We start from the raw sequence: 56,885 nt of genomic DNA, 5'->3' as shown, positions 1-56,885 counted from the left end.
AGCGGCGCGGCAGCAGGCGGAAAACTTCAACTGGGAAAAAATCGGCGAGCGCGCCGTGCAACAGCTTGTATCCGTAGGGGTTTGGCGTGAAGATCGTCCTGGGCCTTGAATCCTTGAGTCCGCCGCGCACCGGCATCGGCCGCTACACGGCGGGTTTACTCCAGGAGTACCTATCCCGGCAACTTGCGGTCGCCGGGCTGCTTCACGGGGAGCTGATCGACCGTCCCGAAATCCTGGCGCGCCTGGCGGCGGAGACAAAGCCTGCGCAAGACTGGCGCGGGCCGGCTTGGCGGCGCGCGTTAAGCTTTCTACCTGGCGTCCGCAGCGCTTGGCAAATGACGCGCAACCTGCGCAGCCGGATCGTCGGCCGGCGCCTGCGCGAGGCGATCTATCACGAGCCCAACTACATTGCCCCGCGTCTTCCCTGCCCGCTCGTGGTCACGGTGCACGATTTGTCTCACCTGCGTTTTCCCGACTACCATCCCCGCGCCAGAGTGCGTTGGCTGGAGCGCTATTTGCCTAGGACGTTGGCGCGTGCTGGCAAGATAATTACCGTCTCGGAATTTTCCCGCGGGGAAATCCTCCACGTGCTTGGGCTTGCTCCCGAGAAAGTGGCGGCTATCCCCTTGGGTGTGGAAGAGCGCTTTAGGCCCCTTCCCGCCGAGGCGGCGCAAAGGCGCTTGCAACGCTACGGCTTGCGCTTTCAGGGCTACCTGCTGGCGGTGGGAACCTTGGAGCCGCGCAAGAACTTGGGCCGTCTGCTCGACGCCTATTCCTTGCTGCCGGATTGCTTGCGCTGCCGTTTCCCGCTGGTGCTCATCGGCCCCAAGGGCTGGCGTACCGAGAGCCTGTGGCCTAAACTAGATCGGTTTGAACGGCGCGGCGAGGTGCGCTGGTTGGGTTATGTGGACGAAGACGATCTTCCCAGCTTGTACTGCGGGTCGGCGGTTTTTGCGTATCTTTCCCTGTACGAAGGCTTTGGCCTGCCGGTCTTGGAAGCGATGGGTTGCGGAGCCGCGGTGCTAACCTCGCAAGGGTCGGCGATGGCCGAGTGGGGTGGGGAGGCGGCTTGGTTGGTCGATCCGTGGGACGTTGAGGCGATCGCCTTGGCCTTGCGGCAGCTTTTGGAAGACCCCAGCTTGGTTGGCAGGCTGCGCGCCTTAGGTCCGGCTTGGGCGCGTCGCTTTTCCTGGGGGCGCTGTGCGGAGCAAACGCTTGAAGTTTACGCTGAGGTAATTCATGGCTAAACCTTCGGAATTGGCCCAAATTCTTTCCCGCCTACGGCGCCATTTCCTGGTCGTTGGGGCATTTTCCATGGCGATCAACACCTTGATGCTCACCCCCTCGCTGTACATGCTCCAAGTCTACGACCGGGTGCTTTCCAGCCGCAACGAGACGACCTTGGGGTTATTGACCTTGCTGGCCTTGGGGCTGTATGGGCTGATGAGTTTGCTGGAATTTGTCCGCTCGCGGGTGCTGGTGCGCATCGGCGCGGCGCTCGAAGCCGAGCTCAACCGGCGCGTTTTCGACGCGGCGTTTGAAGCCAGCCTCAGGACCCACGGCGATGCCCGCCAGGCGCTTTCGGATCTGACCAATTTGCGCCAATTTCTGACCGGCAACGGACCGTTTGCGTTTTTCGACGCTCCTTGGACGCCTATTTATTTGGCGGTGGTGTTTTTGCTCCATCCGTGGATCGGTTGGTTTGGGGTAGCAAGCAGCTTGGTCTTAATCGCCTTGACTTTAGCCACCGAATGGCTAACCCAAGCCCCGCTCAAAGAGGCTAACCGTCTGGCCAATCAAGCTTTGAGCTTTGCCGGCAACAGCCTGGTCAACGCGGAAGTCATCGAAGCCTTGGGGATGCTTCCCAACATTCGCCGGCGCTGGCAGGAAAAGCATTTCAAGATGCTAAGGCTGCAACATCTGGCCAGCGACCGCGCCGGATTGATCTCCGCCGTCACGCGCGCGGTGCGGATTTCGGTTCAATCCCTGGTTTTGGGGTTGGGAGCGTATTTTGTGTTGCGGAACGAGATGACCGCCGGCGGCATGATCGCCGGTTCCATTCTGCTCGGCCGGGCGCTGGCGCCGGTCGAGCAGCTCATCGCCAACTGGCGCGGCTTTGTCCAAGCCAGGCAAGCGTACGAACGCTTGCAGTCCCTGCTAGACCGCTTTCCCCCGCGTCTGGAGCGCTTGTCGCTGCTGCCGCCCAAAGGTCAGGTTACGGTGGAAGGTCTCGTAGCGGTGCCGCCGGGAGGCCAGGCGCCGGTGTTGAAAGGGATCAGCTTTGAGATCCCGGCCGGTTGCATCGTGGGATTGATCGGGCCTTCGGCGGCCGGCAAATCCACTTTGGCCAGGCTGTTGGTTGGAGTGTGGCCGCCCTACGCCGGTAAAGTCCGCCTGGACGGCGCCGAACTCGGCCATTGGGACAGGCAGGAATTGGCGCAGTTTTTGGGTTACCTGCCCCAGGACGTGGAACTGTTCGAGGGCACGGTGGCCGAAAACATCGCTCGCTTTGGCGCCTTAGAATCGGAGAAAATCCTTGCCGCCGCCAAGCGCGCCGGCGTCCACGAGATGATCTTGCGTCTGCCGCAAGGTTATGAGACCCAGATCGGCCCGGGTGGGGCGGTGCTCTCGGGCGGTCAGCGGCAAAGGATCGCGCTGGCGCGCGCCCTGTACGGCGACCCGCGGCTGATCGTGTTGGACGAGCCGAACTCCAATTTAGACGATGTAGGCGAGGCGGCTTTGGTGAGTGCCTTGCAGACCCTCAAGGCGGAACAGCGCACGGTGGTGGTCATCACCCATCGCATGAGCGTGCTCTCGGCGGTGGATCGCTTGCTCGTGTTGCGCGATGGCCTGATTCAGGCTTACGGCGCGCGCGATGAGATTCTCAAGGCTTTGCAGCAAGCGGCACTGAAGGCGGTTCGATGAACGACAAGTCTTTAGCGAACGTTGAATCGGTTCTCCCCGCGCCGGCCGAGGAGCTGCGGCGCTTTGTCCGGCTTGGGCTGTGGCTGTTGCTCGCCGGTTTTGGCGGGTTCCTCGCCTGGGCCGCGTTGGCGCCCTTGGACTCCGGCGTCCCTGCGCCCGGGGTGGCGGTGGTCGAGTCCAAGCGCAAAACTGTCGCCCACTTGGAAGGGGGGATCGTCAAACAAATTCATGTAACCGAGGCGCAATACGTAGAGGCGGGTCAGCCGCTGATTACCTTGGACGACACGCTCGTCGCCGCCAACTTTCAAAGCGCGCTCAAAGAATATTACGCTCTCTTGGCCAGGCGCGCTAGGCTGGAGGCTGAGCGCCTTGGCAAAAGCCAAATCGACTTTGCCGAGGAATTGATCCAGGCCGGCAGCGAAGGCGATGCCGCCGCCCAGATCGCGGCGCAGCAGCAGTTGTTTCTGGCGCGGCGTTCGGCTTTGGAAAGCGCGATCCGCGTGCTTTCTGCCCAGGCGCAGACCTATTTGGCCGAAGCTCGTTCCAAAGCGACCCAGCTTGAGTTCCTAAGCGAGCAGCTGGCCGGGATGCGCGCTTTGGCGGCGGAAGGGTACGCTCCGCGCAACGAACAATACGATCTGGAGCGGCAGACCTTAGAACTTCGCAATCACATCGATCTGGCCGAGCGCCAGGCTAAGGAGACGGAGTTGAAACTTAAGCAAATCCGGGAAGATTACCGCAAGGAGGTCGAGACCGAACTGGCCGAGGTGGTGCAGAGGCTGAGCGTGGTGGAAGAGAAAGTCAAGGCGCTCAAGGACCAGCTCGAGCGCACGGTGATCCGGGCGCCGGTGGCAGGATACGTCAACGGTCTGCAGGTTCACACGGTGGGAGGCGTGATCCGACCCGGCGAAGCGCTGATGGAAATCGTCCCCAAAGACGAGCCGCTCTTGTTTGAAGCTAAAGTTCCGGCGCAGTTCATCGACCGCATCCATCCAGGACTTGCGGCAGACATTCAGTTGCAGGCCTTTTTGAGCTGGCCGCAAACGATCATAGAAGGCAAGGTGATCTCCGTTTCCGCCGACCTTTTATCCGATCCGGTGGACCCGAGATCCCAATACTATTTGGCCCGGGTCGAGGTGACGGAAAACGGCAAACAGCAGCTTGGCAAGCGCTCTCTCCAACCGGGAATGGCGGCCACGATCGTCATCAAAACCGGTGAGCAAACTCTTTTGCAGTACTTGATGCGGCCCTTGCTTAGGCGGCTGCACACGGCTTTGACCGAGGAATGAGCGTGCGCGGCGTGCTGCGCTCGATGGCGCTGATGGCCGCGGTGGCGGTGAATTGGCCGGCCGCGGCCTTAGATTTGGAGGAGGCCTATGCTTTGGCCAAGCAGGCCGATGCCGCCTATCGGGCGGTTGAAGCCCAGACTCAGGCCCAAGAGGAAGGCGTTGCGGTGGCGCGCGCTAGACTCTTGCCCCAAGTGGGGGCGGTCGGCTCGATCGGAAAGCTGTGGGTAGAGCGCCGCTTTGGCGGGCGCCGTTTCCCGGTTTCTCCCAGCGATTCTTGGAGCTGGAGCGTCAATCTCAAGCAGCCCCTTTATCGCCCAAACGAATGGGAAAGCTACCGGCAGGCGCAGGCGCTTTCCGAAAGCGCCAAGGCTCGGCTCCTGGATGAGTCGGCGCTGCTTTTCCAACGCGTGGCGAAAGCGTATCTTGGCGTGTTGGACGCGGACGCGCAGCTTAAAGTCGCCGAGAGCGATGTGGCGCGTTATCAAACCGCCCTTAGGCAAGCGGAAGAGGCCTTTCGCCGCGGCCAAGGCACACGCATCGAAATCGAGGAAGCCAAAGCCAGGCTGGATGCGGCGCGCGCCCAATTGCTCGCAAGCCAAGGCCAATTGGAAATCGCCGAGCGCGCTTTGACTTTGCTGATCGGGCGCGAAGTGGTCGCGGCAGCGCTTAAGGACCTGGCCGAGCGCCATACGCTGAGCCAGGCGATCTTAGCGAAACCGGCTTCCGAGTGGGTGGAGGAAGCCAAGCGGGTTAATTTGGCCTTGGACGCCTTGAGGAAAGAAGTAATCGCCGCCCAGCACAAAGTCAAGCAGCAGCTTGCGGGCCACAAGCCTACCTTGGACCTGGTGGCCGGTTATCAACAAAGCCGAAGCGAAAGCCAAATCACTTTAGAGCAGCAATTTAAAACTGCCAGCGTCAACCTGCAGGCGACTTTGCCGCTGTTTTCGGGCTTTGGGGTAAGCGCCTCGGTAAGGCAAGCCCAAGCCCTCTTGCGCCAGGCCGAGCTGGAATTGGAACAGAAGACGCGGGAGCTTGAGCAGGCGGTGTTGGACGCGTACACCAAAGTGCGTTTTGGGCAAAGCCAAGTGCTTGCTTTAGAGCAAGCTTTGCGTTCGGCGGAACAGGCGGTCGTAGGCACACGCAAAGGGGTGCTGGCCGGAACGCGCAATAACGTCGATGTGTTGAACGCCGAACAAGCCGCCGCCGAAGTGCGGGCTAAACGCATAGACGCGGTGTATCAGTTGCTCGGTTCCATCGTTGAAATGTTAGTCGCGGTCAGCAAACCCCCGGAGGAAGCGATCTCATGGCTTGCCGGTGCAAGCGGCCCATCTTATGGATTGGAATCCAACTGAGGCAAACTGGGCGATCATCTAGGTTGCGCTTCCCCCTGGCGGTAATGGACAATATGTTTTTTTAGAGCGCATCGATTGGATCGAATGGAAGAATTCCAACGCATCAAGCGCCTGCCGCCTTACGTTTTTGCCATCGTCAACCAGCTCAAAGCCAAGCAGCGCGCGGCGGGGGAGGACGTGATCGATTTCGGCATGGGCAATCCCGACCAGCCCCCGCCGCCTCACGTGATCGCCAAGCTGGTCGAGGCGGCCCAGCGCGACACCACCCACCGCTATTCGCAATCCAAAGGGATTCCCCGCCTGCGCAAGGCGATCTGCGATTGGTACGCGCGCCGCTTTGGCGTCGAGCTCGATCCGGAAACCCAGGCCATCGTCACCATCGGCTCCAAAGAAGGCTTGGCGCACCTGGCGCTGGCGACCTTGGGGCCGGGGGATACGGTGTTGGTGCCCAACCCGGCCTATCCCATCCACCCTTACGGCTGCGTGATCGCTGGGGCCGACGTCCGCCATGTACCCTTGACCTCTGGCCACGACTTCTTTGCCGAGCTGGAGCAGGCGATCTTGGACCTGTGGCCCAAGCCCAAGATGCTGATCCTAAATTTCCCCTGCAACCCCACCACCCAGTGCGTGGAGCTTGCTTTTTTCGAGCGCGTGGTCGAGATCGCCCGCGCGTACAAGATCTGGGTGGTGCACGATCTGGCGTACGTGGATTTGGTGTTCGACGGCTACCAGGCGCCCTCCATCCTCCAGGTGCCGGGAGCGCTCGAGTTGGCGGTGGAATTTTTCACCCTGTCTAAAAGCTACAACATGCCCGGCTGGCGGGTTGGGTTCATGTGCGGCAACCGCGAGTTGGTGGCGGCCTTGGGGCGGATCAAGTCGTATCTGGATTATGGCATGTTCACTCCCATCCAGATCGCCGCCATCACCGCCCTGGAAGGGCCGCAGGACTGCGTGGCCCAGATCCGGGAGACCTACCGTAGGCGCCGCGACGTGTTGTGCGATGGCCTGAATCACTTGGGCTGGCATGTGGCAAAACCCAAGGCCACCATGTTCGTGTGGGCGCCTATTCCTGAACCTTACCGGGCGCTAGGTTCTTTGGAGTTTTCCAAGAAACTGTTGCTCGAGGCCAAGGTGGCGGTCTCGCCGGGAATCGGCTTTGGCCAGTACGGGGAAGGTTATGTGCGCTTTGGTTTAATCGAAAACGAGCACCGCACCCGCCAGGCCATCCGGGGCATCCGGCAGATGATGCGGCGGGACGGGACGTTATAATGTCCAGGCGTTGGAAGACTTATGTTTCACATTGAGTTGGAGCAGGACGGACGCTGGATTGCCGAAGTTCCAGAGTTGCCCGGTGTTATGGTGTATGGGAAAAACCGCCGTGAGGCCATCGCCAAAGCTGAGGCGCTGGCATTGAGAGTGCTGGCGGACCGGATTGAGCACGGTGAAGAGATTCCGGCGTTGGACGGAATATTCCAGGAAGTGGCGTGAGCGTCTGGTCCAGCGTTAAGGCTAGGCAAGTGTTGGCTGCCCTGATAAGAAATGGCTGGTACAAAAGACAATCAGGCTCCCATAGGGTATTGGCAAAGGCAGGCTGGCCGGACTTCGTTTTTGCTTTTCACGATCGGGATGAAATCGGCCTGCGAATGATGGCGCGTATCGCCCGGAAAACTGGGCTGAAGCCTGAGGATTTGTGATTTTAAGAGGAGACGACATTGGTGGAACCGGTCAAAATCGGTCTTTTAGGCTTGGGGACGGTCGGCGGCGGCACGGTGCGGGTGCTGGCCCGCAACGGCCGCGAGATCGCCCGCCGCGCGGGGCGCGAGCTCATGATCGCCAAAGCCTTTACCCGCGATCCTAAAAAGCCGCGCATCTGTTCCACCGCGGGGATCGAACTGGTTTCTGACCCCTGGCAGGTCGTGGAAGATCCTGAGATCGCTATCGTCGCCGAACTCATCGGCGGCCTCTCTCCGGCTAAGGAGTTGGTGCTCGGGGCGATCGAGCGGGGCAAGCACGTGGTTACCGCCAACAAGGCGCTGATCGCCCTGCACGGCAACGAGATCTTCGCCCGGGCCTCGGCCAAGGGGGTGATGGTGGCTTTCGAGGCGGCGGTGGCCGGCGGCATCCCGATCATCAAGGTGCTCAGGGAGGGCCTGGCTGGCAACCGGATCGAATGGGTGGCTGGGATCATCAACGGCACCTGCAACTTCATCTTGAGCGCCATGCGCGAGGAAGGACGCGCGTTTGCCGAGGTGCTGAAAGAGGCCCAGGCGCAAGGGTTTGCGGAGGCCGACCCGAGCTTTGATGTAGACGGCATCGACGCCGCCCACAAGCTCACCATCCTGGCGGCGATCGCCTTCGGCATCCCGCTCCAGTTCGACCGGGTTTACACCGAAGGCATCACCCGCATCACCCCAGAGGACATCCGCTACGCCGAGGAATTGGGCTATCGCATCAAGGCTCTCGGGATCGCCCGGCGAGCGAAAAACGGCATCGAGCTTCGGGTGCATCCTTGCCTGGTGCCGGCAAGGCGTCTTCTCGCCAACGTCGAGGGAGTGATGAACGCGGTGGTGGTCAAGGGCGATGCGGTGGGTCCGACCTTGTACTACGGCCCGGGGGCGGGGGCGGAACCGACCGCCTCGGCGGTGGTGGCCGACCTGGTCGATGTGGTGCGGGTGATGACCGCCGATCCCGAAAACCGCGTCCCGCATCTTGCGTTCCAGCCCGACGCCTTGAGCGATCTGCCGATCCTGCCCATGGGCGAGGTGGAAACCGCCTACTACCTGCGCCTTAAGGTGGCCGATCAACCCGGAGTGCTCGCCGACGTCGCGCGCATCCTGGCCGATCACCAAATCTCGATCGAGGCGGTGATCCAAAAGGAGCCTAAATCCGGGCAGGAGGAGGTGCCTTTGATCTTGCTCACCCATCGGGTCAAAGAGAGCGCGATGGACGCGGCGGTGGCCAAAATCGAACGGCTGCCGTCGGTGAAGGCTCCCTTGCACCGCATCCGCCTGGAGACTTTGGAGTAAAGTTGACATCCTCCCCACGGCTAAAGCCGGGGGATTCCTGACACACAAGGCATCAGGATGGTTCACCCTTCACAGACAGCTGCCCAATCCGACCGAAGTCAGATCAGGTCTTACGCCGTCTCCACGTGCGGTCACGGCCTGCCCAGCCGCCAAAAGGTTGATGGCCGCATTCAAATCGCGGTCCATCCCGTTGCCGCAGTCGCACTCCATGACCCGCTTGGAGAGCGGCATGGGGTGGAGCTGCCCGCATCGGCAACACATCCTCGTGCTCGGGAAGAAGCGATCCACCTTGATCACGCGCTTGCCGTGCATGGCTGCTTTGGCTTCGATTCTGCGAATATATCCACCGATGGCGGCGTCCTGAAGGCTGCGGGCCAGGGCGTGGTTTTTGCTCAGGCCGCGCAGGTTCAGGTCCTCCAGGTAGATCGTATCGAAGCGTTGAACCAGCATCCATGCGAGCTTTTTCTGGGGGTCTTCCCGGCTATTGGAAATCTTTTCGTGGACCTTCGCCACGCGAATTCGGGCCTTTTCGTAGCGCTTGCTGCCCTTTTGCTTGCGGGACAGAAGTTTTTGCGCCTTAGCGAGTTTCTTCAGATACTTCTGAAGGTACCTTGGGTTGTTTATCTTCTCGCCATTAGAGAGGGTAGCCAGATGGTTCAACCCGAAATCGAGCCCAATGGCTTCACCGGTTTTTGGCAAAGGCGCAGGTTGCAGGTCCAAAACCATCGTGACGAAGTAGCGTCCCGAAGGTTTTTTAACAATCGTCACGGTGGTCGGCTCAACATAAACTCTGCGAGACCACTTGACCTTGAGCCGCCCGAGCTTGGAGATCAGCAATCTTTGGTTGCCGATCTCGAATCTGAAAGCGGAACGGGTGTATTCGGCGGACTGCTGGCCGCTCTTTTTCTTGAAAGTTGGGTATCTCGCACGCTTGTCAAAGAAGTTGCGGAAGGCGGTTTGCAGATGCCGCAAAGCCTGCTGCAAGGGCACCGAAGAGACTTCGTTCAGCCAAGCGTATTCTGGATCGCTTTTGAGCTGGGTCAGGGCGGCGCTGGTTTGAACATAGTTCATCCGCTCGCCCCGGGCAAAGGCCGCGGTGCGCTCGTGCAGGAAACGGTTGTAAACGAAGCGCACGCAGCCGAAGGTGCGAGCAAGAACCTGCTCTTGCTCTTTGGTTGGATAGCAGCGGAAGGTCCAGCGCAGTTTCATGGTTTTACATGTTACGTTGCGAGGGTTTGTAAAATGCAACAACGAAACGGGAGGTTGACGCTCCTTCCCAACCCTGAAGGGCGGGGTCTCCGAGGAGCTAGGAACTGATGAAGCGTTATTTTGGCGTGATCGAACATTACCGGGAGCGCCTGCCGCTGTCGCCAACGACTTCTCCCGTCACCCTGGGCGAGGGCGACACGCCGTTGATCCCGCTGGAAAACCTGCCGCGCCGGATCGGCAAGGAGGTCAAGCTCTACGCCAAGTTCGAGGGGCTCAATCCCACCGGCTCGTTCAAGGACCGCGGCATGACCGTGGCGGTGACCCGGGCAGTGCGCGAGGAGGGCCGGCGGGCGATCGTGTGCGCCTCGACCGGCAACACCTCGGCCTCGGCGGCGGCGTATGCGGCGCGCGCTGGGATCTTGGCGTTCGTGCTGATCCCGGAAGGCAAGATCGCCCTCGGCAAGCTCGCCCAGGCTTTGATCCACGGCGCGAAGGTGCTGCAGATCCAGGGCAATTTCGACGCCGGCATGCGCCTGGTCAAACAGATCGCGACGGAGGCGCCGGTGGGGCTGGTCAATTCCGTCAACCCCTACCGCATCGAAGGCCAAAAAACCGCCGCCTTCGAGATCGTAGACGCTTTAGGGGACGCCCCCGACTACCACTGCCTGCCGGTGGGCAACGCCGGCAACATCACCGCCTACTGGAAGGGCTATTGCGAATACCACGCGGACGGGGTGATTGCCAAACGCCCGGTGATGTGCGGCTATCAGGCGGCGGGGGCGGCGCCTTTCGTCCGGGGCGCGTTCGTCGACCACCCGGAAACCGTCGCCACCGCCATCCGCATCGGCCATCCCCAGTCCTGGGAGGGGGCCTTAGCGGCCCAGCGCGAATCCGGCGGGTGGTTTGCCTGCTTTGCCGACGAGGAGATCTTGCGGGTGCAGAAACTCCTTGCCGACTGCGAGGGGATCTTCTGCGAGCCGGCCTCGGCGGTGGCGGTCGCCGGCGCCCTGCACGATCTTGCCGCCGGCAAGATTCCCGAGGGCGCCACCGTGGTCTGCACCCTCACCGGAACCGGGCTCAAAGATCCCGACACCGCCATCCGCCAGTGCCAGGTGGCGCCCAAGGTGGTGGAAGCCGAGCTCGCGGCGGTTCAGCGCGCGATTTTGGACTGGCTTTGAGGCGCAAGAGGATTCTTACCCGCCCGCTGCCCGAAGCGGCCGACTCCCTCAACCGGCTGCATCCGGTGTTAAGGCGCGTGTACCTAGCCCGTGGGGTGCGTTCTGAGGAGGATTTGGATTACGCCTTGGCCCGCCTGCCGCCGCCGGCGTGCCTCCCCGGCATCGAAGCCCTGACCGCGCAGCTGGCGGCGGCTTTAGTTAAGCAGAAGCGGATCTTGGTGGTCGGCGATTACGACGCCGACGGCGCTTGCGGCTGCGCCCTGGCGGTCCAGGGCTTGCGCGCGCTGGGCGCCAAATACGTCGATTTCCTCGTCCCCGACCGGTTCCGCTTCGGCTACGGCCTGACCCCGGCTTTGGTCGAGGCGGCTTTGGCCAGGCGTCCTGAGGTCCTACTCACGGTGGACAACGGGACCGCTTGCCTGGCTGGGGTGGAGGCGGCCAAGGCCAAAGGCCTTCGCGTGTTGATCACCGACCACCACCTGCCGGGTCCGCGTTTGCCGGCGGCCGATGCCATTGTCAATCCCAAGCTGGGGGAGGGGCCTTTGGGACAGCTCGCCGGGGTGGGGGTGATGTTCTACGCGCTGTGCGCCCTGCGCGCTCGGCTGCGGGAGGAGGGCTGGTTCGCGCGCCAAGGCGTGCCCGAGCCCAAGCTCTCCCGGTGGCTCGACCTGGTCGCCCTGGGCACGGTGGCCGACGTGGTGCCGCTCGATGGCGTCAACCGCATCCTGGTCCACCAGGGCTTGCAGCGGCTGCGGGCGGGGCGCGGGAATCTTGGGTTGTTGGCGCTGGCGGAGGTGGCCGGCTGCCGCTTGGAGAGCTTGAGCGCCCAAGATCTTGGGTTTGCGCTGGCGCCGCGCCTGAACGCCGCCGGCCGGCTCGAGGACATGAGCCTTGGCATCCGCTGCCTGTTGGCTAAAGACCTAGCCAGCGCGCGGGCGCTGGCGCAGCAATTGGACGCCCTCAATCGCCAGCGGCGCGCCATCCAAGCCCAAATGCAGGCTGCCGCGTTCGCCCTGGTGGACGCTTTGGACCTTGAGGCGCCCGGGACGTGCCTGTTCGACCCGAACTGGCACGAGGGGGTGGTCGGCGTTTTGGCGGGCAGGATCCGCGACCGCCTGGGACGGCCGGCGATCGCCTTCGCTCCCGGGCGGGACGGCAACTTAAAGGGTTCGGCGCGCTCGATCCCTGAGATCCACATCCGCGATCTGATCGCCGAGATCGACGCCCTGCGGCCTGGGCTGATCCTCCGTTACGGCGGCCACGCGCGGGCGGCGGGGGTGACTTTGCGGGCCGAAAGTTACGCCGAATTCGCCGCCTTGTTTAGCGAACGACTGGCGGTGAAGCTGCGCGATCTCGCCCCCCAGGACGTGATTTACACCGACGGTTCCTTGGACGCGGCCGATTTTTCCCTGCCGCTGGCGGAGAGCCTGCGCGCCGCCGGTCCCTGGGGGCCGGGCTTTCCCGAGCCTTTGTTCTGCGGCGAATTCGAGGTCCGGCGCGCGGCATGGGTCAAAGACCGGCATCTTAAGCTGAGCTTGCGCCCCCCGGGCGGACCTTGGGTGGACGCGATCGCTTTCGATCCGGCCGAGCCGGGGGCGTTTTTTGCCTGCCGCCAGCTGCGCCTGGCGTATCGGCTGACTGTGGATGAGTTTCGCGGCGCGCGGGGTGTACAATTGCAAGCCGACTATCTGGAGCCGATCGGATGAACGTCGAGCGCGAGCTGATCCGCCGCTTTCTGGAGGAAGACGTAGGCGCAGGCGACGTCACCGCCGACCTTATTCCGCCTACCGCACACGCTCTGGCCACCGTGGTCACCCGCGAGCCCATGGTCGTGTGCGGCAAAGCGTGGTTTGAGGCAGTGTTTTGCGAGCTCGACGCGAGCTGCCGGGTCGAGTGGCGGGTGGCGGAGGGAGAGGAGGTCGAGGCCTTCGCCGAGCTTTGCCAGGTGTGCGGCCCAGCCCGCGCGCTGCTCACCGGCGAGCGCACCGCCCTCAACCTGCTGCAGACCCTGTCGGGCACGGCCACGCTCGCGCGCCGCTTCGCTCGGGCGGTGGCCGGCACGGGGGCGGTAGTGCTCGACACGCGCAAGACCATTCCGGGGCTGCGCCGCTTGCAGAAATACGCGGTCAAGGTCGGGGGATGCCAAAACCACCGCTTTGGCCTGTACGATGGGATCTTGATCAAAGAAAACCACATCGCTGCCGCCGGCTCGATCGCCGCCGCGGTGGTGAGCGCCCGGGCACGGCACCCTGAGCTTGCGGTCGAGGTGGAAGTCGAGTCCTTAGAGGAGCTGGAAGAAGCGCTGGCGGCCGGCGCCGAGATCGTGCTGTTGGACAACTTCTCTTTGGAGGAACTGCGCCGGGCGGTGGCGATCGCGCGGGGCAGGGCGCTGCTCGAGGCTTCGGGCAACATCGACCTGGACAACGTCCGCCAGGTGGCCGAAACGGGAGTGGACCGGATTTCGGTCGGGGCGCTGACCAAGCACCTCAAAGCCGTGGACTTATCGCTCAGGATACGGCTTTTGGATCCGCCAGGATGAAGCCGCATAACTTCATCTTTCCGGCGTTTACCCTCGCGTCGGTGGGTTTGGTCTTGGTCTTTTGGTGGTTCCCTGGGCGAGCGCCGTGGTTGGCCTCCCCGTGGCTTGGGTGGGGCGGCGGGCTGGCGATGGGAGCGGCGGTCGGGTGCGGCTGGCAAGGCTGGCTGGCGCCGCGCCGCGCCTATGACCTGTGGCTTTTGGGCAGCCTGGGAGTGTGGTTGGCGAGCTGGCTGCCGATCTTTTCCGCCGAGGCGCCGGTGTTTCGGGCTTATCCGGTCTATTTCGTCCTGCTCGATGCGGCGACCGGCTATTTCGTCCTCGGCCACCGCCCGCGCTGGAGCGTCGAGGAAAGGCGGCTGCTTGCGGAGCTGGCGCGAGAGTGGTGGTTCGACAGCCGCCTTTTGGCCGCTCTGGTGTTGCTCGCGGTGCTGTTGCCCAAATATTACCTGCTCTATCCTCTGACGGTCGGGTTTTTGACCTTCCGCGTCGCCCTGGCGTGGGCGCTGGAGTTTGCGCCTTAAGGAGCCTCAAAGGCGTTTTTAATCCATTCGACCTGAAAGCCTTGGCAAGTGGGAGTCAGCGCCAGCACGTCAAAGCGCACCGGCGCGTCGCCTGCGTGCGTGGCAAGATAATGGTTGGCGGCGCGGATCAGGCGGGTTTGCTTGTGCTTATCGACGCTTTCGAGCGCCCCGCCGAAGCGGGCGCTGCGGCGGCAGCGCACCTCGGCGAAAACCAGGGTAGCGCGGTCCTGGAAGATCAAATCGATCTCGCCGTAACGGCAGCGCCAATTGCGTTCGACGAGCTTAAGCCCCTGCCGCTCCAAAAACGCCAGCGCGTAGTCTTCAGCCGCCCGGCCTAGGCTCTTGGGCATGGAGGGAGTCGGGAGCTAAGCCGTAGATCACCGGCACGCCTTGGCGGAACTCGGCGCAGCTTAGCTGGCGCCGGATCCGGCCGCTGCCGTCCACGCTCAGGATGCCGCTGGTTCCGGCGTAGCGGCCGCCCACGCCAAGCAAGCGGGTGGGAATCCAGTAAGCGTCCATCCCTAAGGCCGCCAGGCGCAGGTAGGGACCAGGCTGGGGCCCCCAACGCGCCTCGAACTCCGCGACTTTAGGGGCGGCCTCGTGCTCGCCTTGGAGCAGCCAGGGCAGGTCGCAGAAGCGCACGCCTTCGAGGTCAGCGTCTTGGCGCGGATCGGGGTGGCCGGTGTAGACGTCCCAGGTGGCGTAGACCGGAAGGTACTCGGCGCGGTAAAAATCAAGCTGCGGCTTGATCAGGCGGCCTTGTTCGGGATTGGCCTGCAGGAAAATAAAATCCGCGTCCCGGCGCACGCGCGGGATAAGTTTCACCTCCCCTACGAGTTGGCGCACGCGCTCTCCGCGGCGCTCGGATTCGTCCACGTTGAGCAGCCGGCGGATGGCGGCGGAGACGTCGCCGGCGGGATAACGCTGGATTTCCAAAACCCGCCCGCCGAGCTTCTCCCAATAGTCCAGAAAGAACCGGGCGATCCGGTCGCCCGCCGGGGTGGCCGGCACCAGAACGAGGGCGCGCCGGTGGCCGTGGGCGAAGGCGCTGTCGGCGACTTGCGCCACCCCTTCCTCCGGCGGCAGGGCAAACTGATACAGACCGGGCCGAGTCAGCCCCTCGATGGCGTTGAGCGCCAGGACGGGAGGATCGAAGCGGGGCAGGTTGGCCAAGCGTTCCAGCTCGGGTTTTTGCAAGGGGCCGAGGACCACGCGGGCGCCCTGGGCGGCGGCGCGTTGGTACTGGAGGACGACGTCGGCGGCGGTGCTGTCGTATTCGCTCAGCGGCAGAGGCTCGGGTTCGCCGGGGAAGTCGCGCGCCGCTTCGATGGCGTGGCGGATGATTTCGGCGGCGGCCTGAAAAGGACCGGCGCGAGGCAGCAGCAAGGCGATAGTCTGCCCTGCCTGCAGGGAGGGCGGCGGGGCGGGAACGCGCTTGGCGATCACGCGCTCGAGGAACCGGCCCTGGTCGGCAGGATGGTAGGGGTAAGTTTCGCGCCACTTTGCCACCGCCTGGTCCAAAGCCTCGGAGCGGTAAGGATGGGCGTTGAGGATTTGCCCAAGTTCCAGCCAGCCGGCCAAATCGCTTCTGGGCCTGGCTTTGAGCTTAGCGCGGGTCTTGTCCGGCAACAGCTCCAGGGCCTGGAGGATCGCTCGATTGTTTTCCTCCACCTCTTGCGGGGTTTGGAGCCAGCGATTGAGGCGGATGCGCTCGTGGAGGCTGCCGACCAGATCGCCTTCGAGGGTGAGGGCGCGCGCGCGCAGGCGATGGTACTCTTTGCCCAAGTAATCTGGGATTTGCTTAGGGGTTAAGGAGTTCAATAACTCCAAAGCCGTAGCCGAATCGCCCTCGTCCAACGCCAACCGGGCCTTGAGCAAGGCCAACCCGACCCGCTCGGGCAAGGACAGCCGCTTAGGATCCAGGCGGGTCAGGATTTGCCGCATCCCCTCAAGGTCGCCAGCCCGGTAGAGCGCCTGCGCGCGTTTTAGCTGCTCGGTTGCATCGATTGGGACCGCGGCTTGGCGCTGGCCGAGCGGTTCCATACCTGGCGGGCGCGCAGGCGGCGCGCAGGCGCAAAGCCCAAGCCCAAGGCCCAGCAGCCAGGCGGCTCGCATCGCGGTTAAGCTGGGCTTCCGCGATCCTCCCAGAACCGGCTCCACGTTTGGCGGCCAGAGCTTGCGCGCTGCTCCATAGGCACGTATTCGCGCGGCGGATGGCCGACGTACAGCTGGCGCGGCCGGCCGATCTTGATGTTGGGGTCGGAGATCATTTCCTTCCAGTGCGCCACCCAACCCACGGTGCGGCCGATGGCGAACAGCACCGTGAACATGTTGGTGGGGAAACCCATCGCCCTGAGCACGATGCCCGTGTAGAAGTCCACGTTGGGGTACAGCTTGCGCTCGATGAAATACTCGTCTTCCAAGGCGATGCGCTCCAGCTCCAGCGCCAGTTCCAGCAGGGGATCGTCCTTGCGGCCTAACGCTTCGAGCACCTCGTAGCAGGTCTGGCGCATGATTTCGGCGCGCGGGTCGTAGTGCTTGTAGACCCGATGGCCAAACCCCATCAGCCGGAACGGGTCGTTCTTGTCCTTGGCGCGCGCGATGTACTCGGGGATGCGGCTCTTGTGGCCGATTTCCATCAGCATCTTGAGCACCGCTTCGTTGGCGCCGCCGTGGGCCGGTCCCCACAGCGAGGCGATCCCGGCGGCGATGCAGGCAAACGGATTGGCGCCCGAGGAACCGGCCAGCCGCACCGTAGAGGTCGAGGCGTTTTGCTCGTGGTCGGCGTGGAGGATGAGGATTCGGTCCAGCGCCTTGACCAGCACCGGGTTGGGCTGGTATTCCTCGGTCGGGTTGGAGAAGGTCAGGTACAACAGGTTTTCCGCGTAGCTGAGGCGGTTTTGCGGGTAGACGAACGGCCAGCCCATCGCGTAGCGGTACGCGTAGGCGCCGATCGTGGGCATCTTGGCGATGATCCGGTAGGCGGCGAGCATTCGCTGTTCAGGGTCGGTGATGTCCATGTCGTCGTGGTAAAAGGCCGACAAGGCTCCGACCACGCCGACCATGATCGCCATCGGGTGGGACCTTCGGGTAAAGCCGCGGAAGAACAGCATGAGCTGGTCGTGGAGCAGGGTGTGGCGCTTGATGTCGCGCTCGAATTCGGCCTTTTCCTCGACCGAGGGCAGCTCCCCGTAAAGCAACAGGTAACACACCTCCATGTAGTCGCTGTGGGCGGCCAACTGCTGGATAGGATAGCCGCGGTACAGCAAAATGCCCTTTTCGCCGTCGATGAAGGTAATCGCCGACTTGCACGAGGCGGTCGAGGTAAATCCCGGGTCGTAGGTCAACAATTCCGCTTCGTTGTAGAAGCCGCGGATGTCGATCGCCGAGGGTCCCAGCGTTCCATGCAGCAGCGGGCGCGTATAACGCTTGCCGGTGCGCTCGTCGATCAAAGCAAAACTGCCGCCGTTGCCGGCGGGCTTGAAAACTTCATCGGTCATGAGACGGACTCCCGCTTAAGTTTAATTGGCAAATAGGGTATCACGAAGCGCCGGGAATGAAAGCCTCGCCCACCGGTCCAAAAGTTGCGTTAAAATTTTTAAATTTTATTAAAAACATTATGAGCGATCTTCAGGAAATCCAAAAGCGTCGCACCTTTGCCATTATCTCCCATCCCGACGCCGGCAAGACCACGCTCACCGAAAAGCTGCTGCTCTATGGCGGAGCCATCCAGCTCGCCGGCGCGGTCAAAGGGCGAAAAGCCGCGCGCCACGCCACTTCCGACTGGATGGCGCTGGAACAGCAGCGCGGCATTTCGGTGACCACCTCGGTGATGCAGTTCGAGCACGCAGGCTGCCTGATGAACCTGCTCGACACTCCAGGGCACGCCGATTTCTCTGAGGACACCTACCGCACCCTGACCGCAGTGGATTCGGCCTTGATGGTGATCGATAGCGCCAAGGGGGTGGAGGAGCGGACGATCAAGCTGATGGAGGTCTGCCGCCTGCGCGCCACGCCGATTTTGACCTTCATCAACAAGCTCGACCGCGAAGGGCGCGAGCCTATCGAACTTTTAGACGAGATCGAGCAGGTGCTCGACATCCGCTGCGCGCCGCTGACTTGGCCGATCGGCATGGGCAAGCGGTTTCGTGGGGTTTATCACCTGCAGGAGGATACCGTGCGTTTGTTCGCCGCGCGCGCCGGCGAGCGCGCCGAGCTCGGTGAGGTGATCTTGGGGCTGGATAACCCGCTGCTCGACGAACGCCTGGGCGATCAGGCGCGGGAACTGCGCGCGGAGGTCGAGTTGGTGCGCGGCGCCTGCCACCCCTTCGACCCAAGGGAGTATCGGGCGGGGCGGCAGACACCGGTGCTGTTCGGTTCGGCGATCCACAATTTCGGCGTGTTGGAGCTGCTGGACGCCATCGCCCGCTACGCGCCTTGCCCGCAGCCGCGTGCGGCCGACGCGCGGGAAGTGGCGCCGGAGGAAGCGGGGTTTAGCGGCTTTGTCTTCAAGATCCAGGCCAACATGGATCCTCTGCACCGCGACCGGATCGCGTTCGTGCGCGTTTGCTCGGGCAGGTATCAAAAAGGGATGAAGCTTTACCACGTGCGCTTGGGCAAGACCGTGACCGTGGCCAACGCCCTCACCTTTCAGGCGCAAAGCCGAAAGCACGTGGAAGAAGCCTGGCCGGGGGACATCCTAGGTCTCTACAATCACGGCACCATCCAGGTGGCCGACACCTTCACCCAGGGGGAAAAGCTCAAATTCGGCGGCATTCCGTTTTTTGCCCCGGAGCTGTTCCGCCGGGTGGTGCTGCGCGATCCTCTCCGCGCCAAGGCCCTGCACAAAGGCCTGATGCAGCTGAGCGAGGAGGGCGCAACGCAAGTGTTTCGCCCGCTGAAAAACAACGACCTGATTCTCGGCGCGGTAGGCGTGCTGCAATTTGACGTGACCGCGTTCCGGCTCAAAGACGAGTACGGCGTCGAATGCGCTTACGAGCCGGTCGGGGTGGTCGCGGCTCGCTGGATCGAAGGCGAGGACGCAGCGATTCTGGAAGAGTTCAAGCGCAAACATTTTGAGCATCTGGCCGAAGACGGCAGCGGGTTTTTGGTTTATCTTGCGCCCAGCCGCGTCAACCTGGAGCGGGTTGTGGAGCGCTGGCCCAAGCTTTTGTTCAAGGCGACGCGCGAGATTTAAGCTTGGCGCGGAAAACTGGTATATTTATTAAGATTCAGTCCGGGTTCACGCAGCGACTGGCATTTTGATTCTGTGGTTAAAAATAAACTTGAAGGAGGAACGATGACTAAATTGCGCAACTTGGTGTTTGGCGCGGCTATGGTAGCTGCAGCGTCTTCGTCGGCTTTGGCGGTGGAGTTCACGCCGGAAGAGAACCTGTTCTTGGGAATGAAGATCTACGAGCGCGCTGCCGGTCGCGGTTGTGGCACCTGCCACGACGTGCGCCCGTTCCCGGACCTCACCCAGAGCATCAAAAAGCTGAGCAAGGAAGAGTTCATCAACGTGGTCAAAAACGGCCGCCCCGGCACCATCATGGTGGCGATGGCGCCGCAGATCATGGAGATCGGCTTGGTCAAGAGCGCGTGTATGAGCGAAAGCCAGGCGCTGGAGGCTTTGTACGCCTACTTGCAGGCGGTGGCCGAAGGCAAAGGCAAGGTGCAAAAGCCGGCCACTTTGGACGCCAAGATCAAGTCTTGCGGCAAATAAGCCGCCCGGCGTTAACTTACAGCGGCCGGCCTTTCTCAGGCCAGCCGCGTTTTTTTAAACCAGGCCAATTTTGCGCGCAGCTTCACGACCTCCCCGATGATGATCAAGGCCGGGGGCTTGGCGTTTTCCGCCCGGGTCCGATCGGCTAAAGTCGCCACCGTGGCGACGATCACCCGCTGGCGCGCTGTGGTTCCCGATTCGATCAAGGCCGCCGGCATCTCTTGCGGCATGCCGTGCTCGATCAAGGCCTGGCAGATTTCCTTGAGCCCCAGCGTTCCCATGTAGATCACCAAAGTCTGGCGCGGGACAACGAGCTTGTCCCAGTCCAGGTTCGGCCGGTCCCCCTGGCGGTGGCCGGTGACGAACAGGCAAGATTGAGCGTACTTACGATGGGTGAGCGGGATCCCGGCGTAGCTGGCGCAGCCTAAGGCGGCGGTGATGCCGGGCACGATCAGGAAGGGAATCCCCTCGCCGGCCAAGGTCTCGATCTCCTCTCCGCCGCGCCCGAAGACGAACGGATCGCCGCCTTTGAGGCGCACCACCTTCTTGCCCTCCTTGGCCAGACGCACCAGCAGCTGGTTGATGGTCTCCTGCGGCAGCGAATGGTCGCCGCGGGATTTGCCGGCGTAGAGCTTTTCCGCCTCGGGCCGGATGAGATTTAGGATTTCGGTCGAGACCAGCCGGTCGTACACCACCACGTCCGCTTCTTGCAGCAGGCGCAGGGCGCGCAAGGTCAAAAGCTCCGGATCGCCGGGACCGGCTCCGACCAGGGCCACGTAACCTAAGGGAGCCAAGGCGCTCGACTCTTCCAACGCCTTCGCCAGCGCGGCCTCGGCAGCGGCGCCTTGTCCGGCTAAAAGCAGCTCGGCCGGCGCGCCGGTCAGCGCCTGTTCCCAGAAGCTGCGGCGCCGCTTGGGGTCGGCGATGGCCTGCTTGACTTGGGCGCGGAAGCGGCCGGCGAGCTCGGCGAGCCGGCCAAAACCGGCGGGGATCAAGCTTTCCAGGCGGGTTTTGAGCAACCGCGCGAGGACCGGCGCGCGCCCTCCGCTAGAGATGGCGACGACGACCGGAGCGCGGTCGACGATGGCGGGCAAGATGAAGTCGCAAGACTCGGGCTGGTCGACGGCGTTGACCAAGATGCCGCGCTGTTGGGCCGCTTGGGCGACCGCGCGGTTGAGCGCGCGGTCGTCGGTGGCGGCGATCACCACAAAGCAGCCGGCCAGATCGGGCACGGCAAAAGCCTTGCGCCGCAGCGCGAGCTTGCCCTCCTGGGCCAGGCGCTCCAGTTCTGGGCAAAAGGCCGGGGCGAGCGCCGTCACCTGCCCGCCGGCGCGCAGCAGAAGCTCGGCCTTGCGCAGAGCCACCTTGCCGCCGCCGACGATCAGGCAGGGTTTGCCTTGTAACCTTAAGGATATCGGCAGGAAGTCCATCGGAGCGGTCCGAAGTTTGCTATCATTTTGACCCGGCTATTTGGGCTTGACATCAACTATGGAGTTCGACCGCGAATTGGACACCTCAGGTCTCAATTGCCCTCTGCCGCTGTTGCGCTTGAAAAAGACCTTGAACGAGATGGCAAGCGGCCAGGTGGTCCACGTGATCGCCACCGATCCGGCGTCGGTGTTGGATTTTGGCGTTTTCGCCGAGCAGACCGGCAATGCGATTTTAAACCACCGCGAACACGGCGGCGTGTTTCACTACTGGATCCGCAAAAAATAAAAACCTTATCGGGGCGGCCACGGGGGGCCGCTGAGCAGCACCGGCTCTAGAGCTTGGCGCAGGGAAAGAACCGTCCAGCCGCGTTGGCGGGCGACCTCTTCTAGGACCGGATCGGGGTCGACCGCGACCGGATGCGGGACCTGTTCGAGCAGCGGCAGGTCGTTGTGCGAGTCGCTGTAGAAAACTGCCCGCTCCGGTTCGAGCGCCTTGTCGCGCAGCCATTCCTTAAGATGCAAGACCTTGCCGTGCTGAAAACACGGAATCCCGACGAACCGCCCGGTGTAGCGGCCGTGCCGGAATTCTGGGCGGGTGGCCAGAAGATGCGGGACACCAAGGAGCTTTGCGATCGGCTCGGTGACGAAGGCGTTGGTCGCGGTGACGATCGCCACGAGATCGCCGCGGTTTTGGTGGTATTCCACCAGCGCCCGCCCGGCAGGCAGGATCAAGGGGGCGATCTTGGTCTCCACGAAGCGCTGGCGCAGAGCCAGCAAAAACTCCACGGGGTGCTCGCTTAAGGGTTTTAAGGAGAATTCCAAAAACGCGGCAATATCCAGCCTCCCTTGGCGATAGTCGGCGTAGAAGCGGCGGTTGGCCGCCTCGTAGGCGGCCGGATCGACGATTCCCTGCTCTACCAGGAACTGCCCCCACAAATAGTCGCTGTCGCCGCCGAGGAGGGTGTTGTCCAGGTCGAAAAGGGCCAGCGCGGGGGTCGGAATCACTTGCGATGCCAAGGCGGGTTGTGTAGGTTATCTGCCATGAACGATAAAAATTCTACCAAAATCCGGCGGCCGCTTTTGGACCATGATCGATCCTGAAGGTTATCGCCTGAATGTAGGCATCGTGCTGTGCAACGATGCCGGACGGGTGTTTTGGGCGCGGCGGATCGGGATGCGTTCCTGGCAGTTCCCGCAAGGGGGGATGCGGTCTAAGGAAAGCCCGGAAGAAGCCATGTTCCGCGAGTTGTACGAGGAGACCGGCCTGCTGCGAAGGGACGTCGAGGTGATCGGCCGGACCCGGGGTTGGCTGCGGTATCGGCTGCCTGAGCGGTATATTCGGCGCGATTCCGTGCCGCTTTGCATCGGCCAAAAACAAATCTGGTTCCTGCTCCGCTTGAAGGCGCGCGAAGACCGCATCCGCCTAGACCTTGGCCGCCGGCCCGAGTTCGATGCCTGGCGCTGGGTGGAGTATTGGCAACCGGTGCGCGAGGTGGTCTACTTCAAGCGCGAAGTTTACCGCCAAGCCCTCGCAGAGCTGGGCGAATTGCTAATCCAAGGCTCGGTCCCCATCGATCCCAAAAGCTTCTTGACTGCCCGCGGTCGATTTTAAATTTTAAGCTTCAGAGGCAAGCGGGGCGGGCATAAAGGGGGTAAAGTGTCTCGATCTTTCTGCCTCGGGTTGGTTTGGTTGGCGCTTTGGGGAGTCAGCAGTTTGCTTTATGGCGCCGACTTCTCGGTTCCGGCGGTTCTCATCCATCCCCACGTGGCCCTAGATTCCCTCTCCCGCGACGAGCTGCGGGCGATTTTCGCCATGCGCCGCCGGACTTGGCCAGACGGCACGCCGATCCAAGTGTTCGTACTGCCCGACGATCATCCCCTCCACCGGGCGTTTTGCAAGCAGGTCCTCAACGTTTATCCCCATCAGTTGCGCCGGATCTGGGACCGGGGCGTGTTTTCCGGCACCGGCCAGGCCCCGATCGAAGTCTCGAGCGTAGAAGAAATGCAAAAGCGCATCGCTGCCGTGCCGGGGGCCATCGGCTATACCGACAGAATCCAGCAGGACGCCTCCGTGAAGGCGATCACGGTGCGCTAGGGTTTGGACGGCTATTTTGAATGCTCAAGGGGATTTCAGCGTGCAACGTATCTGGATCGCGCCGGTATTTCTGCTATGGATCACAGCGGTCCACGCTGAAGGACCGGCTTGGATCAACACCGCGCAGGTCCACGGTTTCCTGAGCCAGGGTTTTGTCCTGACTTCGGCCAACCGCTTTTTTGGCGCCAGCCATCACGGCAGTTTGGCCTTTACCGAGGCCGGTGTCAACGTCTCGACCCGCCCTTACGGGCCGCTGCTGCTGAGTGCGCAAGGGCTGTTTCGCCGTTCCGGGGAGGTCAGCCCCAAAGAATTCCGCTTAGATTACGCCCTGGCCGATTGCGCGTTTTGGTCCGGCGCCCAAGGCCGGGCAGGCCTCCTGCTCGGGCGGGTGAAAAATCCCTTGGGCCTGTACAACGAAACCCGCGACGTGGCCTTCACTCGGCCGACGATCTTCCTGCCGCAGAGCATTTATTTTGACCGTACCCGTAACTTAGGGTTGTCCAGCGACGGCGGACAGTTCTACGGAGAATATTCAACGCCGTGGGGAGAATGGTCGCTGCGCTTTGCGCTGGGGTGGCCCAACGGAGTGCAGGATAAAGAGTTTGAGCGCCTGGTGGTGGGGCGCAACTGGCCTGGGCGCTTTAAGACCCGCTTGTCTTATCTTGGGCGGTTGACGTACGAATCGCCCCAGCGGGCTTGGCGTTTTGCCATTACCGGCGGCAAGGTGCGCCCGCGCTACGATCCCAAGGGCGCCAATCCGTTTCAGGCCGGGGAGACGACCCTGGTGCCGGTAATTTTCTCGCTCCAATACGAGACCGAAAAGTTCACCCTGACCGGAGAGTACGCTCTGCGTTTCCTTCGGCTTTCCGGGTTTGGGCGGTTTTTGCCGGACCGCTCCGACACCGGGGAGAGCTATTATCTGCAAGCGGCGTACCGGATTTTGCCCAGGCTCGAGCTGGTCGGCCGGTACGACGTGTTCTTTGCCGACCGCGACGACACCAGCGGCCGGAAATTCGCCGCCTTGACCGGTCGCCCCCGCCATACGCGCTTTGCCCGCGACTTTACCGTCGGGGTGCGCTGGGATTTAAGTTCTTCCTGGATGCTGCGCGCCGAGTACCACCGCGTGGACGGCACCGGTTGGCTGCCGGTCTCGGACAACTCAGACCGAGACCGGCAGAAAAACTGGCACCTGTTTTCCCTGCTGGTATCGTTTCGCTTTTGACTTCAGTAGCCGGGTAGGGCAACGTCCAGCCCCGGCGGCAAGTGATCTAGCCGCTCTACCCAGGTCTGGATTTGGCCGTCGGCATGAAGTTCCAGCCAGCGCCAGCCGGCAGGACTTGGGTCGAGGGCAAAACTGGGCGCGCCGGGTTGGAACTGAAAGCAGGTGGACGGGGCGCTCCACAGTCCAATTGAGCCATAACGGCTAGCGATGACCTGATGCACGTGGCCGAAGACCACGCCTTTGACTTTGGGGAAGCGCTCGAGCAAGCGCAAAAGCTCCTCCCCGTTGACCAGCGCCATGGTGTCCATCCAAGCGCTGCAGATAGAGAGCGGCGGGTGATGGACGGCGACTAGGGTAGGCAGGTCTGGGCCGTGTTTTAGGCTCTGGGTTAAAAATTCCAGTTCGCCTGCGTTTAAATAACCCGCAGGGGAGCCGGGCAGGTGGCTGTTCAAGCACAGGATCTGCCAGCTTGGGGTCAAAATGCGTTTAGCGCAATGCAGGATCTGCGAGCGGCCCAAGATGCGGGCCATCCATTCCGGGTCGTCGTGGTTGCCAGGCAAGGCCACCCAAGGAAGGTGTAGGCTTTCCAGGTGGCAAAGCAAGCGCTCGTAGGCGGAAGCGGATGGATCCTGGACCAGATCCCCGGTGAGCAGGATCAAATCCGGCGGCCAAAGAGCGCAGCGCTCAAGGTGGGCCAACACGTCCAGCAGGCTCTGCTCGGTGTCCACGCCCATGAGAAGCTGACCCGGCTGCTCGCGCAGGTGGCAGTCGGACAGCTGCAGGACTTTGAGCGGCTCGCCGCGCGCGGTAAGCGTCAAAGTCGCTTCAGGAGCACTTTCGAGTTGCGCTTGCGGTTGATGCATTGCCTGCGCTCCAGGGGAAGGTCGGCAAAGCTCGCCGGCTGGAAGCCGCGCTCCAGGAACCAGTGGGAGGCCCGCGTGGTCAGCACGAACAGGCCGGTCAGGCCTTGCCGCCGGGCCTGCTCTTCGATGCGCTCCAGCAGGCGCTGGCCGCGGCCTTGGCCGCGGTAATCGGGGTGCAGGGCCAGGCACGCCAGTTCCCCCAACCGCGCGTTAGGAAAGGCGTGGAGGGCGGCGCAACCGACCACCAGGCCGTCGCGGACGACGACCCAGAAATCGCCGATCGCCGTCTCCAGCTTCTCCCGCGAGCGTTTGACTAAGATCCCCTCGCGTTCGAGCGGTTCGATCAGCTCGAGGATCCCCGGGATGTCGTCCAAGGCGGCCGGGCGCAAGGTCTCAAACGGCTCGGCCGCGATCAGGGTGCCGATGCCGTCGCGGGAAAACAGCTCCAGGAGTAAAGCCCCGTCCACGTGGCGGTCGAGGAGGTGGACCCGGCCGACGCCCTGCTGGACGGCGTCCACCGCCGCCTGGACGTGGCGGGAAACGCCCGCGTCGAAAGCCCCTTGCTCCAGCAGGGCGCGCGCTTCCTGGCAGGTCAGCTGGGGGATAGGTTGCGGGTCGCTTAGGGTCCGGCACGGGGATTCGGTCAGGATCAAGAGCTTGTCCGCCTTGAGGGCGCAGGCGGCGGCCACCGCGACTTCCTCGGCGCTCAAGTTGAATACCTCGCCGGTGGGAGAGTAGCCGATGGGGGCCAAAAGCACCACGCTGCCTTGGTCTAGGTGCTGGACGATGCCTTCGCGGTCGATGCGCCGGACCTCCCCCGTGTACTCAAAGTCCACCCCCTCGCGCACGCCCACCGGCTTGGCGATGACGAAGTTGCCCGAGCTGACCCGGATCCGCACTCCGGCCATGGGGGAGTCGGCCAAGCCCATGGAAAACAGCGCCTCGATCTCGAGTCGCGCTTGACCTGCCGCTTCTTTAACGCACTCCAACGCGGCCGCGTCGGTGACGCGCAGCCCCTCGAAATAGCGCAGCTCAAGCCCGCGGGCTTTGAGGCGCGCCTCGATCTGGGGGCGCAGGCCGTACACGAGGACCTGCCGGATCCCCAGGCCGTGGAGCAGGGCCAGATCGTGGATGAGATGAGGGAAAGCCGGATCGAGCAGGGCATAACCTTCGAACGCCACCACGAAGGTGCGGCCGCGGTGGGCGTGGATGTAAGGGCAAGAACGGCGGAACCAGCGGACGTAGGCGGCTGCGTCCATCAGCCCAGGCAGTGGTGTTCGATCAGGCGGCGCAGCAGAGCGATGGCCGGCTCGATCTGCGCCCGCGGGAGGTATTCGTCGGGTTGATGGGCTTGGGCGATGGAGCCTGGACCTAAGATCACCGTCTCCAGCCCTAGAGAAGCCAGGTAGGGCGCCTCGGTGCCGAAGGCGACCGCAGCCGCCGGGTGGCCGGTCAATTCCTCGCACAGGCGGACCAAGGGAGCGTCGGCCGGGGTGGCAAAAGCCGGAAGCCCCCGAAACAAGGGCTCGACTTTGGCCTGGAGCTTGGGGAAAGGCTTTAGGGCCGCAAGGACCTTCGCTCTAAGCTCCTCCCGTACCGCTTCGGGGGCCATCCCCGGCAAGAGGCGAATATCGAGCAGAACTCGGCAATGACCGCAGATCCGATTGGGGCTGTCGCCGCCTGCGATCGCTCCTAGGTTCAGGGTGGGAAAGGGGACTTCAAACTGGGGCTGGCGCAGTTGCCTCAACTCGTCGCGCCATAAGAGCAAGGCTTTTAGCACCTCGACCATGCCTTCCAAAGCGTTGGCGCCCAAGGCCGGGTTGCTGGCGTGGCCGCTGTGGCCGATGACCTCCACCGCCTCCATCAGCACCCCCTTGTGCATGCGGATCGGCTTGAGCTCGGTGGGCTCGCCGATGATTGCAAACCGCCCGGCGGGCAGGCCGGTTTCAGCTATGAGGCGCGCCCCGTCCATGGTGCTCTCCTCGTCGCACGTGGCAAGCACGATCAGGGGGCGGCGCAGGCGCGATGAATCGAGCTGCCGAACCGCCGTCAAGGCAAGGGCGAAGAAGGCCTTCATGTCCGCGACCCCAAGGCCATACAGCCGCCCCTCGCGTTCGCTCAAGCGGAAAGGATCGCTCGACCACAAGTTCGCATCCCAAGGGACGGTGTCGGTGTGGCCGCTCAAGACCAGTCCTTGGCCGGCTTCCAAAGGGCCTAAACTCGCGATCAGGTTGGCTTTCTGCGGGGTGACCGGTTGCAGGGTAATTTGGAACCCCAAATCTTCCAGCCAACCTGCCAGCTTGTGCACCACCCCCAGGTTGGATTGGTCCAGCCGCGGATCGGCGCTCGAGACCGAAGGCTCGGCCACCAGGGCGGCGATCATCTCGATGGGGGTGGGCAGGCGCGCGCTCAAAGCTTGGTTTCCAGCTGCCAGTCGGTGACCGCGCCTTCCGAGGCCGAGCTCACGAGGACGGCGTATTTGGCCAAGACGCCTTGGGTGTAGCGCGGCGCCGGTTTGCGCCAGCGCGCCAGGCGCGCCTGGATCTCGCCGTCGGGAAGCTCTAAGGTCAACTCGCGGCTTTGCGCATCGATGGTGATCCTATCGCCGTCCTCGACGATGGCCAGGGGGCCTCCTACGTAGGCTTCCGGGGTGATGTGGCCGACCACGAAGCCGTGGGTACCGCCGGAGAAGCGGCCGTCGGTGATGAGCGCGACGTCTTTGCCCAACCCTTTGCCCATCACCGCCGAGGTGGGCGAGAGCATCTCGCGCATCCCCGGCCCTCCTTTGGGGCCTTCGTAGCGGATCACGATCACCTCGCCTTTTTGCACCGTGCCGTTCAGGATGGCTTTTAGCGCCGCTTCTTCGCTGTCGAACACCCGCGCCCGGCCGCTAAAGCGCAAGCCCTCCTTGCCGGAGATCTTGGCCACCGCCCCTTCGGGAGCCAGATTGCCTTTTAGGATCACTAAGTGGCTGTCGGGTTTGATCGGATCGGAGAGCGGGCGGACGATGTCCTGGCCGGGAGGATAAGGGGGAACTTCGGCCAGGTTTTCGGCCAGGGTCTTGCCGGTGACGGTCAGGCAATCCCCGTGCAGCAGCCCGGCCTCGAGCAGGGTCTTCATCAGCGGTAGGATGCCGCCGATTTCGATCAGATCGGCCATGTGGTAGCGCCCGCTGGGTTTCAAATCGGCCAATACCGGCACCCGCTTGCCGATCGCGGTAAAATCGTCGAGCCGCAAGGCCACGCCGCAGGCCTTGGCCATGGCCAGAAGGTGCAGCACGGCGTTGGTCGAACCGCCCAGGGCGATGACCACAGTGATGGCGTTTTCAAACGCCTTGCGCGTCATGATGTCTCGAGGTTTAAGGTCCTTCTCCAAAAGTTTCAATACCGCCGCACCGGCCGCGGCGCAGTCTTCCAGTTTGGCCGGAGAGACCGCGGCTTGGGCTGAACTCCCCGGCAGGCTCATCCCCAAGGCCTCAATCGCCGAAGCCATGGTGTTGGCGGTGTACATCCCTCCGCACGCGCCCGGACCGGGAATGGCGCGGTGCTCGATGGCGCTTAAAGCCGCATCGTCTATCTGCCCGTTGGCGCGCGCGCCGACCGCCTCGAACACCGAGACGATGTCCAGCTTCTGCTCCCCAAGGCAGCCGGGCAGGATGGTGCCGCCGTAGACGAACACCGCCGGGCGATTTAAACGGGCGATGGCGATCAGGCAGCCGGGCATGTTCTTGTCGCAGCCGCCGATCGCCACCAGCCCATCGAAGCCCTGGCAAGCCACCACGGTCTCGACCGAGTCGGCGATTACCTCGCGCGAGACCAGCGAGTATTTCATCCCCTCGGTGCCCATAGAGATGCCGTCGGAGATGGTAATGGTGTTAAAGATCACCGCCTTGCCGCCGTTTTGGTCCACGCCGCGCGCCGCCTCCCGGGCGAGTCGGTCGATGTGCATGTTGCACGGGGTCACCATGCTCCACGTGGAGGCGATGCCGATCTGAGGTTTTTGCAAATCTTCGTCGCTAAAGCCGACGGCGTGGAGCATGGCGCGGCTCGGGGCGCGCTCCATGCCGTCGACCACCTGAGAGGAGAAAGGGCGTTTAGGCATCTAAAGGTCTCCAAAGTTAGAACGAACTCCAGCTTTGACGGCGGCGCCAGCTAAGGCGCGGCAGGATCAACCCGACTAAAATCCCGCCGCCCAAGACCGAAGCGCCGATCAAGAACCAGCGCTGCGACTGTTCCTGATTTAAGGTTTGGTTCTCCAGTTTGAGCTGGCCGATCTCGCGCTCCAGCTCGATCACTCGCTCTCTGAGCTGGTTGCGTTCGTTCTCGATCGCCAGGGCATTGGCCGAGACGGCGCGGATGCGGTTGAGTTCGGCGGTCAATTGCGCAGCCCGGTCGCTCAGCGCGGTTTTTTCGGTGCTTAAGGCCGCTTGCTGGCTCTTTAAAGCCCCGAGTTCCTGGGTAAGGCGGGTGTTTTCTTCGCTCAGCTGCTGAACCTTCTCGGTTAAGTTTTGGAGTTGAATCCGACAGCTGCGCTCGTCGCTGATGTGGCGGGTGAGCACCCAGCCGACGGTGCCGTCGCGCAGCCGCACCTTGCTGTAGCCGCTTTGGGAATCGTGCTCCAGCAAGGTCAAGGGGGTGCCGCTGGGCAACAGGCGCAAGATCTTGTACTCGGTTCCCTTACCCGCGCGCAGGTGGACCTCTTTGGTATTGGTGACAAAATTAGACTCCTCCGCCAGCGCCCACAGCGGCAAACCCCAAAGCAGCACCAAAACCAAGAATCTTACAGCGGTTTGATGAGCGATCCAGACCATCATAGGCTTTGCAAATAACTAATTGTGCGCCGTCAAGAGGAATTCGAGCAAGGCTTTTTGCGCGTGCAGGCGGTTTTCCGCCTCGTCCCAGACCACGCTCTGCGGCCCTTCCAGCACCTCGGCGCTGACCTCTTCGCCGCGGTGGGCCGGCAAACAGTGCATGAACAAGGCCTCGGGAGCGGCCTGCGCCATGACCTCCGAGGTGACGGTAAATCCCTGGAAGGCCGCGGTCCGCTGCGCTTGCTCCTGTTCCTGCCCCATGCTCGCCCAGACGTCGGTGACTATCAGATCGGCGCCTCGGGCGGCCGAGATCGGATCGTGGCTTAAGACCGCGTGGGCGCCGGCCTCTCGAATCAGCTCGGCTTCCGGTTCGTATCCTGGCGGGCAGGCGATGTGCAGCTCAAAATCCAGCTGCTGCGCCGCTTCCAGGTAGGACTGGCACATGTTGTTGCCGTCGCCGATCCAAGCGACCTTGCGCCCGGCGATGTCGCCGCGGTGCTCGAAGTACGTCTGCATATCCGCCAGCACCTGGCAAGGGTGAAAGCGGTCGGTCAGACCGTTGATGACGGGCACGCGGGAATAAGCCGCAAACCGGACCACGGTGTCGTGGCGGTGGGTCCTCAGGACCACGCCATCCACCATGCGCGAGAGGACGCGGGCGGTGTCTTCTAGGGGTTCGCCGCGATCCAGTTGGGAGTCGCGCGGAGACAGAAAAATCGCCGCCCCGCCCAGCTGCACCATGCCGGCTTCAAAAGACACCCGGGTGCGGGTGGAGGCTTTTTCAAAGATCATCCCCAAAACTTTGTGCTTGAGGGGAGCGTAAGGCTCTTTGAGGCGTTTGAGCTCGCTCGCGCGCCGGATCAAAAAGCGCAGCTCCTCTGGGCTTAAATCCTTGAGGGTGAGAAAGTGGCGTACGGTCACGATGGCCATTCCTGAATAAGAGCCGCGAGGGTTTCCGCCAGAAACTCGGCCTGCTCATCCTCCAGGATCAAGGGAGGCAACAGGCGCACGACGTTGCCGGCGGTGACGTTGATGAGCAGCCCGCGCGCCAGCGCGGCCGAAACCAGAGCGGCGCACGGGCGATCCAGTTCAATCCCGAGCATCAGCCCGCACCCGCGGACCGCGCGGACTTGCGGACAATCGCTCAGGCGGCGGCCAAACTCGGCCAACAGCCGCGCGCCCAAGGCCGCGGCCCGCGCGAGCAGATGATCGCGGGCGATGGTCCTTAAGACTTCCAGCGCCACCGCGCAGGCGAGGAAATTGCCGCCGAAGGTGGAGCCGTGCATCCCAGGCTGCAAAACCTCCGCCGCCTCTCCGCGCGCCAGACACGCGCCGATGGGAAAGCCATTGCCCAAGGCTTTGGCCAGGGTCATCACGTCCGGCACGATTCCTTCGTGCTGGCAGGCAAACCAGGCCCCGGTGCGGCCGATCCCGGTTTGCACCTCGTCCAGCATGAGCAACCAGCCGTGCCGATCGCAGAGCGCGCGCAGCTGGCGTAGGTAGCCGGGCGCCGGGATGCGGACGCCGCCTTCGCCCTGGATCGGCTCCACCAACACCGCGACGATGTCGCGGTCTTGGGCCAGTGCGGCCACCGCGCCGGGATCGTCGTAGGGAACCCGCACGAATCCTGAGACCAAGGGGGCAAAACCCTGCTGGACCTTAGGGTTGCCGGTGGCGCTCAAGGTGGCGAGGGTGCGGCCGTGGAAGCTGCCCGCGCAGACCACGATCTTGGGTTCGGCGATGCCTTTGGCGTGGCCGTAAGCGCGCGCGATCTTGAGCGCCGCCTCGTTGGCCTCGGCGCCGGAGTTACAGAAAAACGCTTTATCCATTCCGGCCAGGCGCGCCAATTCAAATGCCAGCGCCTCTTGGGGTTCGATCCGATAGAGGTTGGAGGTGTGCCACAGGCGTTTGGCTTGTGCGCACAAAACGCGCGCCAAGGCCGGGTGGGCGTGGCCTAGGTTGCACACCGCGATCCCGGAGACGGCGTCGAGGTAACGCTTGCCTTCCGTGTCCCAAAGCCAGACGCCTTCACCGCGGGTGAAGGCCACCTCGAGCCTGGCGTAGGTGGGCATGACAAAGTTCATAAGTGAGTGCGTGTTAAAAAGTAAAAAGGCAGCCGCCTGACTGCCTGGAATTTTTCACTATTTTATTGAGATCCGGATGGGCGGACAATACCGGTGTTTCTCCGGTGGGAAAGTTTGGGTTTTGTATAATCGAAGTATGAACCGAATCCGCGTGCTTCCGCCGCAAGTGGTTTGCCAGATCGCCGCCGGCGAGGTAATCGAGCGCCCCGCCTCGGTGGTCAAGGAGCTGGTGGAAAACAGCCTGGACGCCGGCGCCAGTCAGATCGACATTTACCTTGAGGCAGGCGGCATCGGCTTGATCCGGGTCCGCGACGACGGCTGCGGCATTTCCCGCGCGGACCTGCCGTTGGCGGTGGCGCGCCATGCGACCAGCAAGATCGCTTGCCTGGAAGACTTGTTCAAAGCGCAAAGCTTTGGGTTTCGCGGCGAGGCGCTGCCCAGCATCGCCTCTGTGGCGCGCCTGGAGCTGATTTCCCGAACCCCGGACGAAGTTTGCGGATGGCGCCTTAAGGCGGGGCCAGAAGGAGTATCGGCGCCGACCCCGGCGGCGCATCCGCCCGGCACCACCGCGATTGTGGCCGACCTGTTTTATAGCGTCCCGGCGCGGCGCAAGTTCCTACGCCGCGAGGAGTTGGAATTTAACCACGTGCGCCACTTCGTCGAGCGTTTGGCTTTAGCGCGTTTTGCGACCGGGTTGAGCTTGCGCCACAACCAGCGCCTGGTATGGCAGCTCGCGCCGGCCCACACGGCGCAAGAGCGCAAAGATCGCCTAGGGCAGATTCTAGGGCAAGAGTTTCTAAGCCAGGCGCTGGAGGTCGATTGCGCCGCCGACGGTCTGCGCCTGAGCGGTTGGATCGGCTTGCCTGCGGTCGCGCGCCGCCAGGCGGAGCAGTTTTGGTACGTCAACGGCCGCCCGGTGCGCGATAAGTCGCTGAACACGGCTTTGCGCCTAGCCTACCGCGACGTTCTGCCGCACGGGCGGCAGCCGCCGGCGGTGTTGTATCTGGAGTTGGACCCCAAAATGGTGGATGTCAACGCTCATCCCGCCAAGCTCGAGGTGCGTTTTCGCGACGTGCGGCGGGTGAGCGACTTTATCGTTTCTTCGCTGTATCGAGTCTTGGCGCGAGCGAGGCCCGCAGCGCCGCCTCGGGTTTGGCGGGGGGCGGAAGGCTCAGAACTTCGGCCGCTTAAGGTAAGCGAGTCTTTGGGCTTTTATCAAAGCCTGCGGGGAAACGCCGATTCGGCCCAGCCGCCAAAGCCGACCGCGGCCGAATTTCCGCTCGGCGAGGCGAAGGCTCTGCTGCACGGGCTCTATATCTTGGCCGAGGCGCGCGAAGGCCTGGTGATCGTCGATGCCCACGCCGCCCATGAGCGCATCCTGTACGAGAAGCTCAAACGCCAGATGGAAGAGGGACGGCTCGTGCGCCAGAGACTGCTTCCGGTGCAAGTGGTCTTAAGCCCGCGCGAGGTCGATCTCATCGCCTGTTACCTCGATGAGTTGGCGCGCCTTGGCCTCGAGCTCGATCGCCTCGGTCCGGAAACGGTGCTCGTCCGCGCCGTGCCGGCTTTGCTTGGGCAGACCGACGTCGCCCAGCTGCTGCGCGAGGTGCTCGCCGAGCTTCAATTGCTCGGCGGCTCTCGCGAGGTGGAGGGGAAAATCCGCGAGCGCCTGGCCAGCTGCGCCTGCCGCAGCGCGGTGCGCGCCGGAGAGCGCTTGAGCTTGGCGGAGATGAACGCCTTGCTGCGGGAGTTGGAGCAAACCGAGCGCGGCAGCCAGTGCAACCACGGCCGCCCGACCTGGGTGATGTTGGATAGGAAGACCTTGGATCGGCTGTTTGAGCGCGAATGAGACCTTTGGCGCTGTTGCTCATGGGGCCGACCGCCGCGGGCAAAACCGAGCTGGCCCTGGAGTTGGCCAGAACGCTCGCCGGCGAAATCGTCAGCGTCGACTCCGGCCTCATCTACCGCGGCCTAGACATTGGCACCGCCAAGCCGGATCTTAAGGTGCGGGCGGAGGTTCCGCATCATCTGATCGATCTTCTCGACCCGGCAGAGAGCTATTCCGCCGGGCGCTTTGCGCGCGATGCGACCGCCAAGATCGAGGAAATCGCCGCGCGCGGCAAGCTGCCGATCCTCGTAGGCGGGACCATGCTGTATTTCCACGCTTTGCTTAAGGGGCTTGCGCCTCTGCCCGAGGCCGATCCCGAATTGCGGCGGGCGATCGACGCCGAAGCCGAGCGTTTGGGCTGGCCGGCGCTGCACGCCAAGCTGGCCAAAGTCGACCCGCAGGCGGCCTTGCGCATTCATCCCAACGATCCGCAGCGCATCCAGCGCGCGCTCGAGGTTTACCAACTCACTGGCCGGCCGCTGAGCGCCTTCTGGCAGGTTGAGCCCAGGCTTGAGTTGCCGTTTCGGCCGGTCAAGATCGTGATCTGCCCGCGCGACCGAGCGCTTCTTCACCGGCGCATCGCCGAGCGCTTTTCTGCCATGCTCGCCCAAGGCTTGGTCGAGGAGGTAAAGACCTTATACCGGCGCGGCGACCTCCACCCGGGGCTGCCGGCCATCCGCAGCGTCGGTTACCGCCAGGTGTGGGGGTATCTGGCGGGCGAATACGATTTTGCCGCCATGGTCGACAGGGCGCTTGCCGCCACCCGGCAGCTTGCCAAGCGCCAGCTCACCTGGCTTAGGCGCGAGCGCGAGGCGCTTTGGCTCGAGCCGGGGGAGGCGGCGCTTGGCGCTGTGGTCTCCCAACTGCGTAAGTTCTAATCCTAATTTAACGAGGATACAACTTGCGTCGCAGGCTTTAGTTCTCAGGCGGCCAATGGCTGTCAGCCGGAACATTAGGGCGGGTTTACAAGCGCCCTGGGCAGGACGGCGGTCCCACCCATCCGCCGACACATGCGCCTCGGCGGAAAACGGCTGCAGATTCCGTGATCACTTTTGCCTTTCGGCTGCCGAAGAGGCTTATGCACCGTAGAACTGGAGGCCCGGTTACACAGCGACTTGAACGTTTTTAAACCGAACGCAATTTCTCCCGCAACTTGTGTCGCGGGTTTCCTTGCGGAGAATCTATGAGTCCCAACGTAAGATCAAAACAGCGGGTAACCGATTACGGCGAGGTGTTTACGCCTAAGCCCATCGTTAACGCCATGCTCGACCTGGTTAAAGAGGAAACCGAGCGGATTGATTCGCGCTTTTTGGAGCCGGCCTGCGGGACGGGGAACTTTCTCATTGAGATCTTGAACCGAAAGCTACGGGTGGTGGAATCGCGCTATGCCAAGAGCCAAGTGGAATACGAGCGCTACGCCATCCTTGCTGTGTCGTCCATCTATGGAATTGACATTCTGGAAGACAACGCCGAGGAGTGCCGAAGGCGGTTATTTGCCGTGTTTGACGAAGCCTACACACGGCTTTTCAAAAAAAAGACAAAAGCGCAGTGCCGGGAAACGGTTCGCTACATCCTCAAGAAAAACATCGTCCACGGCGATGCGCTGACGTTGAAAACGATGGGGGAAAATTCCCAGCCGATCGTCTTTCCCGAATGGTCGCTGGTGAGCGGCAGTCTGCTCAAGCGGCGGGATTTTGCTTTTCACGAACTGTTTCTCTCTCCTGGGGAAAGAGTACCCTCACTGTTTGAAAGTGAAGAACCCGCTGTCTCCGATCTGGGAGAAAACGTGTTTATTCCCGAGCCGGTAAAAGAATATCCGCCGGTGCATTTCTTGGAGGTAGCCCATGCCTACGATGAGTAGCTACAACCCGGACGTGCTTTCATGCCTGGCTAACCTTTCGAGCGACGAGGTCTTCACTCCGCCGCAACTGGCCAACCAGATGCTGGACCTGCTGCCGGCCGAGCTATGGAGCAACCCGGAAGCTCGTTTTCTCGATCCGGCCTGCAAGACCGGCGTCTTCTTGCGCGAGATTGCCAAACGGCTCGATAGGGGATTGGAAACAAAAATCCCCGACCGGCAAGAGCGCATCAACCACATCATGAAGAACCAACTTTTTGGCATCGCCATCACCGAGCTAACGGCCCTGATCGCACGGCGCACCCTCTACTGCTCCAAAACCGCCAACGGCAAGTATTCGGTCTGCACCGCCTTCGACACACCCGACGGCAACATCCGCTATCGGCGCATCGAACACACCTGGAAAGACGGTCGCTGCATCTTCTGCGGCGCCAACAGGGAAAACTACGACCGCGGCGAAGAACTGGAAACCCACGCTTACGAGTTTATCCACACCGAAAACCCGGAGGAGGTGTTCAAGATGAAATTCGATGTCATCGTCGGCAATCCGCCGTATCAGCTGAGTGATGGGGGGTTCGGCAGAAGCGCAACGCCCATTTACAACAAGTTTGTTCATCAGGCGAAGAAACTCACCCCGCGCTACCTGACGATGATTATTCCTTCCCGTTGGTTTGCAGGTGGAAAGGGTCTGGATGCCTTCAGAGCCGAAATGCTTAACGATGATCGAATCCGCAAACTGGTGGATTTCGAGGATGCATCGGAAGTCTTTCCAGGTGTCGATATTGCCGGCGGTGTTTGTTATTTCCTCTGGGAGCGTGACTCCCGCGGACCTTGTGAAGTGACCAATGTGCATAAGGGTGAAAAGGTCGTTTCGGTCCGAAGCCTCAATGAATTTCCCACTTTCATCCGCCATAGTCAGGCTGTATCCATTGTACGCAAGGTGCTCGCCAAGAAAGAAAAGAGCATGAGCGAACAGGTATCCAGTAGGAAGCCATTTGGATTGCCCACAAATGCTCGTCCCCAAAAATCCGGTGATCTCATCTTGCGCTGGCAAAATGGCGAAGGGCCTTACCCGCGAGAAGAGATTAAAGTGGGCGTGGAGATGATTGATAAGTGGAAGGTGATTACTTCTAAAGTTTCATATGACCATGCTGGTCAACCAGACAAAGAAGGAAAGCGGAGAGTTTTATCCATAGTAGATATATTACCACCAAAAACGATTTGCACTGAAACTTACATCATTGTGGGAGTCTTCGACAGTAGAGAAAAGGCTGAAAGGCTTATCGCTTATTTGAGAACTCGTTTTGTTCGTTTTTTGATCTCTTTAATGTCATTCTCACAAGATATAACAAAGGAAAGATTTTATTTTGTGATTTTGTGCCTATTCTTGACATGGACACCGAATGGACTGACGAAAAGCTCTACGAGCGATATGGGCTTACGGAAGAAGAAATCGCCTTTATCGAGTCAAAAATCCGACCTATGGAGCCTGCCGATGAGTAGCGACCTTGCCACAACCCTCTATGAACAGCTCAAAACCCAGATTGGCGAACTGCTCCGCCGGGGCAGGGAACAGGCTGGGCGGGCGGTCAATGCCATACTGGTGCAGACCTACTGGCAGATCGGCCGCTATATTGTTGAATACGAACAAAAAGGCAATGTGAAAGCCGAATACGGCAGTGAACTGTTGGATCGGCTGTCCAGAGACCTCACGGCGGAATTCGGCAAGGGGTTCAGCCGCTCCAATCTGGTTTATATGCGCAAGTTTTATCTCGCTTTCCCAAAAAGTGAGACACTGTCTCACCAATTGAGCTGGAGCCATTACTTTGAAATCCTGAAAGCCGATAATGAGCTCGAAATCAGCTTCTATGCCAGACAGTGCGAAAAAGAAAAATGGAGCGTGCGTGAGCTAAAGCGGCAGATGAAAAGCATGCTCTTTCATCGTCTGGCATTGAGCAAGGATAAAACCGGCGTGCTGGAGATTGCACAAAAGGGCAGCGAGGTGGAAAAAGCCGAGGATTTAATCAAAGACCCGTATGTATTTGAGTTTCTTGGCATTCAGCCAAAACAGCAATACCTGGAAGGCGAACTGGAGCAAAGGCTTATTCAAAACCTGGAGCTATTCCTGCTGGAGCTGGGCAAGGGGTTTGCCTTTGTGGGCAGGCAATACAAGATTACTCTAGCTAACCGGCATTTTTATGTGGATTTAGTGTTTTACCACCGCATACTCAAGTGCTTTGTGCTGATTGACCTCAAGCGTGGCGAGATTGATCACAACGACATCGGGCAGATGAACATGTATCTGAACTATTTTGCCAGAGAAGAAAATTCCGAAGGCGATAACCCGCCCATCGGCATCGTGCTGGGCGCGTACAAAGATCATATCCTCGTGGAATATGCGACCCAGAACATAACCAATCAACTCTTTGTGAGTAAGTATCAGCTCTATTTGCCGGATAAAAAGCAATTACAAGAAGAGCTGGAGAGGCTTTTGTCCGATGGCTAATAAAGAATTCTTCCCTCCCCGCCCCAAGGTCGAGCCGAAAATCTACGCCTACGAGGACACGAACCCGCAGTACGCGGGCCTGCTCAAGATCGGGTACACCACGCAAAGCGTGCAGGAACGGGTCAAGCAGCAATATCCAACGCTCAGGCCGGGAGAACGCCCCTACCGCATCGTGCTGGAAGAGCCGGCCATTCGCAATGACGGCACGGGCTTCACCGACCATGACGTGCACCGTATGTTGCGCATCAACGGCGTCCAGCACGCCGGCGGCGAGTGGTTCCGCTGCACCGTGGAACAGGTCAGGGCAGCCATCCACGCCGTGCGCGAGGGGCAGCTCTTTGAGGAACAGCGCTCGCTCAACTTCAAAATGCGGCCGGAGCAGGAAGCGGCGGTGGCAAAGACCATGGCCTACTTCCAGAATTATCGCCGCGAAAACGGCAAGCCGCCGCATTTCCTGTGGAACTGCAAGATGCGCTTTGGCAAGACCTTTGCCGCCTACCAACTGGCCAAACGCATGGGCTGGAAGAGAATCCTGGTGCTCACCTTCAAGCCGGCGGTGCAGAGCGCCTGGGAAGAAGATTTGCGCTGTCATGTGGATTTTCAGGGCTGGCAATTCATCAAACCCGGCGGATTGACCTATGAACAGGCGGACAAGAAGAAGCCCATCGTCTGCTTTGGCTCCTTTCAGGACTATCTGGGCCGCAATCCGAGCACCGGCGGCATCAAAACCAAAAACGAATGGGTCCACGCTACCCACTGGGACTGTGTGATCTTCGATGAATACCACTTCGGCGCCTGGCGCGACAAGGCCAAAGACCTCTTCGAGGGCGAGGATGAAGCGGAACGTAAAGCGGCGGAAGGGGAAGCTCTGGACTACTTCGATGAGGAGATTCTCCCTATCACTTCAGACCACTATCTCTACCTTTCCGGTACTCCGTTTCGCGCCATCGCCACCGGCGAGTTCATCGAAGAGCAGATTTACAACTGGACTTATTCCGATGAGCAGAAAGCCAAAAAGGAATGGCAAGGGCCAGATAACCCCTATGCCGCCCTGCCGCGCATGGTGCTGATGACCTATCAATTGCCCGATGCCATCCGCGAAGTGGCGATGAAGGGCGAGTTCAACGAATTTGATTTGAACGAGTTCTTTTCGGCGGAGGGGGTAGGTGATCAGGCCCATTTCAAGTATGAGGAAGAAGTCCAGAAGTGGCTGGACTTGATTCGCGGTGCTCATCTCCCGACAAGTCTCGACAACCTGAGACTTGGGGCGCAGAAGCCACCCCTGCCCTATTCTGATGTCCGGCTACTGAGCGTGCTCTCCCATACCCTGTGGTTCCTGCCCAGCGTGGCCGCCTGCTACGCCATGCGGAATCTCTTAGCCAAGAGGCAAAACCAATTTTACCATGATTACAAAGTCATCGTGGCCGCCGGCGCCGCCGCAGGCATTGGGGTCAACGCTTTACGGCCGGTGCTGGAAGCGATGGGGGATCCCCTCAAAACAAAAACCATCACCCTGACCTGCGGCAAGCTGACCACCGGCGTGACCGTGCGGCCCTGGACGGGCATCTTCATGCTGCGCAACTGCTCCAGCCCGGAGACCTACTTTCAGGCGGCTTTTCGCGTGCAAAGCCCGTGGACCATTAAGAATCCTGATGGCCTCTCACCGAACGAGGAGTTGATCCTCAAAGAGGAGTGCTACGTCTTCGATTTTGCGCCGGATCGCGCTCTGCGCCAGATTGCCGACTACAGTTGCCGCCTCAACGTCAACGAGGATGACCCGGAAAAGAAGGTGGCGGAATTCATCGACTTCCTGCCGGTGCTGGCCTATGACGGCAGTTCGATGAGGCAGATAGATGCGGCTGGAGTACTGGAGATGGCCATGAGCGGCACCACGGCTACCCTGCTGGCGCGCCGCTGGGAGAGCGCCCTGCTGGTGAACGTGGACAATGACACGTTGCGGCGGCTCATGAACAACGAACAAGCGATGCAGACGCTGATGAGCATCGAAGGCTTTCGGAACTTGAATCAGGAGATCGAAACGATCATCAACAAATCCGAGGCCGTCAAGAAGGTGAAGCGAGAGGCTAACGACCGAAACCTTTCTGCCGAGGAAAAACGAAAGCTCACTGAAGAAGAGAAGGAATACAAAAGCCTGCGGAAACAGATTCAGGAAAAACTCATCAAGTTTGCAACCCGGATTCCTATCTTCTTGTACCTGACAGATTATCGAGAAAGGACGCTCCGCGATGTCATCACGCAACTGGAGCCGGGCTTGTTCAAGCGCGTCACCGGCCTGACGAAATCGGACTTTGAGCTGCTGGTGAGCCTTGGCGTGTTCAACAGCGCGCTGATGAACGACGCGGTGTATAAGTTCAAACGGTACGAAGACCCCAGCCTCGTTTACACCGGCATCAACCGGCACCCAGGGGAAGATGTGGGTCTTTATGATACGGTGTTACGCCGCGGGGACTACGAAGCTATTATCGCAGGTAAATGAGGAATAGCTTTGAGAGAGATGAGCGCGGCGAGGTCAGCGAGGCGAACCGTAATCAGACTTTGGTGGTATTGGCCCCGGATGCTGTAACGCCCGCGCAAGCGAATGGGGAGAGCCGGGGGAGGCGGCGCTTGGCGCTGTGGTCTCCTATCTTTCTTAAAAGCGCAGGCTGACCGCCAAGGAGACGTCCCGCCCGCGGCGGAAGGCGCGGACCTTTTCATCGCCTTGGGTAAAGCGCACCTTGCCGTCGATCAGGTTCTGCAGGCGCAGCTGGATCGACCAGTGGTCGTCTAGCTTTTGCTGGACCACGAAGTCGAGTTGGTGGAAAGGCTCCTCGTAGATGTCCGGCTGGCCTAGGGAGCCGACCTGGGAGATGCGCTGGCTGAAAGTGTTGTACAGCAAAGTGGCCTGCGTGCCTAAGTCTTCGTTGTCGTAGCCGAGCTGCACGTTGACGATGTGCTTGGAGTGGCCTTGTAAGGGGCGCTCGGCGTTGGTCAGGGTCTGCAGGTTCTCAGGCAGCAGCGTGATCTTGGACTTGGACCAGGTGTAGTTGCCGGCAAGATAAAACCCGGCCAGCCTCGGGTGGAGGAATTCCAGTTCCTTGCGAAAGTCGAGCTCGACTCCATACACTTTGGCGCCGGCGGCGTTTTGCAGTTGCAAGAGCCCGGCCGGGCCGGGGAGCAGGACCTTTTCGATCGGGTTAGTCAAATCTTTCCAGAAAAACCCCAAAGACAAGTTTTCTTGCGCAGAGAAGTAATACTCCCAGCGCGCGTCGTAGTTGTGGAACTCGGCTTGCTGAAGCTTGGGATTGCCTACCGTCTCGCGGTCGGTTTCCGGGTCGGTGAACGGGGCCGGAGACAGTTCGCGAAAATCTGGGCGCGATAAGGTCTTGCTCCAAGACAGGCGCAGCTGCTGGGCGTCTGAGAGCAAAAACGTCAAGCTCACCCCCGGCAGGGCGTCGCGGCTGTCTAAAGTCGAGACGATGGGTTGGTTGGTGGGGTCGAACAGGGCAAAGGTGGTGACGGTTTGCTGGTTCTCCTCGATCCGAACCCCGCCGGACAGGCGCACGGCGTGGAAAAACGTGTTGTCCAGCTCGGTGTAATAGGCCTTTAAGCTTTGGGTGGCGGTGTAGTTGTCGGTGGCGCGCGTGACCTCCTGCAACACAAACCCGTCGGGGCCGATGTTTTCCGGGCTTAAGATGGCTTCCAAGGAGGGGTTGAGGAGAATGTTGCGGTCGGTCGAGCGCGGTCCGGATTGGGCAAAGCGGAAGCGGCGAATGGCGGAGTTGCGCTCGCGCTCGGTTTGCCAGTAACCGGCCGCCACCGACCCGCTCAGGCGGTCGCCGAGGAAGGCGTAAGGCAGCTTGAGGTCCAGGCGGAAGCTGTCGTCTTGATCTTCCAGATTGGCAAAGCTGATCTGATCGTTGTCGGACTTGCGGGAGAATTCGAACACGGTCTCTTCCAATCCGGGAACGGCGTCGAAGCGGTATTCGCGTTTTTTGGGCTCGGCGCGGCTGGCGCTGGCCTGGGAGTACAAAAAGCGTAGGTTCAAGTCGCCTAAGTATTTGAAGGTGTGTTCGGTGCCGACCTGCCAGTCAAACAGCTCGTTTTCCACCCACCACAGGCGCACCCGGCGGAGGTCGGCGCCTTCGGTGTTGGAAAACCCTTGGAGGAACCGGACCTCGTCGGTGGAATCGCGCACCAGCATCACCCGGCCGAACAGCTTGTGGTTTTGCAAATATTCGGCCTCCAGGTTCAAGTAAGCGTTGGTCTTGGCCTCGCGCTGGGTGCGCAGCACCTTGAAGTCGTCGATCCGCTCCAGTTGGCCTGCACGGTTGGCGCTGAAGTCGCGCCGCACCTCGCGGAAGTTGTTCCAGCTTTGGTCCCAGCGCCCCAAGGCGAAAAAGCCCAAACGGAGGTCACCGAACTGGTAGCGGTCGCCTAAAGCTGCGCTGAGGCGCCCGTTCGGCGGCAGATCGCGAAAGCGGGTGTCCCACACGTCGGACAACTGCTCGCCGAAGTGCTCGATTTGCTCCGGGGTAAACCCTTCTGGGGCGATGGGCGTCTTGGGACGCAGGATCCGCCCGCCGGAGAGGGCGCGGGCGAGGGATTTTGGCAAATCGCGGCGGCCGTCGTCCACCCCGATCCAGTCGAAGTCGCCGCCCGCATAGCGTAGGCCCTTGGCGAAGGTGGCCTCGGTGTTGAAACCGAGCTGACCGCTTAGGTCGAAGAGAAACGCGTCCGGGACCCGGCGGGTACGAAGGTCCACCGTGCCGCCGGAGAATTCCCCCGGCAAACTCGCCGTATAGCCTTTTTGGATTTCGATGGTGTCGAGCATGGCCGCCGGAAAAAGATCTAAGGGGATGACCCGGCGGGTGGGGTTGGGGGTGGGGACGGCGATGGCGTTGAGCAGGGTATTGGAATAGCGTTCCCCTAAGCCGCGGATATACGCGTAGCTGCCGCCCACGATGGTGACCCCGCTGGCGCGCTTGAGCGCGGCGGCCACGTCCGAGTCGCCGGCGCGGCTGATCTGCTCGGCGCCTAACACGTCGGTGATCTCGGCGGACGTTTTCTCCTCGCTGATCACCGAGGCCACGCTGCCGGCAAGGTGCGGCTCGATCACCACGAAAGGCGGCATCTCCACCCCTTTGGGAGTGAGTTGCAGGGTAAGGGTCTGGGTTTGCTCGGGAAGGACGGTGACCCCTTCCTCGACCTTCGGGTTGTATCCGGGAGCGGCGACCGAAAGGCTGTAGGTGCCAGCGGGGGCTTGGATGCGGAAACGTCCTTGGGCGTCGGCGACGACTGGATGTTTGAAACCGCTCAAAAACAGCTCTGCCCCGGCGATGGGTTGGCCTGCTTTGGTTGTGACTTGTCCTTCCAAAAGGCCCGGGGGGCCGGCTTTGGGTGCGGAAGGAGCGTTGGCGCCGGCCGAGCTTTCTACGCTCACTTTAGGCGAGCGGCCGTCGCGGTAGGCGGCGATGCGGATCTGTACGTCTTCGGAAGCTTGGAATAGGCGCTCTAGGATCGCCAGGATCTCGTCTCCGTGGCGCAACTCCAGGCTGTGGCTGCCGGGGGGAAGGGCAAGCTCCAGGGCGCCGTGCTCATCGGTGTGACCAAGCGGTTGCCCGTCGCTCAGAACTTGGACTTGGGGCAAAGGCGCCTCGTCGAGGAACACGTAAAGCTGAAGATGTGCGTCTTCGCCCCAGGCGAGCGCCGGCAAACACAAAAGCAGGATAAAAAGCAGCTTGTCCATGCGCGTTGGTTATGGTTTTTTTAAGCGCAGCGCCAGGGCTGGTCCTCGCATTCCTGAAGCAGGCGGCGAAGTTCTGCCGCCTGGCGGAAGATCTGCGGATCGGAAATGGCCTCAAGGTAAGTTGCGGCTTGTTTGGGGTGGCCGGCGCGGTAGGCGGCGTACGCCAAGGCATAGCGCACGGCGTCCTCTTGGAGCAGGCCGGCGCGGGCCAGCGCCAGCTGCATCGCTAGCACCTCGTCGTAGTGCTTGAGGGCCAAGAGCAAGGCGACGCGTTGGCGCCGCTGCGCCTTGACGTCCGGTACTTGGGCGTTGAGGTAAAGCGCGCGGTAAAAGTCGCCGGCGCGCCGGTAGAGTTCGGCCGCATCGGCGTACAGGCTCGGATCGAATTGAGCCGCCTGTTCTAGGATCCAAGCCGCGGCCGAAGGTTTTCCTTGAGCGAGGTAGGTGTGGGCGAGCAGCTTGGCCAGGGTGACATCGCGCCGATAGCGCAGCCTTCCTTGCTCCAGAACGTGCGCAGCCAGCTCCAACGCGCCGCCCAGGCGCAGCGCGTTGCCTAAAGCGGCGTAGTCCTGGACGCTGCCTTCGTGATCCTGAAGGTAGCGCAGGCCGAGCTGGGCAGCCGGGTAATAGAGCTGTTTTTCCAGCAGATAAAACACCTGGCGGCGCAAGAAGCTAGGCTCGTTGGGGAATTTCTGGCGCGCCTGAGCCAGGGTGGCGAAGGCGGCTTCTTCTTGCTGCAGGTGCCATAGGCACTGCGCCTTGATCTCGTACAGGGCCGGATACTGGTCGAGGATTTCGCCGGCGTGCTCTATCGCTGCCAGAGTGCGATCGTAGCGTCCGAGGCGAAAATAGCCCTGCGCCAGATACACGTAGATCAGCGGTTCGGGAGCGCCCGAGCGGGCGGCCTGCTCTAGGTGCTCGACCGCTTGAGGGTATTGGGAAAGCTTCAAGTACGCGAGCCCCACCAAGGTGTGGTAGCGGCGGCGCAGCTGGATCGCTTGCTCTTTGTCGCCCTTCGGCGGAGTGTGGGCGAGCAGCACTCCCAAGGCCTGCGTGGCCTGCCCGCTCTGGATCATCTGCGCGGCGAGGTCCAGCTGGGCGGAAAGATCCAAAGACTTGGCGCCCACCCCCGAGACCGCAGCAAGGAGCACGAGCCCAAAAACCGCCTGCGCGCGCATAGGCTTTCAACCCAACTGGAACACGATTTTTTGTTGCACCCAGGCGGCGACCGGCTTGCCTTTGGCCCGCGCTGGGCTAAAGCGCCAGCGGCGGATGCCTTCCAAGGCACTTTGCTCGAACACGCCGGGCGGGGAGGATTCGAGCACCTGCGCTTCGATTACCCTGCCTTGTTCGTCCACCTGCACCGCCAGCAGGACGTAACCTTGCAGGTTGGCCTTCTTGGCCTGCGGAGGGTAAGTAAAGCTAAAGGTGGCGACGGGCTGGGGCGGCGTGTCTATCGCTTCTTCGTCATTGGCGGTCTCGCCCAACAGGTGTTGATCCGTCCCCAGCTCAAAGGCCGCCTCGGGCAGACCGAGGTCGATACCAGACAGGGCCGCGCCCAGGTCGGGGGCGGGAATGGGCTGCAGGCGCTTGGTTGGCGGCGGTCGGCGCGGTTTGGGTTTGGGTTTGGCCTGGGCTTTGGGGGGAGGAGGGGCCAGTTCCAGCAGGGTCGGGCGGGTGAGGTCCGCGCGCTCGGGGAACTTGGCGGCAAGGTTGAGCTTGACTACCAGCGCCAACACGCTCAAGGTGCCTAAGGTCCCGCTCAGCAATCCGGCCAGCCACAGGGGCCAGTCGCGCTCGCGCTGGGGAGTCAACGCCGCCATCCTCAGCCGGCCTCCGATTGGGTGGCAACGCCCACGTTTTTTGCCCCCGCCAGGCGCGCCTGATCCACCACTTCGACCAAACGGCCGGCCGGCACTCTCACGTCGGTGACCACCAAAACGTCGCTGGCGCCTTCGCGCAGCAAGGCGCGCACCTTGCTCTGCACCATCCACACCCGCAGCGGCTGGTTGTCCAAATAAATGTTGCCTTGCGCGTCGAGGTAGATGCGCACCGCCTTGCTGGGTGCCAACGAGGCGCTGGCAGCGCTTGGGCGCTGGATGTCGAGGTTCATGTCTTTGACGAAAGTGGTAGTGACGACGAAAAAGATCAGCAAGATAAACACCACGTCGATCAGCGGCGAGATATCGATGCGGCTTTCTTCTTCAGGTAAACGAGTCCATCTACGCATGGCGTTGCCAGGTTTGGTGCAAAAGGTCTTGAAGTCTGAGCAAATCGCTTTCCAAGCGGCGCTGGCGCCGTTCGAGCACCGCAAGGAAAAAATAGCCGGGGATCGCCACCGCCAATCCCAGTTGGGTGGTGAATAAGGCCTTGGCGATGCCGCCGGCGATTCCTCCCGACTGACGGAACAAAGCCATCTCCGCCAGCGAGTCGAAGGTCTCGATCATGCCCGCCACCGTCCCTAACAGCCCAAGCAACGGCGCGATCAGCACCAGCGCCTTGGCCAAGGCCCGAAAGCGGTAAAGGCGCCTCACAGCGCGCTGAAAAACTAAGTCGATCTGGCCGGGACGGTCCATTTGCCCGGGTGAGGAGGCCAGTTGGCGGCAGAGTTCGGGGAAAACGCCGCGCCCTGGGATCGGCCGGCCTTGCAGGATCGCTTGGCCCAATTGCTCGACCTTGACCGAGGTTCCGCGGCGCAGCAACCACAGCCTGTAGCCGATGCTAAACCAAAGCCCAAACAACACCCCGCACAGGATCGGCATCACCTGCCCGCCTGCGGCCAGATAGGCCGCGAATTCGGCCAGATTGAGATCGTTAAAATCCGTCATGCGGTCGCGGGTTTAGCATAAAGGACTTGGGGCGCTTGGGGTTGCGCCTGTCCGACTTCGCGCACGGTCAGCGCGCAAAGCTCCAAATCGGCCTTTAAACTACCCGCCCAAGCGTTGAGCAGGTTGCCGAGCAATAACAGCGGAATGGCCACCACCAGCCCGACCTCGGTGGTGATCAAGGCCACCGCGATGCCGTGGGCCAAAAGTTTGGGGTCGCCGGTGCCAAAGCGGGTGATGACGTCGAAGGTTTCGATCATCCCGGTCACCGTCCCGAGCAGCCCGAGCAAGGGCGCCACCGCCGTGACCACCAGGATCAGGCTGGCGAAACGGTCGAGACGCAAGCTTTGCTGCAGCAGCGCGTCGGCGACCGCGATTTCCCACTCCTCTTGCGGCAGTTCCAAATGCGATAAGCTGGCCTTGAGCACCTCAGAATAAGCGCCTTTGGCGCGCTCGAGCCGATCTTGCGCGGCTTGCCGGGCGCCGGCGGCGACCGCATCGGCGATGCGCCGCGCCAAGCGTTGGCCGCCCCATCCGGCGGCAAGCAAGATCGCCGCCCGCAAAAGCGCCAAAGCCAGCCCTAAAACGCCAAGGCCGGCGATGACCCAGGCGATGGGGCCGCCGTCGTCCAGCTCCTGGCGCCAGGTCTTGCGCTGTTCGAGCTCCACCGGGTGTTTGAGGCTTTCGAACAGAAACACCGGCAGCGTCGGCGGCTGTTGGCCTGCGGCTAGGGCCTTGGCGGCTTCGCTTGCTTGCGGATTGGGGAGCAGCTTGAGCCGCCCTTCCCCCGCCGGCAGCAGGATGCCGGCGCCTTGGTCGCTGATCCCGTAAGCGGCGACGTGGCCGAGGAAAAGGATTTCCCCCGAGGCTTCCCGGCCGTCCGCCAGGAAGAAAGCGCCCGGCTGGCGGTGAGGCGTGCTGCCGCGCTGTAAGGTTTCCAAGGCCAGCGGCCAAAGTTGCGCTATCTTCTGCGCGTCACTAGGCGTGCCGTAGTCCTCCAGGGTGGCTTTGGCCTGGGTGAGGGTCGTTTCCAGCAGCGCGGCGTTTTCCTGCGCCGCTTCACGGCGTTTTTCCGCCTCGGCGATGGCCTCTTCTTGGCGTTTGGCCTGCTGGGAAAGGTCTAGGACTTGGCGCTGCAACGCGGCGATCTTGGCGGTTAGCTGCGCCTCTTGCGCGGCGGCATTGCGCCGGAAATCTTCGAGGAGCTTCTCCAGTTGGCGCCTTTGGCTGTCTAGGAACGCGTATTCGCGCTGGTAGGCGGCGGCCAAAGACTCGATCTCGCTTGCCGTCGGCTTGGGATCGCCCTCTGGGGCCGGCGCGGTGGAGCCGCCGAAGGCAAGACCGCTTACTGCGAGCAAGAGCAAAAGAGCTATTGGATTCATCGGCGATAGTCGGGGTTGGGAAGTTCGAAATACCCTTGGCGGATCTGCTTGCGCAGGGATTCCATGAGGGCGGCGATGCGCTGACGGTCATCTTTGGACGCCACCGTGACGTACTCCCAGTCGTTTCCTTGGCGCCGCGCCAGGCCGTAGCGGCCATCCGGGGTTTGGAAAAACAGCAGAACCATGCCGAGCTTGGCGACTTCCACCAAGGCCGGGTTCCCTTCTACAGGGAGGATCTGCCGGTACAGACCGTTTTCCCGGGTCAGGCGCAGCTCGTCTTCGATCAGGGCCCACAGTTCGCTCGCCAGCTTTTTGGGCGAGGCCGCGTTGTCGAGCTTGGCCTCGAGCTCGCGCAGCGCTTCAAGGCGCTCGCTGCGTTTAAAGGGCAAGCCGGTCTCGACGTAACGGCGCAGGGCGGCGATGGCTTGGCGTAGGGTTTGGGTCAGTTCGGCGTCGGTGTTTGCGGCCGTAGGTGCCGTTTGGCTTACAGCTTCCCATTCGCTCTTGAGCTTTTGCAGGGCGAGTTCCTGGCGGCGTTTTTCCGCCTCCAACTGCGCGATTTGGGCGCCTAGGGCGTCCAATTTTTGGTGTTGGTCGGCTTTGGCTTGATCGAGCTCTTGCTGCAGCCGGTCGACTTCGGCGCGCAGCTCGGCGAGTTTGCGCGCCATCGGCGCAAGATTTGGCGCCTCCGCCTGAACCGGCAGAGGGGCGATCAGGCTCGCCAGCCAAAGCCCAAAAAAGCGGCGCAGTCCCTTGCGCCTTAGCCGTTTCCAAGCCGAAGGAGGAGTTACAGGCCGAAGGTCCATCCTTGCGCCCAGTTGTGCTGGCCGAACGCCCCGATGTAGGGGGTAGGCGTAAACCACGGGTCCGGAACCTGGCCGGCCCCGGTCAATACCGGCGAGCCAGGAAGCGGCATGAAGCCGTCGAGCTGCGGGTCGCCTACGACGTTGCCCGGCTGGCTTTGGAACCAATCGGCTACCGAGAAGGTCGCCCCCGCGCCGTCTTTGAACTGGCAGTTGAAGGCGTAGCTGTGGTCTAGGGTCAACTGGCCGGTGAGCGCGCCTGGGGCGCCGGCGTTGGCGAAGGTGGCCGCGTCGGAGATGCGCAGGCAAGTGGGGATGTCTTTGAAGATCGAGTTGTGGATATTGGCCCCGGTGCCGCGCCGCAGTTCTGCGCCTTGGCTGCCGCTCCGTCCCGGGGAGAGGCAGGTCAGGTTGGCGATGCGCGGTTTGGAGCGCGGCTGGCTGTCGAAGTTGTCCTCGTTGTTGTCGGCCTCGACGCAGCGGTCGCTGTTGGGACCTTCGATCACCAGCACGTGTTGGGCGGCGCCGGTCCAGCCCTGGCCCCAGTCCAAACCGTCGTCTTCGCCTTCTTGCATGATCACGTGGCGCACGCGCACGGTGCCGCCGAACATCTCGATGCCGTCGTCGGCGCCGCGATAGACCTGGACATAGTCGATGGTGGTGCCGTCGCCTACGCCGAGCAAAGTCAGGCCGTTGAGTTCTTGGTCGGGGCGGACGACGATGCCGGCAAAGCGGATCTGCACGTACTTGAGCACGCCGCTGTCGTCGTGGGGGTTGTTGCCGCCGTAAGGGGTGAGCATCGCTTCATCAAACTGCTGACACAGCGGCACCCCGGCGTTGCAGCCGTTGACCGGCGCATTGCCCGCCAGCACCAATCCCCCCCACTCGCCCGGGGTCTTTTCCGAGGGACCGGTAAAGACAATCGGCTGGCTGGGAGAGCCTACAGCCTTGATTTTCGAACCGCGGCGGACGTAGAAAAAGTCGGCCCCTTGTTGGCCCAGGATTTTGGTGCCCGGCTCGATGGTCACGGTGACCGGGTCGGTGTTGTCGCCGCCGAAGAACACCCCGCCCGAAAGCACCCAGGTCGTGTCGTTGGTCAAGGTGAGGCTCTGTTTGATTTCCCCTTGCAGCAGACAAGCGTTGCCGCCTAAAGGTCGAGAAAATCCGGGACAGCCGGAGAAAGTGGCCGGATGCAGGTTAGTCACCCGGAAGCGCAAAGGGTTGGTGCCGGGGATGAGGGCCAGGTTGGCGGCGAACTCTTGCCCGCCCACGTTCACCGTGGGGATAAACGCCTCCTGGGTGGTGGCGTCGAAATACGCGCGCACCCCTTGCGAAGTGGGGACCTGGCTGGCGCCGGTGAGCACCAGCTCGATGGCGGGGGAGGTTTGAACTAAGGCCAAAGTGACGTTGTAAGTGGCGATCCGGCCCTCGGCGTCGACCAGGTCCACCGCGTGGATCGTCACGGTGTTGGTGGCCGGGTCGAAATCGGCGGTCGCGGCAAACGCATCGGCCCACGCCAGGCCGCCCAGCAAGGCCAGCCAGGTCTTGGATGTGATCTTCATCGTCGCGCTCCCTTGAGCAAGTTATACTGACGAGAAAAAGCTTAGGGTCGGTTTGTTAACGTAGTATTGCGCTTGGATGACAATTCGATGACTGTCAGGCTTTTGGTGGACGCCGCCTTGCTGGCCCAGTAAAATTGTTCTCATTGGCCCGCGCGGGCGGGTATCCAATTCATCAACCGTTGGGGAGAGTTTTCTATGCCAATCCGAATCGCAATCAACGGCTACGGCCGGATCGGCCGCAACGTCTTAAGAGCGTTGTTCGAATCCGGGCGCACCGACGAGTTTGCCATCGTCGCCATCAACGACCTGGGGGACGCCAAGACCAACGCCCACCTGACCCGCTACGATACGGTGCACGGGCGGTTTCCCGGCGAGGTGGCGGTGGACGGAGAGTTTCTGGTGGTCAACGGCCACAGGATTCAGGTGCTGGCGCAGCGCGACCCGACCAAGCTGCCTTGGAAGGAGCTGGGAGTGGACCTGGTGATGGAATGCACGGGCCTGTTCACTTCCAAAGACAAGGCCTCGGCGCACTTGCAGGCGGGGGCGAAGAAGGTGCTGATCTCGGCGCCGGGCGGTGAGGACGTTGACGCCACCGTCGTCTATGGCGTCAACCACCAGACCTTGCGCGCGCATCATCGGGTGGTCTCCAACGCTTCCTGCACCACCAACTGCTTGGCGCCTTTGGTCAAGCCCTTGCACGAGACCATAGGCATCGAGCGGGGATTGATGACTACCATCCACGCTTATACCAACGATCAGGTGCTGATCGACGTGTTCCACAAAGACCTTCGGCGCGCGCGCTCGGCGACCCAGAACATGATCCCCACCAAGACCGGCGCGGCGGCGGCGGTGGGGTTGGTGTTGCCGGAGCTCAAGGGCAAGCTGGACGGGTTTGCGGTCCGGGTGCCAACCGTCAACGTCTCGCTGGTGGATTTGACCTTTACCGCCCGCCGGCCCACCTCCAAGGCGGAAATCGACCAGATCCTCAAAGACGCCGCTTCCGGCCAGTTAAAAGGCATCTTGGCCTACAACGAGGAACCTTTGGTGTCGATGGACTTCAACCACAATCCCCATTCCTCGATCTATGAAGCCAGCCTCACCAAGGTGATCGACAGCACGCTGGTCAAGGTGCTGGCCTGGTACGACAACGAGTGGGGCTTCTCCAACCGCATGCTGGACACCGCCAAGGCGATGATGGAGGCAAACTAAACCATGGCGGACATCTATGTGCCAAGGCGGACTAAGATCGTGGCCACCTTGGGACCGGCCACCGATAGGCCCGGAGTTTTGGAGAAACTGATCGAGGCGGGGGTGGACGTGGTCCGCCTCAACTTCTCTCACGGCCAGGCCGAAGACCACCGCCGCCGCGCCAGGCAAGTGCGAGAGCTGTCGGAGGATCGCGGTCACTACGTGGGGATCCTGGCCGATCTGCAAGGACCTAAAATCCGTATCGCTCGCTTTCGCGAGGGCAAGGTGTTCCTTAAGGAGGGAGCGCGCTTTGCTTTGGACGCCGACTTGCCTCCCGAGGCCGGAGACGAAACCCAAGTCGGCGTCGAGTACCGCGATCTGCCGCGCGACGTGCGCCCTGGGGATTGCCTGCTGCTCGACGACGGCCGGATCGTGCTCAAGGTCGAGCGCATCACCGGGAGCCGGGTCGAATGTACGGTTGAGGTAGGCGGCGTGCTGTCCAACCAAAAAGGCATCAACAAACAGGGCGGAGGGCTGTCGGCGCCGGCTCTGACCGCGAAGGATAGGGAAGACATCCAGGTCGCGGTGGAGATCGAGGCCGATTACCTGGCGGTCTCCTTCCCGCGCTCGGCGGCCGACATCCATCTGGCCCGACAGCTGCTGCGCGAGGCCGGGGGGAAGGCGGGGATCGTGGCCAAGATCGAGCGGGCCGAGGCGGTTCAGCCGGGGGTCATGGAGGAGATCATCGCCGCCTCCGACGCCATCATGGTGGCGCGCGGGGATTTGGGGGTGGAGATCGGCGACGCCCGCCTGCCCCAGGTGCAGAAGGAGCTGATCGCCAAGGCGCGCGAGATGGACCGGGTAGTGATCACCGCCACCCAGATGATGGAGTCCATGATCGAAAACCCCATGCCGACCCGGGCCGAGGTGCTGGACGTGGCCAACGCGGTGTTCGACGGCACCGACGCGGTGATGCTCTCGGCCGAGACCGCCAGCGGCCGCTACCCGATCGAGGCGGTCAAAGCCATGCATCGGGTGTGCCTAGAGGCAGAAAAGCACCCTCAGACGCGTCGCTCCATGCACCGCATCGACCGCCAGTTCAAGCGCGTGGACGAGGCGATCGCGATGGCCACCATGTACGTGGCCAACCACTTCCCGGTGCGGGCGATCGCCGCGCTGACCGAAAGCGGCGCCACCCCCTTGTGGATGTCTCGGATCAGTTCGGGGATTCCCATCTATGCCCTGACCAAGCACCTTAAAACCTGCCGCAAAGTGACCCTGTACCGGGGGGTGTACCCGATCCTGTTCCGGTTCAATACCACCGAACACGTGGCTCAGAACAAGGCCGCATTAAGGGAGCTTCTGCGCTGCCGGGCGGTGACCGAGGAGGATAAGGTGATCATCACCAAGGGGGACTTGACCGGGGTCAGCGGGGGGACCAATACCTTGAAGATCGTGAAAGTAAAAGAGGCGTTGGCGCTGGAATCAGTTGCATGAGGAGGTAGCTATGCAAGGTTTAGGGGTTTCGCTCACCGAGTTTCTCATCCAAGAGCAGCGCAAGGTGGCCGGGGCGACTGGCGAACTGACGCTGCTCATCTCCGATATCGCGCGGGCGTGCAAGGCGATCGCGCGCGAGGTCCGCTACGGCGCGCTGGTAGGGAATCTGGGCCAGGCCGGGGAAGAAAACATCCAGGGCGAGGTCCAGGAGAAGCTGGACGTTTTGGCCAACACCATCCTGACCGAGACGCTGCGCCGCTCCGGGCACGTGGCGGCGATGGTCTCGGAAGAAAACGACGAGGTCATCACCGTCCCTAAGGCGAACCGGGGCAAGTACCTGGTGTGCTTTGACCCTTTGGATGGGTCTTCCAACATCAACATCAACATGTGCATAGGCACGATCTTCTCCATCCTGCGCTGCCCCGAAGGGGTCGAAGATCCTGCCGAGGAGCATTTTCTCCAACCTGGAACGCAGCAGGTGGCGGCTGGATTCTGCGTGTACGGTCCGGCGGTGACTTTGGTTTTGACGACCGGGAACGGCGCCTACGGGTTTACCCTAGATCAAGGCGTGGGAGATTTCTTCCTTACCCATCCGAAAATCAAGATCCCGGAGGAAGCCAAAGAATTTGCCATCAACATGTCCAACTGGCGCTTTTGGGAGCCGCCGGTGCGAAGCTACATCGAAGAATGCCTCAGAGGCAAGGAAGGGCCCTTGGGCAAGGACTTCAACATGCGCTGGATCGCCTCGTTCGTCGCCGAGGTCTATCGCATCCTGATGCGCGGCGGTTTCTGGACTTATCCGCTGGACGAAAAGCTCAAGGCCAAGGGGCTGGAGGGGCGCTTGCGGCTGCTGTACGAGGCCAACCCCATGGGTTTTATCGTGGAGCAGGCCGGCGGGGTGATCTCCACCGGCCGGGAACGGGTGCTCACCTTAAAACCCAAACACATCCACCAGCGGGTGCCGTTGTTTTTGGGCGCTAAAAACGACATCGAGCGCATTGAGGCCTATCACCGCGAATGGGACCAAAGCCAGGGGAGGTGAGAAGGGCCGGGTTCCAGATTAGAATGTATCGGTTAGCTTGTGCTTTAGGGGCTAGCCTGATTCCAACGAATAACCTTAGGGAGGAATGACATGCCTTCACGTCGAGAACTTGCAAATGCCATCCGCGCCTTGGCCATGGACGGAGTGCAAAAGGCCAAATCCGGTCACCCGGGAATGCCCATGGGGATGGCGGACATCGCCGAGGTGTTGTGGAACGATTACCTGCGCCACAACCCAAACAATCCCAAATGGCCCAACCGCGACCGCTTCGTGCTGTCCAACGGCCACGGTTCGATGCTGATTTATGCGCTGCTGCATCTGACCGGTTACGACCTTTCCATAGACGAGCTCAAGAACTTTCGCCAGCTTCATTCTAAAACGCCTGGTCATCCCGAGTACGGATACACGCCGGGGGTGGAGACCACCACCGGGCCCTTGGGCCAAGGGATCGCCAACGCGGTGGGCATGGCGTTGGCAGAAAAGGTCTTGGCTGCTCAGTTCAACCGCGACGGGCACACCCTCATCGACCACTACACCTACGTTTTCTTGGGCGACGGCTGCATGATGGAAGGCGTCTCCCACGAGGCTTGCGCTTTGGCCGGCACTTTGAAACTGGGTAAGTTGATCGCGTTCTGGGACGACAACGGTATCTCCATCGACGGGGAAGTGGAGGGCTGGTTCACCGAAGATACCGCCAAGCGCTTTGAAGCTTACGGCTGGCACGTGGTCCCCAAAGTCGACGGCCACGACCCGGAGGCCATCAAAGCGGCCATCGAGGAGGCGCGCCGCGTCACCGACAAGCCCAGCCTGATCTGCTGCAAGACCATCATCGGTTACGGCGCTCCCAACAAACAGGGCAAGGAAGAATGTCACGGCGCGCCTTTGGGAGAAGACGAAATCGCCTTGGCGCGCGAGGTTCTGGGTTGGAAATACCCGCCGTTTGAGATCCCGCCGGAGATCTACGCCGCTTGGGACGCGCGTGAAAAAGGCGCACGGTGGGAAAAAGAATGGCAGGACAAGCTTGCCGCTTACCGGGCCGAGTATCCGGAGCTCGCCGCCGAACTGGAGCGGCGCCTGAAAGGCGAGCTTCCGGCCAACTTCGACCAGGTGACGCAAGAGTTCATCCGCGCCGTCGATGCCAAGAAAGAAAAGGTCGCCACCCGCAAGGCTTCGCAAAATACCCTCGACGCCTACGCTCCCCATATTCCGGAGCTTTTGGGCGGCAGCGCGGATCTGACCGGATCCAACCTGACCAATTGGAAGGGATGCAAACCCCTCAATTATCCCGGCCGCAGCCACGAGGACGGCAATTACCTCCACTATGGGGTGCGCGAGTTCGGGATGGCCGCGATGATGAACGGCGTCTATCTGCACGGCGGTTTTAGGCCTTTCGGCGGAACCTTCGAAATTTTCTCCGATTACGCGCGCAACGCGATCCGCATGTCGGCGCTGATGAAGCTGCCGGTGATCTACGTTCTCACCCACGATTCCATCGGCTTAGGCGAGGACGGCCCGACCCATCAGCCGGTCGAGCAGCACGCTTCCTTGCGCCTGATTCCGAACTTGCATTTCTGGCGTCCGGCCGATGCGGTGGAAACGGCAGTCGCCTGGCGCGAGGCGCTCTTGCGCACCGATGGCCCTTCCGCTTTGAGCTTAAGCCGCCAGAATTTGCCGCATCTGGAGCGCACTCCGGAGCAGATCGCCGCCATCCGCCGCGGAGCTTATGTCCTGTGGGATAGCGAAGGCAAACCGGAAGCGATCGTCATCGCCACCGGTTCGGAGGTCCACTTAGCGCTTGAGGCCGCCAAGCTCCTGCAAGCGGAGGGCAGGAGAGTGCGGGTGGTGTCCATGCCCTGCGAGGACGTCTTCGCCGGGCAGGATCCGGCGTACCGAGATCAGGTGCTGCCTGCGGATGTCACTGCGCGGGTGGCGGTGGAGGCCGGATCGACCGACGGCTGGTACAAATACGTAGGGCTTCGTGGTAAGGTGATCGGTCTGGACCGGTTCGGCGAATCGGCCCCGGGCGATCTGTTGATGAAAGAATTCGGGTTCACCGTGGACAACGTCGTCCAGGCGATCCGCGACGTGTTAACCAATTAATCGTAGGAGGCTGCTATGGCGCTCATTACCTTAAGGCAATTGCTCGATCACGCCGCCGAGCACGATTACGGCGTGCCGTCCTTCAATATCAACAACATGGAGCAGGTCCACGCCATCATGGAGGCGGCGGCGGAAGTCGACAGCCCGGTGATCATGCAAGTCTCGGCGGGAGCGCGCAAGTACGCCGGCGCGTATTTCATCCGCCATTTGGTCCAGGCGGCGC

50 protein-coding genes (1 of these 50 running past the window's edge) are annotated in these 56,885 nt (G+C 61.9%); 29 read left to right on the top strand and 21 right to left on the bottom strand.

Annotated features, from left to right (window positions below; genetic code table 11):
- The 9 genes from ACYQ3M_RS09640 to ACYQ3M_RS09600 form a co-directional block, all read left to right on the top strand.
- Positions 1-109: the end of a glycosyltransferase family 4 protein gene (locus ACYQ3M_RS09640; RefSeq protein ID WP_460035872.1), read on the top strand. Its footprint begins 2,285 nt before the window's first position; only the last 109 of its 2,394 coding nucleotides appear in the window; its start codon lies off the left edge, out of view; the stop codon is at positions 107-109.
- Positions 87-1,247 (top strand): glycosyltransferase family 4 protein, encoded by a 1,161-nt coding sequence (locus ACYQ3M_RS09635; protein WP_460035871.1) that lies wholly within the window; start codon positions 87-89, stop codon positions 1,245-1,247. Before ACYQ3M_RS09640 ends, ACYQ3M_RS09635 begins: the two co-directional genes overlap by 23 nt.
- Positions 1,240-2,925: a type I secretion system permease/ATPase gene (locus tag ACYQ3M_RS09630; RefSeq protein WP_460035870.1), complete on the top strand. Its 1,686-nt coding sequence runs from the start codon at positions 1,240-1,242 to the stop codon at positions 2,923-2,925. Before ACYQ3M_RS09635 ends, ACYQ3M_RS09630 begins: the two co-directional genes overlap by 8 nt.
- Positions 2,922-4,214 carry an HlyD family type I secretion periplasmic adaptor subunit gene (locus ACYQ3M_RS09625; RefSeq protein WP_460035869.1) on the top strand — a complete coding sequence of 431 codons (1,293 nt, stop codon included), beginning with the start codon at positions 2,922-2,924 and terminating at the stop codon, positions 4,212-4,214. Before ACYQ3M_RS09630 ends, ACYQ3M_RS09625 begins: the two co-directional genes overlap by 4 nt.
- Before the next feature lie 2 nt (positions 4,215-4,216).
- Positions 4,217-5,566 (top strand): TolC family outer membrane protein, encoded by a 1,350-nt coding sequence (locus ACYQ3M_RS09620; RefSeq protein WP_460035868.1) that lies wholly within the window; start codon positions 4,217-4,219, stop codon positions 5,564-5,566.
- Positions 5,567-5,650: 84 nt separating this feature from the next.
- Positions 5,651-6,835, top strand: coding sequence for an alanine transaminase (gene alaC / locus ACYQ3M_RS09615; RefSeq protein ID WP_460035867.1), 1,185 nt, complete (start codon positions 5,651-5,653; stop codon positions 6,833-6,835).
- Between the two features lie 21 nt (positions 6,836-6,856).
- The gene (locus ACYQ3M_RS09610; RefSeq protein WP_460035866.1) at positions 6,857-7,054 is read left to right on the top strand and encodes a type II toxin-antitoxin system HicB family antitoxin; all 198 of its coding nucleotides are present in this window, start codon (positions 6,857-6,859) and stop codon (positions 7,052-7,054) included.
- Positions 7,051-7,260 (top strand): type II toxin-antitoxin system HicA family toxin, encoded by a 210-nt coding sequence (locus ACYQ3M_RS09605; protein ID WP_460035865.1) that lies wholly within the window; start codon positions 7,051-7,053, stop codon positions 7,258-7,260. The genes ACYQ3M_RS09610 and ACYQ3M_RS09605 overlap by 4 nt, the downstream gene beginning before the upstream one ends.
- A gap of 21 nt (positions 7,261-7,281) precedes the next feature.
- Positions 7,282-8,592 carry a homoserine dehydrogenase gene (locus tag ACYQ3M_RS09600; protein ID WP_460035864.1) on the top strand — a complete coding sequence of 437 codons (1,311 nt, stop codon included), beginning with the start codon at positions 7,282-7,284 and terminating at the stop codon, positions 8,590-8,592.
- A 69-nt stretch (positions 8,593-8,661) separates the two neighbouring features.
- Here ACYQ3M_RS09600 and ACYQ3M_RS09595 read toward each other — a convergent pair whose 3' ends face one another.
- Positions 8,662-9,966 carry an RNA-guided endonuclease InsQ/TnpB family protein gene (locus ACYQ3M_RS09595; protein ID WP_460035863.1) on the bottom strand — a complete coding sequence of 435 codons (1,305 nt, stop codon included), beginning with the start codon at positions 9,964-9,966 and terminating at the stop codon, positions 8,662-8,664.
- Here ACYQ3M_RS09595 and thrC point away from each other — a divergent pair.
- Genes thrC through ACYQ3M_RS09575 form a run of 4 tightly spaced genes read left to right on the top strand, consistent with a single transcriptional unit; the run spans position 9,909 to position 14,039 of the window.
- Entirely contained in the window at positions 9,909-10,979 is a 1,071-nt protein-coding gene (thrC, locus tag ACYQ3M_RS09590; protein ID WP_460035862.1) for a threonine synthase, read from the top strand. The genes ACYQ3M_RS09595 and thrC overlap by 58 nt on opposite strands.
- Positions 10,976-12,685 (top strand): single-stranded-DNA-specific exonuclease RecJ, encoded by a 1,710-nt coding sequence (gene recJ / locus ACYQ3M_RS09585; RefSeq protein WP_460035861.1) that lies wholly within the window; start codon positions 10,976-10,978, stop codon positions 12,683-12,685. Before thrC ends, recJ begins: the two co-directional genes overlap by 4 nt.
- Positions 12,682-13,518 carry a carboxylating nicotinate-nucleotide diphosphorylase gene (gene nadC, locus ACYQ3M_RS09580; protein WP_460035860.1) on the top strand — a complete coding sequence of 279 codons (837 nt, stop codon included), beginning with the start codon at positions 12,682-12,684 and terminating at the stop codon, positions 13,516-13,518. Before recJ ends, nadC begins: the two co-directional genes overlap by 4 nt.
- Positions 13,515-14,039, top strand: a complete 525-nt coding sequence (locus ACYQ3M_RS09575; protein ID WP_460035859.1) for a hypothetical protein — start codon at positions 13,515-13,517, stop codon at positions 14,037-14,039. The genes nadC and ACYQ3M_RS09575 overlap by 4 nt, the downstream gene beginning before the upstream one ends.
- Here the strand turns inward: ACYQ3M_RS09575 and ACYQ3M_RS09570 are convergent.
- From ACYQ3M_RS09570 to ACYQ3M_RS09560, 3 genes are read right to left on the bottom strand one after another with little or no spacing between them, the layout of a single operon-like run.
- Positions 14,036-14,389: a YraN family protein gene (locus ACYQ3M_RS09570; RefSeq protein WP_460035858.1), complete on the bottom strand. Its 354-nt coding sequence runs from the start codon at positions 14,387-14,389 to the stop codon at positions 14,036-14,038. The genes ACYQ3M_RS09575 and ACYQ3M_RS09570 overlap by 4 nt on opposite strands.
- On the bottom strand, positions 14,361-16,154 hold the full coding sequence (locus tag ACYQ3M_RS09565; protein WP_460035857.1) for a penicillin-binding protein activator: 1,794 nt from the start codon (positions 16,152-16,154) through the stop codon (positions 14,361-14,363). The genes ACYQ3M_RS09570 and ACYQ3M_RS09565 overlap by 29 nt, the downstream gene beginning before the upstream one ends.
- A gap of 5 nt (positions 16,155-16,159) precedes the next feature.
- Entirely contained in the window at positions 16,160-17,539 is a 1,380-nt protein-coding gene (locus ACYQ3M_RS09560; protein WP_460035856.1) for a citrate synthase, read from the bottom strand.
- A gap of 119 nt (positions 17,540-17,658) precedes the next feature.
- Here ACYQ3M_RS09560 and ACYQ3M_RS09555 point away from each other — a divergent pair, with 119 nt between their 5' ends.
- Together ACYQ3M_RS09555 and ACYQ3M_RS09550 are read left to right on the top strand one after the other, a co-directional pair.
- The gene (locus tag ACYQ3M_RS09555; protein ID WP_460035855.1) at positions 17,659-19,236 is read left to right on the top strand and encodes a peptide chain release factor 3; all 1,578 of its coding nucleotides are present in this window, start codon (positions 17,659-17,661) and stop codon (positions 19,234-19,236) included.
- 102 nt (positions 19,237-19,338) lie between these two features.
- Positions 19,339-19,761 (top strand): c-type cytochrome, encoded by a 423-nt coding sequence (locus ACYQ3M_RS09550; RefSeq protein ID WP_460035854.1) that lies wholly within the window; start codon positions 19,339-19,341, stop codon positions 19,759-19,761.
- Between the two features lie 35 nt (positions 19,762-19,796).
- Here ACYQ3M_RS09550 and cysG read toward each other — a convergent pair whose 3' ends face one another.
- Positions 19,797-21,191 carry a siroheme synthase CysG gene (gene cysG / locus ACYQ3M_RS09545; protein ID WP_460035853.1) on the bottom strand — a complete coding sequence of 465 codons (1,395 nt, stop codon included), beginning with the start codon at positions 21,189-21,191 and terminating at the stop codon, positions 19,797-19,799.
- A 46-nt stretch (positions 21,192-21,237) separates the two neighbouring features.
- Here cysG and ACYQ3M_RS09540 point away from each other — a divergent pair, with 46 nt between their 5' ends.
- Positions 21,238-21,477, top strand: a complete 240-nt coding sequence (locus tag ACYQ3M_RS09540; protein ID WP_460035852.1) for a sulfurtransferase TusA family protein — start codon at positions 21,238-21,240, stop codon at positions 21,475-21,477.
- A 5-nt stretch (positions 21,478-21,482) separates the two neighbouring features.
- Here ACYQ3M_RS09540 and ACYQ3M_RS09535 read toward each other — a convergent pair whose 3' ends face one another.
- Positions 21,483-22,196: a histidinol-phosphatase gene (locus ACYQ3M_RS09535; protein ID WP_460035851.1), complete on the bottom strand. Its 714-nt coding sequence runs from the start codon at positions 22,194-22,196 to the stop codon at positions 21,483-21,485.
- Between the two features lie 82 nt (positions 22,197-22,278).
- Here ACYQ3M_RS09535 and ACYQ3M_RS09530 point away from each other — a divergent pair, with 82 nt between their 5' ends.
- Genes ACYQ3M_RS09530 through ACYQ3M_RS09520 form a run of 3 tightly spaced genes read left to right on the top strand, consistent with a single transcriptional unit; the run spans position 22,279 to position 24,508 of the window.
- On the top strand, positions 22,279-22,803 hold the full coding sequence (locus ACYQ3M_RS09530; protein ID WP_460035850.1) for an RNA pyrophosphohydrolase: 525 nt from the start codon (positions 22,279-22,281) through the stop codon (positions 22,801-22,803).
- Positions 22,804-22,848: 45 nt separating this feature from the next.
- Positions 22,849-23,286 carry a hypothetical protein gene (locus tag ACYQ3M_RS09525; RefSeq protein WP_460035849.1) on the top strand — a complete coding sequence of 146 codons (438 nt, stop codon included), beginning with the start codon at positions 22,849-22,851 and terminating at the stop codon, positions 23,284-23,286.
- 40 nt (positions 23,287-23,326) lie between these two features.
- Positions 23,327-24,508 (top strand): TonB-dependent receptor, encoded by a 1,182-nt coding sequence (locus ACYQ3M_RS09520; RefSeq protein WP_460035848.1) that lies wholly within the window; start codon positions 23,327-23,329, stop codon positions 24,506-24,508.
- A 2-nt stretch (positions 24,509-24,510) separates the two neighbouring features.
- Here the strand turns inward: ACYQ3M_RS09520 and ACYQ3M_RS09515 are convergent, their stop codons facing one another.
- From ACYQ3M_RS09515 to ACYQ3M_RS09485, 7 genes are read right to left on the bottom strand one after another with little or no spacing between them, the layout of a single operon-like run.
- Positions 24,511-25,371, bottom strand: coding sequence for a phosphodiesterase (locus ACYQ3M_RS09515; RefSeq protein ID WP_460035847.1), 861 nt, complete (start codon positions 25,369-25,371; stop codon positions 24,511-24,513).
- Entirely contained in the window at positions 25,323-26,630 is a 1,308-nt protein-coding gene (gene argA / locus ACYQ3M_RS09510) for an amino-acid N-acetyltransferase (protein WP_460035846.1), read from the bottom strand. The genes ACYQ3M_RS09515 and argA overlap by 49 nt, the downstream gene beginning before the upstream one ends.
- Complete coding sequence (argE, locus tag ACYQ3M_RS09505; RefSeq protein ID WP_460035845.1) at positions 26,630-27,784, bottom strand: acetylornithine deacetylase; 1,155 nt, start codon at positions 27,782-27,784, stop codon at positions 26,630-26,632. The genes argA and argE overlap by 1 nt, the downstream gene beginning before the upstream one ends.
- Positions 27,781-29,472, bottom strand: a complete 1,692-nt coding sequence (gene ilvD / locus ACYQ3M_RS09500) for a dihydroxy-acid dehydratase (protein WP_460035844.1) — start codon at positions 29,470-29,472, stop codon at positions 27,781-27,783. The genes argE and ilvD overlap by 4 nt, the downstream gene beginning before the upstream one ends.
- A 16-nt stretch (positions 29,473-29,488) precedes the next feature.
- Complete coding sequence (locus tag ACYQ3M_RS09495) at positions 29,489-30,184, bottom strand: TIGR04211 family SH3 domain-containing protein (RefSeq protein ID WP_460035843.1); 696 nt, start codon at positions 30,182-30,184, stop codon at positions 29,489-29,491.
- A gap of 15 nt (positions 30,185-30,199) precedes the next feature.
- Entirely contained in the window at positions 30,200-31,102 is a 903-nt protein-coding gene (gene argF / locus ACYQ3M_RS09490) for an ornithine carbamoyltransferase (RefSeq protein ID WP_460035842.1), read from the bottom strand.
- Positions 31,099-32,265 (bottom strand): acetylornithine transaminase, encoded by a 1,167-nt coding sequence (locus tag ACYQ3M_RS09485; RefSeq protein ID WP_460035841.1) that lies wholly within the window; start codon positions 32,263-32,265, stop codon positions 31,099-31,101. Before ACYQ3M_RS09485 ends, argF begins: the two co-directional genes overlap by 4 nt.
- A 136-nt stretch (positions 32,266-32,401) precedes the next feature.
- Between ACYQ3M_RS09485 and mutL the strand changes: the two genes are divergently transcribed.
- The 5 genes from mutL to ACYQ3M_RS09460 all read left to right on the top strand — a co-directional run bounded on the left by mutL (position 32,402) and on the right by ACYQ3M_RS09460 (position 41,014).
- Positions 32,402-34,114: a DNA mismatch repair endonuclease MutL gene (gene mutL / locus ACYQ3M_RS09480; protein ID WP_460035840.1), complete on the top strand. Its 1,713-nt coding sequence runs from the start codon at positions 32,402-32,404 to the stop codon at positions 34,112-34,114.
- Positions 34,111-35,031: a tRNA (adenosine(37)-N6)-dimethylallyltransferase MiaA gene (gene miaA, locus ACYQ3M_RS09475; RefSeq protein ID WP_460035839.1), complete on the top strand. Its 921-nt coding sequence runs from the start codon at positions 34,111-34,113 to the stop codon at positions 35,029-35,031. Before mutL ends, miaA begins: the two co-directional genes overlap by 4 nt.
- Before the next feature lie 305 nt (positions 35,032-35,336).
- Positions 35,337-36,014, top strand: coding sequence for a DNA methyltransferase (locus ACYQ3M_RS09470; protein WP_460035838.1), 678 nt, complete (start codon positions 35,337-35,339; stop codon positions 36,012-36,014).
- The gene (locus ACYQ3M_RS09465) at positions 35,998-38,517 is read left to right on the top strand and encodes a PDDEXK nuclease domain-containing protein (protein ID WP_460035837.1); all 2,520 of its coding nucleotides are present in this window, start codon (positions 35,998-36,000) and stop codon (positions 38,515-38,517) included. Before ACYQ3M_RS09470 ends, ACYQ3M_RS09465 begins: the two co-directional genes overlap by 17 nt.
- A complete protein-coding gene (locus ACYQ3M_RS09460) occupies positions 38,510-41,014 on the top strand; it encodes a GIY-YIG nuclease family protein (RefSeq protein ID WP_460035836.1) in 2,505 nt (834 codons plus the stop codon). Before ACYQ3M_RS09465 ends, ACYQ3M_RS09460 begins: the two co-directional genes overlap by 8 nt.
- A gap of 153 nt (positions 41,015-41,167) precedes the next feature.
- Here ACYQ3M_RS09460 and ACYQ3M_RS09455 read toward each other — a convergent pair whose 3' ends face one another.
- From ACYQ3M_RS09455 to ACYQ3M_RS09420, 8 genes are read right to left on the bottom strand one after another with little or no spacing between them, the layout of a single operon-like run.
- Positions 41,168-44,263 carry a TonB-dependent receptor gene (locus ACYQ3M_RS09455; RefSeq protein WP_460035835.1) on the bottom strand — a complete coding sequence of 1,032 codons (3,096 nt, stop codon included), beginning with the start codon at positions 44,261-44,263 and terminating at the stop codon, positions 41,168-41,170.
- A gap of 20 nt (positions 44,264-44,283) precedes the next feature.
- A complete protein-coding gene (locus ACYQ3M_RS09450; protein WP_460035834.1) occupies positions 44,284-45,414 on the bottom strand; it encodes a tetratricopeptide repeat protein in 1,131 nt (376 codons plus the stop codon).
- Positions 45,415-45,447: 33 nt separating this feature from the next.
- Entirely contained in the window at positions 45,448-46,086 is a 639-nt protein-coding gene (locus ACYQ3M_RS09445; RefSeq protein WP_460035833.1) for an energy transducer TonB, read from the bottom strand.
- Between the two features lie 2 nt (positions 46,087-46,088).
- Positions 46,089-46,493, bottom strand: coding sequence for an ExbD/TolR family protein (locus tag ACYQ3M_RS09440; RefSeq protein ID WP_460035832.1), 405 nt, complete (start codon positions 46,491-46,493; stop codon positions 46,089-46,091).
- Entirely contained in the window at positions 46,486-47,091 is a 606-nt protein-coding gene (locus ACYQ3M_RS09435) for a MotA/TolQ/ExbB proton channel family protein (RefSeq protein WP_460035831.1), read from the bottom strand. The genes ACYQ3M_RS09440 and ACYQ3M_RS09435 overlap by 8 nt, the downstream gene beginning before the upstream one ends.
- Complete coding sequence (locus ACYQ3M_RS09430; RefSeq protein ID WP_460035830.1) at positions 47,088-48,470, bottom strand: MotA/TolQ/ExbB proton channel family protein; 1,383 nt, start codon at positions 48,468-48,470, stop codon at positions 47,088-47,090. The genes ACYQ3M_RS09435 and ACYQ3M_RS09430 overlap by 4 nt, the downstream gene beginning before the upstream one ends.
- Complete coding sequence (locus ACYQ3M_RS09425) at positions 48,467-49,276, bottom strand: DUF3450 family protein (protein ID WP_460035829.1); 810 nt, start codon at positions 49,274-49,276, stop codon at positions 48,467-48,469. The genes ACYQ3M_RS09430 and ACYQ3M_RS09425 overlap by 4 nt, the downstream gene beginning before the upstream one ends.
- On the bottom strand, positions 49,258-50,835 hold the full coding sequence (locus ACYQ3M_RS09420) for a hypothetical protein (RefSeq protein ID WP_460035828.1): 1,578 nt from the start codon (positions 50,833-50,835) through the stop codon (positions 49,258-49,260). Before ACYQ3M_RS09420 ends, ACYQ3M_RS09425 begins: the two co-directional genes overlap by 19 nt.
- Positions 50,836-51,030: 195 nt before the next feature.
- Here ACYQ3M_RS09420 and gap point away from each other — a divergent pair, with 195 nt between their 5' ends.
- The 5 genes from gap to ACYQ3M_RS09395 all read left to right on the top strand — a co-directional run.
- Positions 51,031-52,044 (top strand): type I glyceraldehyde-3-phosphate dehydrogenase, encoded by a 1,014-nt coding sequence (gene gap, locus ACYQ3M_RS09415; RefSeq protein ID WP_460035827.1) that lies wholly within the window; start codon positions 51,031-51,033, stop codon positions 52,042-52,044.
- A 3-nt stretch (positions 52,045-52,047) separates the two neighbouring features.
- A complete protein-coding gene (gene pyk / locus ACYQ3M_RS09410) occupies positions 52,048-53,520 on the top strand; it encodes a pyruvate kinase (protein ID WP_460035826.1) in 1,473 nt (490 codons plus the stop codon).
- 10 nt (positions 53,521-53,530) lie between these two features.
- The gene (locus ACYQ3M_RS09405; protein ID WP_460035825.1) at positions 53,531-54,562 is read left to right on the top strand and encodes a class 1 fructose-bisphosphatase; all 1,032 of its coding nucleotides are present in this window, start codon (positions 53,531-53,533) and stop codon (positions 54,560-54,562) included.
- 90 nt (positions 54,563-54,652) lie between these two features.
- Positions 54,653-56,662, top strand: coding sequence for a transketolase (gene tkt, locus ACYQ3M_RS09400; RefSeq protein WP_460035824.1), 2,010 nt, complete (start codon positions 54,653-54,655; stop codon positions 56,660-56,662).
- 15 nt (positions 56,663-56,677) lie between these two features.
- Positions 56,678-56,885 (top strand): class II fructose-bisphosphate aldolase (locus ACYQ3M_RS09395; protein WP_460035823.1); only part of this gene is annotated, 208 nt, incomplete at its 3' end.

It is taken from the genome of Methylothermus subterraneus, from assembly GCF_054656915.1.
Note: the sequence above shows the minus strand (reverse complement) of the source record. Positions and strands in the feature narration are given on the sequence as shown.

What these genes read in the sequence shown, in the direction of transcription:
- ACYQ3M_RS09630 (WP_460035870.1), top strand. Translation starts at nt 1,240, where the DNA reads ATGGCTAAACCTTCGGAATTGGCCCAAATTCTTTCCCGCCTACGGCGC.
- ACYQ3M_RS09625 (WP_460035869.1), top strand. Translation starts at nt 2,922, where the DNA reads ATGAACGACAAGTCTTTAGCGAACGTTGAATCGGTTCTCCCCGCGCCG.
- alaC (WP_460035867.1), top strand. Translation starts at nt 5,651, where the DNA reads ATGGAAGAATTCCAACGCATCAAGCGCCTGCCGCCTTACGTTTTTGCC.
- ACYQ3M_RS09610 (WP_460035866.1), top strand. Translation starts at nt 6,857, where the DNA reads ATGTTTCACATTGAGTTGGAGCAGGACGGACGCTGGATTGCCGAAGTT.
- thrC (WP_460035862.1), top strand. Translation starts at nt 9,909, where the DNA reads ATGAAGCGTTATTTTGGCGTGATCGAACATTACCGGGAGCGCCTGCCG.
- nadC (WP_460035860.1), top strand. Translation starts at nt 12,682, where the DNA reads ATGAACGTCGAGCGCGAGCTGATCCGCCGCTTTCTGGAGGAAGACGTA.
- ACYQ3M_RS09575 (WP_460035859.1), top strand. Translation starts at nt 13,515, where the DNA reads ATGAAGCCGCATAACTTCATCTTTCCGGCGTTTACCCTCGCGTCGGTG.
- ACYQ3M_RS09570 (WP_460035858.1), bottom strand. Translation starts at nt 14,389, where the DNA reads ATGCCCAAGAGCCTAGGCCGGGCGGCTGAAGACTACGCGCTGGCGTTT.
- ACYQ3M_RS09565 (WP_460035857.1), bottom strand. Translation starts at nt 16,154, where the DNA reads ATGCGAGCCGCCTGGCTGCTGGGCCTTGGGCTTGGGCTTTGCGCCTGC.
- ACYQ3M_RS09560 (WP_460035856.1), bottom strand. Translation starts at nt 17,539, where the DNA reads ATGACCGATGAAGTTTTCAAGCCCGCCGGCAACGGCGGCAGTTTTGCT.
- ACYQ3M_RS09555 (WP_460035855.1), top strand. Translation starts at nt 17,659, where the DNA reads ATGAGCGATCTTCAGGAAATCCAAAAGCGTCGCACCTTTGCCATTATC.
- ACYQ3M_RS09550 (WP_460035854.1), top strand. Translation starts at nt 19,339, where the DNA reads ATGACTAAATTGCGCAACTTGGTGTTTGGCGCGGCTATGGTAGCTGCA.
- cysG (WP_460035853.1), bottom strand. Translation starts at nt 21,191, where the DNA reads ATGGACTTCCTGCCGATATCCTTAAGGTTACAAGGCAAACCCTGCCTG.
- ACYQ3M_RS09530 (WP_460035850.1), top strand. Translation starts at nt 22,279, where the DNA reads ATGATCGATCCTGAAGGTTATCGCCTGAATGTAGGCATCGTGCTGTGC.
- ACYQ3M_RS09515 (WP_460035847.1), bottom strand. Translation starts at nt 25,371, where the DNA reads ATGCATCAACCGCAAGCGCAACTCGAAAGTGCTCCTGAAGCGACTTTG.
- argA (WP_460035846.1), bottom strand. Translation starts at nt 26,630, where the DNA reads ATGGACGCAGCCGCCTACGTCCGCTGGTTCCGCCGTTCTTGCCCTTAC.
- ilvD (WP_460035844.1), bottom strand. Translation starts at nt 29,472, where the DNA reads ATGCCTAAACGCCCTTTCTCCTCTCAGGTGGTCGACGGCATGGAGCGC.
- ACYQ3M_RS09495 (WP_460035843.1), bottom strand. Translation starts at nt 30,184, where the DNA reads ATGATGGTCTGGATCGCTCATCAAACCGCTGTAAGATTCTTGGTTTTG.
- ACYQ3M_RS09485 (WP_460035841.1), bottom strand. Translation starts at nt 32,265, where the DNA reads ATGAACTTTGTCATGCCCACCTACGCCAGGCTCGAGGTGGCCTTCACC.
- mutL (WP_460035840.1), top strand. Translation starts at nt 32,402, where the DNA reads ATGAACCGAATCCGCGTGCTTCCGCCGCAAGTGGTTTGCCAGATCGCC.
- miaA (WP_460035839.1), top strand. Translation starts at nt 34,111, where the DNA reads ATGAGACCTTTGGCGCTGTTGCTCATGGGGCCGACCGCCGCGGGCAAA.
- ACYQ3M_RS09470 (WP_460035838.1), top strand. Translation starts at nt 35,337, where the DNA reads ATGAGTCCCAACGTAAGATCAAAACAGCGGGTAACCGATTACGGCGAG.
- ACYQ3M_RS09465 (WP_460035837.1), top strand. Translation starts at nt 35,998, where the DNA reads ATGCCTACGATGAGTAGCTACAACCCGGACGTGCTTTCATGCCTGGCT.
- ACYQ3M_RS09460 (WP_460035836.1), top strand. Translation starts at nt 38,510, where the DNA reads ATGGCTAATAAAGAATTCTTCCCTCCCCGCCCCAAGGTCGAGCCGAAA.
- ACYQ3M_RS09455 (WP_460035835.1), bottom strand. Translation starts at nt 44,263, where the DNA reads ATGGACAAGCTGCTTTTTATCCTGCTTTTGTGTTTGCCGGCGCTCGCC.
- ACYQ3M_RS09445 (WP_460035833.1), bottom strand. Translation starts at nt 46,086, where the DNA reads ATGGCGGCGTTGACTCCCCAGCGCGAGCGCGACTGGCCCCTGTGGCTG.
- ACYQ3M_RS09440 (WP_460035832.1), bottom strand. Translation starts at nt 46,493, where the DNA reads ATGCGTAGATGGACTCGTTTACCTGAAGAAGAAAGCCGCATCGATATC.
- ACYQ3M_RS09435 (WP_460035831.1), bottom strand. Translation starts at nt 47,091, where the DNA reads ATGACGGATTTTAACGATCTCAATCTGGCCGAATTCGCGGCCTATCTG.
- ACYQ3M_RS09430 (WP_460035830.1), bottom strand. Translation starts at nt 48,470, where the DNA reads ATGAATCCAATAGCTCTTTTGCTCTTGCTCGCAGTAAGCGGTCTTGCC.
- ACYQ3M_RS09425 (WP_460035829.1), bottom strand. Translation starts at nt 49,276, where the DNA reads ATGGACCTTCGGCCTGTAACTCCTCCTTCGGCTTGGAAACGGCTAAGG.
- ACYQ3M_RS09420 (WP_460035828.1), bottom strand. Translation starts at nt 50,835, where the DNA reads ATGAAGATCACATCCAAGACCTGGCTGGCCTTGCTGGGCGGCCTGGCG.
- gap (WP_460035827.1), top strand. Translation starts at nt 51,031, where the DNA reads ATGCCAATCCGAATCGCAATCAACGGCTACGGCCGGATCGGCCGCAAC.
- pyk (WP_460035826.1), top strand. Translation starts at nt 52,048, where the DNA reads ATGGCGGACATCTATGTGCCAAGGCGGACTAAGATCGTGGCCACCTTG.
- ACYQ3M_RS09405 (WP_460035825.1), top strand. Translation starts at nt 53,531, where the DNA reads ATGCAAGGTTTAGGGGTTTCGCTCACCGAGTTTCTCATCCAAGAGCAG.
- tkt (WP_460035824.1), top strand. Translation starts at nt 54,653, where the DNA reads ATGCCTTCACGTCGAGAACTTGCAAATGCCATCCGCGCCTTGGCCATG.